Origin of the sequence: Pseudovibrio sp. Ad5 (assembly GCF_001623095.1) — a bacterium.
In the GTDB taxonomy this organism is placed as follows: Bacteria; Pseudomonadota; Alphaproteobacteria; order Rhizobiales; family Stappiaceae; genus Pseudovibrio.
This window is the reverse complement of the sequence record NZ_LMCH01000063.1, coordinates 1-57,671: the sequence shown is the minus strand read 5'-3', so window position 1 is coordinate 57,671 and position 57,671 is coordinate 1. Positions and strand designations below refer to the sequence as shown.

The window sequence follows — 57,671 nt, the reverse complement described above, 5'->3', positions numbered from 1 at the left end:
ACCGGATCGTCCTCCGTCAAGTTCGCGCTTTACAAAGCGCAGGCTGAGCCTGACCTTTTCATCTCCGGCATTGTTGAGCGTCTGGGCCCTTCTGCCCGCTTGAAGATGCAGACACCCGGCGAGGACATCGTGCGGGAGCTGGGCACAGTTGACCATGCCAGCGCCGTCGTCGCCATCTTCGCCAAGATGGAGCCCTACTTGCAAGGGCAGCCTGTCGTTGGCATAGGACACCGCATCGTTCATGGCGGCAATGCCTTTTTCAAACCAACAGAATTGACCTCTGAGGTGGTGCAGAAGCTGGAGCAGATGATTCCGCTGGCGCCGCTACACCAGCCATACAGTCTGGCCACCATCCGCGCGGCCAAACAGGTGTTTCCGGGCGTGCTGCAGATCGGGTGTTTTGACACGGCCTTCCATGCCGGTCACACCTTCCCCAATGACGCGTTCGCCATTCCGCGGCATTTTTATGAGGAAGGCGTGCGCCGCTATGGCTTCCACGGGCTTTCCTTTGATTACATCTGCAGCGAAATGCGCCGGGAATATCCGGATGTGGCACGCGGGCGTCTCGTGATCGCCCATCTGGGCAATGGCGCTTCCATGTGCGCCGTAGAAGATGGCCGTTCCATCAACGCCAGCACCAGCTTTTCTGCCGTCGACGGCCTGCCCATGGGCACACGGTGCGGACGGTTGGACCCGGGCGTCATGCTCTATCTGATGCAGGAAAAAGAACTGTCGGCAGCAGAGATCGAGAGCATCATCTACCGCCGCAGCGGGCTCTTGGGATTGTCGGAGGAATCTTCTGACATGCGCGTGCTGGAGCATTCAGAAGAGCTGTTTTCCAAGCAAGCCATCAACTACTATTGCTACCAGATCCGCCGCGAAGTGGGCGCCATGGCGGCCAGTCTGGAAGGCATCGACGCCCTGATCTTCAGCGCTGGCATTGGCGAGAATTCAGCCCGGGTGCGCTCCAGCGTGTGCGAACCACTGGAGTTTCTCGGCATCACCATCGATCAGGAAAAGAACATGGCCAACGCCCCGGAAATCGGGACCGGACCGGTACGCGTCTTCATCATGCCCACCAACGAAGAACAGGTGATCGCACGGGCCGTCGCAAAAGCTGCCATGAAAACTCAATGAGACTCAATTAGTACTGCTGCCTTTGTTTATCCAATTGCGAAAAGAACCATAGATATTCCTCTCCCAAAAGGACGAAACACAGAAAATACTCAAAAAATAAACTGAGGTTGGCCCGAGCTTCAGTCGAACTTCTTGCTTTTAACTATACCGACGACCGGTAAGCCTAACGCTGTAAACGACATCATCATCGCCACCATTATCAAAAAGCTAATATACCTTCTCTCAACAATATCAGTATTTTTTGTAGTGATTGGCAACTTCAAGGAGGTGCAACTATCTTAGCGGAGAAACTTAGGTGTTGATTGTATACTCAGAATTAACTCGCTATGAGGGTACTTCTATATGTACGTCTAGAGCTATTTTTGTACATGTCCCAAAGTATCTTATGCGCACACAATATCAACTTGAGGCCAAAACTTGATCAGGAGTATCAGTTCATTAGGCTACCAACCTACATTGATGAGTACTCGAAATGACAGAATTAACAGACTACAAACCGAGTAGAGTTGATCGCCTCTTCCTTGTCGGGAGGAAAATTGAATACTCCTACAGAATATCCAGCAATATGGTTGCCTTTATTTGTAAAACTTCTTTATTCACCAAAGAAGATGAGCACGTAATTGTTAAATTCTCCTACTCTGGGAATGTTCAGTATCACAGAATTAGCATACCCGACATGGCAAAGTTTGAAGATGTATTTAGCATCGCAAGACGTAACTAAGATTGATCAAAATCCAAATTTATTGGACAAATCATCCGACCCCGACGCTGCTACTTTGGCACCTGATCTAACTCATTGGGATAGACCATGTAGTGAGCTGGGCTTCAGAACAACTTCGCGGTAAACTTGCTGCATAATCAATGCCGCACGTTCTCAGTGAGTCCCGTTATGTCCGTCCTCTCGCCAGCCATCACCGTCCGCCAGCTCTCTCTCGATGATTATGAGGATGTCGTCACGCTCCTGAATGAGCTGACAGATGGCATTCCCCTTGTTTATGGCAAAGACGGGCCAGCGCAATTCGCAAAGCTTTTGCGACATGACGGCACCTCTCTGTTTGGTGTGGAGATTTACGACCAGATCGTCTCCTGCGCCACGCTCCATATTCTACCCAACATGACGTATGGTGGTCGCTCGTATTGCCTTGTCGAGAACGTGGTGACGCTGAAAGCTTATCGGGGCAGAGGCTTTGGCCGCATGGTCATGGATGCTCTGCGAGATGCAGCCTGGCAAGCCAACGCCTACAAAATCATGCTGCTGACCGGACAAGACCGCGGCGCAAGAGGCTTTTACGAAAGCCTCGGTTACAAAGCCGACCAAAAACACGGCATGGTCCTGCGGCAAGTGCCACCGTACAAGGCACCAGCAGCTTAACCCTGCCCGTTACACCAACTGCCGGTGGGCCTTGATGTGGTCGATGAACAGGCGCAGGGCCTGCAGGTTTTTGTATTCACGCGGGTAAAACAGATAGATCGGCTCTGTTGGTTTCAGGTAATCCTCCAGCAGGCATTGCACCTTTGTCAGGTCGCACTGCATCAGCGCATATTCGCGGAAGGTCAGCACCAATCCCATGCCTTGTTCCATCAGCTGCAACTGAGAGGGAAGGGTGTTGAGGATCAACCCTCCTTTGATATCAATCTCCACGGTGTTGCCATCCACCTCAAACACCCACGGCGCCAACCGCCCTGATGTCTGAAAACGGTAGTGAAGGCAGTTGTGCGCGAGGAGGTCTTCAGGTTTTTCCGGCGTGCCATGCACAGCCAGATAGGCCTTGCTGCCAAGGACGGTCAGGGGTTGCGGGTCAGAGATACGGATCGCAATCATATCCTGCGCAATCTTTCCCCCCAGACGAAGCCCGCCGTGCAAACCATCTGCAACGATGTCGACAATGGCATCCGTCAGAGAAAGTTCCAGCTGTATCTCCGGATAAGCAGCCTGAAAGCTGGGCAGGAGATCTGCAAGGAAGGAATGAAACACAAACTCAGGCAAGGTCAGTTTTAAACTGCCTCGGGCGCTGCTGCCGTGTTCCTTTGCATCATTTACCGCTTGCCCCAGCAGGTCAAAAGCAGCGCCCGCGCCACTTTGCAACGCACGGCCCGCATCCGTCAGGGTTACCGATCGGGTGGTGCGCACAAACAGAGCCGTCCCGAGCTGCTCTTCCAGCGATTTTAACTGATGAGACACCGTGGACGGTTTTATGCCAAGCGCCTGAGCGGCTCCTTTTAAACTGCCGTTCTGCGCAATGGCATTAAACACTTCCAGCATGGCAAGAGGCAAACGCATTATTTGATACCATACATCTATTGGATTGATATGGAGGCAATTAATAGCATGTATGCACCCTGTTATAAAGCAGAGATCAGACATTCTAAGAGGCCTTCCTGCGATGAAAACCCTTGTTCTCACTGCCCATCCCGACCTTTCAAAATCCCGTATCAACCGCTCCTGGTTTGAAGCATTTGCCGCAACAGATGACATCACCGTGCTTGATCTGGCCCGTGTTGGCGGCCCAACTTTGAGCTTTAACGTTGAAGAACAACAGCAACTCCTGCTCTCTCACGATCGCATCGTCTTCCAGTTTCCGTTTTATTGGTATTCCGCCCCGCCAGCGCTGAAAGCATGGCAAGATCAGGTCCTGACCTACGGCTTTGCCTATGGCCCGGGTGGCACCAAACTGGCCGGGCGGGAACTGCTGCTGGCTATCTCTACCGGTGGACCGGAGGACAGCTATCACGCAGGTGGCTACAACAATTTCAGCATGGATGAGTTGCTCAAGCCCTTTCAACAGACTGCCTTGCTGACTGGAATGGTTTACCTGCGCCCCTTCGTCTTGCACGGCCTTGCAGTGGTTGATGACGCCGCGATCGAAGCTTCCAATACAGCATTGCTCGCACATGTTCTGGACCCTGAGCTCAACCCAGTCATCAAAAAAGCGCGGCTGGACAAGCTGCTGGAAAACAATGCCAAGCTCGCTGCCCGCGTCAGCGCCTGACCACTTTCAACATTCCATTCTTCAAAAAGGCGGGTCTTTGTGCTCGCCTTTTTCTGCTCATCCAAAACCTTAGCCAATGGGCAAACCGAGAATTTAAACAGCTCATTCATTAAAAATCGATTCGATCTTTATCAACTGCATCTTCTTCCCGCTGCCCAGGTCTCTTAGCCTGTCGTTTCAAAGCACAGCTTTGTTTTAGCAATTTGTTTCACGCCCTTGTTTTCATGGCGATCCTTTAGAAGAATAAACCTACTGTGGCATTATGGATGGGGCGACATGGTGGTGACTTTGTTTTCGGTGCCTTGATCTGATGGTCAGCACTGCATTCATTTTCAGAATTCTTTTTTTATGGCCGAGGCTCGGGGGGCGCTTCCTGAAATTTGGTCATCTGAAGGCTGGAGGGACACCATTCCTGTCAGACTTAGCGTAGGACACATTGCTCAACACCGCCTTGCCTCCAACCATAAGCAGGACCACGGTATCAATGCCCGTTTTGAATCTTTTTCAACGGGAGGGGACGCAAAACTGACAGAACGATGTGGCCTCGCAGGTCCCATTCTCAATCGGGACTGTAGCTCCTTCGTTCTCCAACCTTCAGGAATATTTTAAGCGCAGATTGGAATTACCACGCACAAGTTGCAGTATAGTACCGGGTAGAATGTCTGTTGAATCGAACAACTCAATGAATGAGCCGAGACCTGAGGTGATTTACCGGCCCAGTATCAACTGGGATGAATGGCGCGAGGGGGTCGCCGAAGCGACGGGAGAGGCTTGTCTGGCTTCCAACACCGCTTCACCAGATGCCTTTGGTGCGGGCGTGCGCGGATTTCGCTATAAAAGTGGCTTTGTGGCAACCATCAACGCGACCCCGCACAGGTTCATCCGCTCCAGCCAACGCATTGCCCGCGATGGCATGGACGCTGTGTTTGTGCAATTTTATGATCACACCCACAATTGCGTCACCCACATGGGCCAGGAGAGCGTGGAACTCCAACCCGGTCATCTGATCGTGCAGGATATGGCCGAACCGTTTGTGGTAGACCACAGCTCTTACAAGCTGATGACACTGGCTTTGCCGCGAACGGCACTGGCACCGTTCCTCCATGGCGATCGCACCTACCCAACCCTGTGCCTTCCCGCAACAGGCGGCTCGACCAATGCGGTGATCAGCATGATGCAGCTGCTTCGCGGTCAACTGGGTTACCTGTCAGATGAGGATGTCACCTCAATCGTGGAATGCATCGCCAAGCTGGTCGCTAACCAGATGAACAACGGCCCGAGAATCCCATATGCACTGGATGAAAACAATCAGACTGCAGCGCGGTTTTTACAAGCCGCCGAGTATATCAGCCGAACCTATACCAACCCACGCCTGAACAGCACAGAAGTGGCGCATCACCTCAACGTGTCTCGCACCACCCTCTACCGCCTGTTTGAGCCCATGGGCGGCTTCATGGCCTTCCTGCGTTACATCCGCATGAAACACGCCATGCGCAAGCTGCTGCGCTCCGGAAGTGATACAGTCAAAATCCAGCAGATCGCCGAGAGCTGTGGTTTTTCGCACGCTTCCAGCTTCACCCGCAGCTTCAAAGAACACTATGGCGTTTCTCCTCGCGACATCCTGATGGACGTCGCCGCCGGACAAGACCACAAAACCCGCATCTCCAGCGGCATCTTCTCCAACTGGCTCACCTCGCTAAAAGAGGCGAAGTTGAACTGAGGGGAGCTTGATCCTCTGAGATCAAGTTGACCCCAGGTATCACAGCGACACAGTACCTGCGTACCTTCACAAATTGCCCGATATCCATTTCATGAAGCGGTCCAAAGTGACCAGCCGAGAGGTCCGTATTGTTAGGATCTGGCGTGATTTGTGGGTAAAAACATAGCAACGCAGGAAAACGCAAAAGCTTTCAAAGGAACGCACAAAACAACGCAAACGCTCACAACTTTTGGATGCTACCAATTTTCAACGTGAATATCATAGATATTTCAGCATGTTAGATTAGCGCCGTTGATGGCAGAGACACGACATTTCCGACTGGAGCCGGATTGGTAGCATTGACAGGGCGAAGGCATCATCAAAGAGTTACTGTGATTTATTCTCTGATAAGTTTTGAGCGGCGCAATGATCGTACTTGGTAATTCTGAAAGCTGGCCCGGCATTGGCACCACCGCCAGTCACCTGCAAAACGGAGCACATGGGCTTAATGCCTTGGTGCCCGGACTGTCTTTGGTGGAAGCTGAAACCAAGGTGCGCAGTGTAGGCTATGGCGGCTGGCCGAACCTGTTGGGAAACATGGAGTTTGACGCCAGCGTGATGGACGGCACCACCCGTGACTACGGCGCTATTGCAGGCGTTCCAATGACGCTGGAGGTCACCCGTCTGGCAAAGGCGGTGCTGGATAACCTGCCACACACCATGCTGGTGGGTGAGGGGGCTCGCCGTTACGCAGATGAGCTTGGGTTTGCAAAGGATCCCGCCTTGCTGGAACACAGCAAACAGGTGTGGTGGCGCAAGCTGGAAGAGGTGATGAGCGACGAGCAGAAAGCCGCCTTTCCCAACACGGATCTGGCACCGTTGACCAAAGCAATCACTGACCCCGAAAAGGTGCGAGACACCACCGTATTCCTTTGTAAAGACAGCCAAAACAACATCTGCACCGCCACCTCTACATCAGGTTGGGCCTGGAAGTATCCGGGCCGTGTTGGCGACTCTCCCATTCCCGGCGCTGGCTTTTATGCTGACAGCCGCTATGGCGCGGCCGCATGCACTCATACAGGTGAAATGACCATGCGCTGCGGTACCGCCCGCACCATTGTACTGGCCATGAAGCTCGGCATTTCGCTGGATGATGCGTTGCGGCTGGCGATCTCTGAGTTGCAGGAGCTGGAGAGCGGTTACATCGGCGGTGTTGTGATCCATGCCATTGATGCAGCGGGCAAACACCGCGTGGTCAATGTGGGGTGTGACGAGGAGATCGTCTATTGGGTCTGGACACCGGAGCTCGGCCAGCCTGAAAAACGCAAGGCCATTCGGGCAGAGGATTTGATGGCGGGTCAGATGGAGGTTCAGTCATGAAGCTGGAAGTGTGTGTTGACACCATTGCCGGGTTGAATGCTGCTGTTGCTGGCGGAGCTGACCGGATTGAGCTGTGTTCCTGCCTCGCCATGGGCGGCCTGACGCCGTCCGTTGGCCTGATGGAACTGGCAGCCAAAGCCCCCATCCCGGTCTACGCCATGATTCGCCCGCGCGGGGGTAACTTCATCTTCTCCCCGCAAGAGGTGGACCAGATGAAGCGAGAAATTGAAGCTGCCCGTAATACCAATTTGGCCGGTGTTGTTCTGGGCGCAAACCAACACAACACCGCACTCGACACTAACCTATTGAATACACTAGTGGATCATGCTGGCGATCTTGGTGTAACGCTCCACCGCGTCATTGACCTTGCCCCAGATCTGATCGAGGCCACCCACGCTGCCGTTGAACTCGGCTTCGAACGCATCCTCAGTTCCGGCGGTGCTTACAAAGCAATTGATGGGATTGAGAACCTAGCCGCCATGCACAAAGCCGCAGCTGGCAGACTCTCTGTGATGCCGGGGTCAGGTGTTAACACTCAGACGGCGCCCGATATCTTACAAGCTGCTGGTTTCACTGAGATTCATGCAGGCTGCGGTAAAACTTATCCGCAAGACCAGCGTCTGCTGGATTTTGGCTTTGAAAGCGCCGGAGAAAAACGGACCGATGAAGAATTGGTGAGATCACTCAAAGAAGTAATTCAGGTAAATGCATAAAACAATTAACACCGCAATCAATTTTCCGAAAATTACTTATCTTTATTTCTCAAACCCAAGCAAACTAAGTAAATCAAGGCACTCCTGCAAGTGCAACACCAGACCGCAACGTCCCAGTTACAGGAGAGATGAGGATGCTGATGAATTTGTTGACCTCAGAGACTGATGAATTTGCCACATAGATCACATCTTTATCTCTGATTTCAAAGGCTTGCGTCAAAAACATACCACTTGGCTCTCTCAAATTGAGACGGTAGACAACAGGCACTGTCCCGAACTCCTCATGTTGCTCATGTGGAGGAAGCAACGGCATCATCTTTTGCCGGTCTTCAAACCGGAACAGGAAAACCCCCGTAGCGTCCGCAGTCCCATCATGCAAACCACCTGACATTCCAATGGCTTCCGAGAGACTCACCCGCGAGGAAGGGAAGTCATATTTGCGCCGGGCAACAACCGCACCAAACACGGTGAAGGATTTAGGCTGGTGCGTAATGGAGATAATGTCCTTCGGCCGAAGCCAGATATTGTTAGCTGGTTGCTCCGAAATATCGTCCAGACTAAACCGGAACTTCTTGTCATCTCTCATGACAGTAACAAACGACTCATAGTCTGGATTCCGCGTTCCACCGGCTTCTGAGATTGCCTCAACCAGACTCAGACCATCTTCATGCACACGGAACTGGCCCGGACGCATCACATCACCAATAACAATGACCTTGTGCGATCCATTTGCCTGAAGGTTTACAACCACTTGCGGATCGACAGCCTTACCCTCCAACCCACTGAGAATCTGTTCGCGAACCTCAGAGATACTCTTGTTCTCGACTTTGAGTTCCCCAACATAAGGCACGTAAATATTGCCTTGGTCGTCAACCACAAGGCCAAGCTCAGTTCGTTTTTGACCCTGCGTTGAGAAAAGCCCGTTTGGAATGGACTCCCAAATCCCAACAGAGAGCTGATCACCAACACCAACGCGGATCGTGCTTCTCTTGCCCTTGCCGACGCGGAATTCTTTGGGAGGTAAGTTACTGGCATAATTGGATAAATGCTGAACTGTCGGAACATCAACATCCAGCATGACATAGCTCAGCGACTGCGCATTACGTTGAGAAGTTGCATTCTCCACCTGATAAGCGCTTGGGCCATGTCCTGGAATTTCCGAGCACCCAACCACTGCAAGCAGCAGCGCAGGCACAACGAGCAACTCCAACCAGCGAGATATGTGCAAACATGTTTTCACATGCGGACACTGACCTATTCGCAGGCCTTCGAGTAGCCGCTGGATTTGGCCATTGCCTGTTTAACGCACTTCAATTTCGGGGATTTTTCGCGCGCTTGTCAGCTGCTCTGATCAGAGATAATCTCACTAAGGTACTGCAAACAAACGTCTTTGTAGTCATGCGTATTGAGGGCAATGCTCGTGTTGGACCACGAGCATTGCCGGGGAAATCCTACCCGTTATGGGCAGGCAATCACTTCAATCTCGACGAGAGCGTCTTTTGGCAGACGCGCAACTTCCACACAGGACCGTGCTGGGAACGGTGCATCGTTGTCTTCAAAGAACTTGCCGTAAACTTCGTTCACGCGCGCAAAGTCATTGAGATCTTTCACGAAAACCGTTGTCTTCTTGATGTTCTTTGCTGCAAGACCTGCTTCTTCAACAATCGCCAGACCGTTCTTCAAGGATTGAAGGGTCTGCTCAGCAACATCTGCAGGCATCTCACCGGTTTCCGGATTGATTGGCAACTGGCCGGACGTGATAATCATCTGACCAAGGTTCACGCCCTGAACATACGGGCCAATTGCTGCAGGAGCTTTGGAGGTATCGATAGCTGTCATTGTTTTTCCAGTTTTATAGGCTTGTTAAGTGGAACTGTTCAGATGGTGAGACGAATTCCTGTTGCGCCGCAATAGTTTGCAGCTCCCACTCGTCTTTTTCCTGCGTGGTTTTAAGCACGCCATACACCGCGTTATTACAGTGCTGGAATGCTTCTACTTCAGAAAGACCATTTAGATAACCAGCGGCAAATACAGATGTGATTAGATCTCCGACGCCAACCGGTTGGCGTTCAAACGGAAGGTGCGGACGCTGTGCCAGATGACTGCCTTGCTCACTTGCAAACATCATGGTGAAGGCATCATCAGAAACGCTGTGCAAATGCTTGGCCAGAACCATTTTAGGTCCAATTTCCATAGCCTTAGCGCATGCTTGTTTTGCTTGTTCCAGTGTTTCGATCGGCTCACCAATGAACTGTGAAAGTTCAAACTGGTTGGGCACGATCACATCCGCAATCGGCATCACCTTGCTCACCAGCAACTCGGCAACACCTTCACTGACAATGCAGCCTTTGTCAGGCGCACCCATCACCGGATCACAGAAGTAGAGACACTCAGGATTGTGCCGCCGGACTTCCTTCACGATGTCAACAATGACGTCACAGTGAGAAGGGCCACCAAGGTAACCTGTTACAATACCTTTGATTTGAGAGAGGACATTCAGTTTTGCCAGACCCTCAAAGATTTCAGAGATCTGCTTGGCATCATGGGCCTGTCCGGTCCAACCTTGCGGATGTTGGGTATGGTTTGAAAACTGGACGGTGTTGATAGCCCAGACCTCATGCCCCATACGTTGCATTGGAAATACAGCACAGCCGTTGCCAGCATGGCCATATGTCACGTGAGATTGAATGGAGAGTATGCCTTTCATTTCAAATACCTCGTTTCGGAACTGAGGCTCACAACCGCGAGCCCCAGCGGAGCGTCATGCCATTCTCGGCGCTTATGGATAGACTGGAAGTGCGTTGAACATCCCCAGAATGTGACTGACGGCAACCAAAATGCCGAAGCCAAAGACCACCCAGACAAGAGCCTCACCACCCCAAACACGGAACTGAGGGTTGCCGAATTTCTTGCGGCTGACACGCACCATCAGAGCAGGGACGATCGCCGTCCAGACTGTTGCTGCAAGGCCAGCGTAGCCAATCGCGATGATGAAACCATCTGGAAAGAAGATGCCACCGATCAACGGAGGAACGAAGGTCACAGCTGCGGTTTTCGCACGACCTGCAGGGCTGTCATCAAACTTCAGGAAGTCCGCCAAAAAGTCGAACAAACCAAGCGCGACGCCCAGGAAGGAGCTGGCCACAGCCATGTTACCGAATGCGGATAACATGTTGGATGCAGAGGTGTTTTCTACTGCACGGCCAAGAGCTTCCACCAGTACGCCGATGTTACCACCCTGTTCGATGATTGGGCCAAAATCAGCTCGTGAGATGTTACCCAATGTGGCAAACAGCCAGACAATGTAAAGTACCAGTGCAAGGAAAGTGCCTGTACCAAGGCAGAGCAAAATCTTCTTTGGCTCCTTACCATAGTACTTCATCAGGCTTGGTACGTTGTGGTGATACCCAAAAGATGCCAGGCAGAACGGCATTGCTGCGAACAAATACGGGAAGTAACTCCCCATTCCCATATTATTGTCGCTGTCAAAGAAGACTGCAGCCTTCATGTTGAAGGTGTAACCAGTCACAGACATGAAGAACGTGATGATCATGCCGCCAAGAAGGATGGTTGTGATGCGATCAACTGCCTTGGTAGACCACCAGACGAAGAACGCCAGACCCAACGCAAAGATCAGACCAGCCAACATCTGCGGGGGTGCAACACCCAATGTTGCATCCAGTGTGTGAACCACAATGGACCCGCCACCGGAGATGTAAGCGTAGCAGAGAATGTAGCCGACAAACGCAACGGCGATGTTGTTTACGGTGTTCCATCCAGTCCCAAGGGTGTCTTTCACCATGGTATCGAAACTGGAACCGACCGGATAATTCAGGTTTGTTTCCAATATCATAAGGCCGGAATGAAGCATACAGAACCAGGTAAAGGCCAGAGCCAGAATAGCCCAGATGCTCCACATACCAGCACTAACGGTTGGAACGGAAAACATACCAGCGCCGACTGCAGTACCGGCGATGATCATAGCCCCGCCTAGGAAGGATGGACTGACTGTTGCAGTGGATTTTCCCAAACCACCGACTTGTGTGCCCTCAGACATTTACTTCTCTCCCGTGAAGTAGTTTTGTTATATCCGTGAGGAAAGAAGGGAGGCACAGAGCAGCGCCTCCCAAGTTGCCAAATTATTTGATTGGCTTCAAACGTGCAGTGAAGTGACGAAGCACAGGTGGCTCGTATTCAAAGTCGAAGCCTTTGATGTCCTTCGCGTTTTTCGCAACGTTGATCAAAGCATCCGCGATGTAATCCATGTGGTCATTGGTGTACACACGGCGTGGGATTGTAAGGCGCATGAGTTCCAGTGGGGACTCTTTTTGCAGGCCGGTGGCTGGATCGCGGCCAAGTAAGAATGAGCCAATTTCAACTGGACGTACACCGGATTCCAGATAGAGCGCGTTACACAAAGCCTGCGCAGGGAACTGGTCTCCCGGGATGTGCGGAACGATCTTCTTCGCGTCTACGAACACCGCGTGACCACCGGTTGGGTACTGAATTGGCACGCCGCCTTCAACGAGACGATCGCCTAAATACTTAACCTGGCCAATACGATAGTGCAGGAAGCTCTCGTCTGCACCTTCATGCATACCCCGTGCCAGCGCTTCCATGTCGCGACCGGCTAATCCCCCGTATGTTACGAAGCCTTCCATTGGGACGCAGAGGGTCTGGACGGCCTGGAACAGCTCTTTCTTCTCCCGGATGGCGCACATGCCGCCGATGTTGACCAGCGGGTCTTTCTTGGCGGACATGGTGAGCATATCGCCGTAGGAGTACATTTCGCGGATGATGTCGGTGATGGACTTATCCGCGTAGCCTTCCTCGCGCTGCTTGATGAAATACGCGTTTTCGCAGTAGCGGGCGGAGTCAATCACAACCGGGATGTCGTATTTCTGGCCGATCTCGTAAACAGCCCGCATGTTGGCCATGGAAACTGGCTGACCGCCGGAGCTGTTACAGGTCACTGTGGTGATGATCGCGGTGATGTTCTTCGCACCATTTTCCTTGATCGACGCTTCCAGCTTCTCAAGATCGAAGTCACCCTTCCAGTCGTAGTAAGTGGTTGTGTCATAAGCCCGTTCATCCACCACGTTGACGACTTCACCGCCGTTCAGCTCTACGTGCGCAGCTGTTGTGTCGAAGTGGTAGTTGGAGATGAACACGTGCTTGTCTGCATCACGCACTTCCTTGGCACGACGGATCAGCGCCGGGAACAGGATCTGCTCTGCACCACGCCCCTGGTGGGTTGGCACCATATATTCATAACGGAAGAAGTGATGGACAGCTTCTTTGAGGTTGTAGAAGTTGCGGGATCCGGCATAGGCTTCATCGCCCATCATCATGCCCGCCCACTGGTAGTCAGACATGGCGCCCGTGCCGGAGTCTGTCAGCAGATCGATGTAAACGTCATCACTTGCGAGCAGGAATGGGTTGTAACCTGCTTCAGCCAATGCCTTTTCGCGGTCTGCGAAGGTGGTCATTTTGATTGGCTCAACCATTTTGATGCGGAACGGCTCAGGGATACGTTTCATTGTTCTAGTCCTTACGTCATGTTTTTACTGCGCATTCTTTATCCAAATACTGGCTCCCACCTTTGGGAACACGCAGCGGCGCACGAGTTGGGTCGCTCTCCAACCATTTGGCGCGAAAGTTTTCAAGCACCTGAAATTACAGGCGGTTATCTTGGAATTTGTATTTTGCGGCAGCAGTCACCAGATTTGAAAGTAAGACGCAGCTCACCCGTTCACTGTCAGAGACGATGTGAGTAGTTTTGCCCGATAAAGCGCAAGGGTAGATGTAGTTTTCCCGTTGCTCCAAGTAGATTGGGCGTCAAACATTCAAATTTTTAAAGGGACTGATGGGCCTGTAGGCTTATACGCACACATTTGGGAAGTCATAGGCAAGACGAACATCTTGCGTAAACCATGCCAAACTCTTTTTATTGCGATACTGAAGAACCAGTACTGACCGGCTCATGGCCTATTCCTCATCTTTACTGCATATCATGTGATAGCAAAGGCATATGAAACCACATTTACCCATGTGTCAAGCAGATATTCTACGTCTTTCCTACGGGGTTGCCCCTAGAGCAAGTATAAAGATCAGTATAGACTTCATGAGGCATTAACAGGCGCTGTAATATTCGACATCACACAGTAAATAATTTTGTAAATTCTTATGTTCCCCTTCAAAGCAAGATATTTTGCGGGACTTTAAGGCAAAACCACCTGAAGGCGCCCAAGAGTGAAGCGCATAAATCAATAGCAGATACACGGGCACCGCCACGAACTCTTGATATCTCAGAGATTTCTTTCCTGTTAAATTTCACAGGAGCCAATTATTCCAAGTTATTTGCAATGGAACCTCTCTTTGCGACACTTTTTGGCGGACACCACGTTATCCCCGTAAGAAAATTGCGCGCTCTCGCACTTATCCTCCCAACCGCGTTTTTCTGCCCTGCACAGAGGCAGTTGATAACTTCTCCGCGCACCGGGCATAAACCTCTCCCAGCGCCCAAAACCAGAACGTCACCTTTCATGAAACCCGCTCAGCAATCAGCCTCACATAGCAACGCGTTCGTTTGCGTTCTTTCGTGTTTTCCTGCGTTTTTTAAGGATTTCATTGTGCAGTGCGGGATCAAGTTTAGGAACGAGTTACAGCTACCCTCTCAAGTCTTGATCTTGTTTTTCATAAAGTTGCTTTGGATACACACCCGATTGATGATCGAAGTGCACATGGAGAGTCTTATCTTCACTAGCATAGGAGCTACAACTTGCACCCTCCGGAACTAGGAAATGCAGCTCTCGCCAATTTTCCCCGAACATAGCTATCTTTGACCTAGCTGTAAGTGTCCAAGTTAAGTGATCACCGAATACGTTACTAAGAGGGTAAATTTCTCTCAAATACTCTACGAGATTGCTTATCGACGCAGCTTCATTGATAGAAAAGTGCGCTCTATGTGGGGCGTCACAATCATCTCCAGCACAAACACTGTCTCTAGTTACAATCAACTCAAGCATCAGCATCACCATTATGCACTTAATATATATGTTCAGTATACATATTTAACATCAAGAAATTGCATATTTACCAGCATTCAAATTTTCTAACTGCATTCAGACTACATTTGATTGTGTAAATTATTTTCAAACAACCCTTGAAAGCTTTACACAACACACTACATTACTATTTGTTCATCCTTTGTACTCTGATCAGCGGGCTCTTTGTGAGCGCCGTGACGATCGGATCGGGCGGGGCGTCGAACGGTACTGAACCGTTCATAGTCCTACAGGGTGCCGAGGGCCGATCCAAGATGATTGGCGGCCAAGGTCCTGATGAGCAAACGGTAAGCCTTGCCTCAAATACGGCCATAGCCTTTCGTCTCAACTTCGAGATGAATCTTCAGGTGGTCAGTAGGGTTTCTTTTAGGCTGAGCCGGGATCCAGAGCGCAATTTTCGCTTGCAATCCGCCCGAAAAAGGTATGCTACCAATTATCGGAGGAATGCTCAATGAAGATTGACGCAACCAAAAACGTGCCTGCATTTTACGCAGGGACACGAGCGCTTCGGAGTTATTCCGCTGTGCGCTCATCCTTTGTACTCTGATCAGCGGGCTCTTTGTGAGCGCCGTGACGATCGGATCGGGCGGGGCGTCGAACGGTACTGAACCGTTCATAGTCCTACAGGGTGCCGAGGGCCGATCCAAGATGATTGGCGGCCAAGGTCCTGATGAGCAAACGTCAATTCATGAGGTGAGGCGTGGCATACTGAAGTCGCCTACCAAAGAGAGAATTTCATGGGGCTATTTTTTGAAGAGGCCACCAAGCAACGTACTCTTTTTAAAGCTTGGCAGAAAATAAAATCCAATGGACTGCGTTCATCACTAGATGAGACTCGCGAAGCCATTGAACTTTTTGATCGAGACTCGATCGGTAACTTACGAGCAATCCAAAAGCGACTACGTTCTAAATCATTCTCTTTTGAGCCGCAACATGGCGTGACTTTAGGGAAATCGAGTGGAGGCAAACGAGGTATCGTCATGGCCTCAGCTAGCAATCGCATCGTGGAACGCGCCTTACTTGACACTCTTCAAGCAAAATCTAAGTTTGTAAAATCCGTAAACAATCAGCCGACAAGCGTAGGCGGTGTGCCAGACAGAAGTGTTCCACATGGCCTAAAACTAATCGATCAAGCTTTCAGCGAAGGCTTAATCTATTTTGTACGGTCAGACATTTCAGGCTTCTTTGATGGGATCCCACGAGATTTAGTATTGGAGCAGATTGCAAGGCAAGTACATGATGCTGAGTTTATTGATTTGCTAGACCAGGCATCAACAGTAGTATTGGGGAACGAAGCCAACTTAGGTGAAGACCGAAAAATATTTCCCACCGGATACGACGGAGTTGCTCAGGGTTCACCTCTCTCTCCTTTGTTCGGCAACATTCTACTTAACCAATTTGATCAGCAGTTTAATGAGCGAGGCGTGATATGCATTCGCTTTATTGATGATTTTGTCATCATGTCGAACTCGGAGGGAAAATCTCGAAAGGCATTTTTGTCTGCACAAAAACGCCTCAAAGAACTAGGTCTTGATTGTCATGATCCTTTTTCAGGTAAAGCTTCTCAGGAAAAAGCACAACATGGTAATGCCCAGCAAGGTGGTTTTTCATTCCTTGGCTACGACTGCATACCTGGTTTGTTTCAACCAAATAAAAAGGCGCGCAATTCTTTAATCGCCAAAATATCAGATCGGATCAAAGTAGGAAAAGATGCGATCAACACCGTACGTCAAAGGCAAAATAGCTTCGCAGCAAGAAGCAGATACTCCCAGACACTAACGGTAATCGATAGCGTGCTGCGAGGCTGGGGTGAAGCATTTGCTTATGGAAACAATCCTCAGATACTTAATATACTCGATAAGCAAGTTGACGAACAGCTAACAGCTTTTCGTGCTTGGTACTTTCGGCAGTATCGTTCTTTAAACTCACAGGACCGCCGTAGAACAACAGGAGTGGGTTTACTTTGCGATGTAGTACCCAAGTCGTTGAAAGAGGCCCCCTTTGTTCTTTCTCCGCCTAAGAGGATGCGGCAAAGCAAGTCGGCAATCATAATTTCTACAGACGGCTCGACCGTCGGAAAATCAACGAAAGAGAAAAAGCGACCTGTGGGTGCGTGGGCCTACAAACATCATATCAGCGAGATCGAAAAAACCGGCTTCGAGTTTCATACTACAAACAACAGGATGGAGTTGAAGGCCGTTATTGAGGCACTTAAAAGTAATTCTCCAAACACACCTGTAATTATTCGCACTGATAGCCGTTATGTGGTGAACGCGGTCCACAACGAACACATAGTGAAGAACAACCATGATCTCTGGGAAGAGTTTCAAGAAGTTTCAAAGGGCCGCACGTTTAAAATCCTATGGGTAAAAGGGCACGCGGGGGACCCTTTTAACGAAGCTGCTGATAGTCTCGCTCGTAAGACAGCAGAGAGTAAGCTGAACGAAGCAAAACAGCCTCCACGCTAAGGAGCCCGCAAGTTTCCTTCTTAGCTGATCCTTTACAGGAACAGCCTAACACAGCTTTGGCGTCGAGTGTCCGGATGTTGCGGTCATGTGTCCTTCCGGCGGGTTCTGGCTTTGTGTTTTATGGCCTTTGAGGGATGAAATGTTTGTTTTGAGCGGTTCTCTCCAACAGCTGCAACACAAAGATTGAACATGACACCAAAATTCCTTTTCCGGACGTCGCTTGCCCTGCCGGTTCTTTGTCTGCTCCACGTTCTTTTCGCTGATGGGATGCTTCATGATGTCAGCATTACGTCCGTGAGCCGTCCTAATTTCTTTGCGTCTAATGCGATAATTTCGGTCGGCTGTTGTCTTCAGTGCCAAACATAAGGCGATTACCGCGAGAACGAACGAAACACTTCGTAGAGTTGGAAGAGTTGTTTTTGGGAGTTGATGTTCATTTTGTAAAGGGCACTTCTGAGTTGTTTGCGGACAGTGTCGAGCCGGACGGAGCGGCTTTTTGAGTAGGCTTGCAGGGACTGGTTGGAGAGGACGGCGCAGATCACATTTGTCTCAGCTTTTGAGAGCCGGAAGGCATCTGCCATGTTCTCCAGCACAGCACGATCTGCCTGCTCCGTGGTACCCGTCATCATGATCTTCACCGCCAGATACTGCGCGGCCTCAACAGCTCCGCCTGCCGCCTGTGGTTTTGGGTTAAACATCTGGATCAAATAGGTTATGCCGGATCGCTCATCCGTCAGCTTCAACAGGGGCACGCCACCGTGAAGGGCGCTGACATGCGCCTCTGCCAGTTTTCTGTTGTGCTTACGCTCAGCACAGGCAAGGCCTGCTTTCTTCAGCTTCAAAAACCCGTGCTCCAGAATCTCAAGAGCCTCTGGATTGATGGAACTGATGGTATGCTGTGAAAAGATGATGAGGCCAAATGGCAGCTCTGCGGCAACGCGGTCTTGCAACGACAGCTTCATCTCAAGGCTCTTGACCCTTTGCCGGTAATGCAGAGCCCGGCTGGCATGCGGTATCATGCGCTCAAACATCTTCCGCTGCAAAGGTGTGAAGCCATCTCCGGCCCTGAGGGAAGACACACCAAACCAGCCGAAGTTATCGCCCTTGGTCAGGTTCGTCCCCATAAGGTCATAAACTTCATATTTGGGGAGCAACTGGTGGACCGGGTTGGTTTTCAACCCATGCTCCGTCGTTATCTCCGCGTCGGTTATCACCTGTCCATAGGGAGATTTGTGAACCCGCTCTATTCGGTAATCATGGGGGAAGTAGTCTGTGGTGTATTCAAGCTCGAATGCGGTATCAATCCGCGCCACATAGTTGAGACGCTCCTCAGGTTTTGCAGCATCATACGTGTAAAGATGAACACCAGATGTTCCCAGCATGTCACTGGCCGTGGTGAGGGCGTCCTCAAACAGATCGGGGTGCTCTACAGACTCATATAACTGAGTGAGAAAGAGTTCAAAATTCTTTTCCATGCCTCTAAATGTGTAAACAGCAATGATTCCTTAAATATTCGATGCAGTTACCGTAGCGTAGTGACAATAAATATCAAACAGGATTTAGGTGGTAGATAGCTTTTGCGGAGTAACACAGGTGAGGCAGGCCTATTAATCGACGGATCAGAACACGCCGGGTATCTGTCGGAGGGGTGCTCTTTTTCTTCTGCAAGCCCCCATTTGGGGAATGGTTGGAGGCCCGCGTTTCTCTTAATCTTGCAGGTAAGCTGATCGCATTTCAAAACAAACACTGTGTTTTTCGTGGCCCCATGGCGAGATTATTTATCTCAGCAGACGGGTCATTGAGCAGATGGTTTGAGCAAGCCGAAATGAGATCCTGCTATGTTTTAACTGTTATGGGGGGAAGAGAATATTAGAATGGATATTGCATAACTTATTGTATTTATACTTAAAATCTATATCAAGCAGAGATGAACCTTAGACTGGACTATATTCTAAGTCACTTGCTTCAAAACAGCTCGCCAAGCCTCCAGCGCGGGCTGTTTTTTTGTTGTTATGCCGAGGTTTGCCTAGAGCACACATCACGGCCAGAGCATGGGCCGATGTGCTAAAGCCGTGTGCAAGCAGGAATTGCCAGCTCAATTCAGACAATCAGATACCCCAATATTTTATCGTTTCCATTGACTTTTCATTCGCTCTGAAACCACTGCGATAGTTGGCTTACCTGCGGGATACTCCAAAATAGCGGCGTTCTCCCGGTGCGAAACGGAGCCTATGGATGCCCAAAAACAACCCTGAAACGGACAACACTTCCGGTGATCAGAAAGCAGAGGAGTGGATCCATTCTGTCTCTGAAATTCTTCGTATCAACATGGATGGTGTGCAGAGCACCACGGTTGAAGGCCCTGGCCCGCAAGGCGTTCCCAATGGAGAGCCGGCAGAGCACGTCGACGGCCCGGCCGGGAACCATATGCCGCCAGAGCCCCAAATCCCGGACCTGTCGCCGGAAATCAAAAAAGTCCGCGCTAAATTTGAGGCCTACAAGAAGCGCCGGAATATCTTCAAGGATGTCCGTGATCTTGAAATCTTCGACAATTACGTAAAGAAAACAGCGGATCTTTTGGACAAAGCGACTGATCTGAACAAGCTGCAGAATGTCGATGCTGCAGAGGATGTGTTGGACAATGCAAACCTTACTCTGCAGGAGATCGAGGAGACTTATGCCCGCGGTGTTGATTCCGCTTGTGTGCTGTTGCATCGCAAGCAAGAGCTGGCAGATATCAGAGCCCGTTTGAAGTTCCTTGCAAGTTTTGACCTGGAGGGCTTTTCACAGGGCCGTCAGGAGGAGGCTCCTCGACTGGCCGGGCTCATCAAAACCAATGCAGATAAAGCAGAGGCACAGCTGAAAGCTGGCGAAATCAAAGACAGCCGGGATACCTTTCTAGCATTGCAAACCTATCTGGAAATGCTGGAGCTGACGCTCAAGGAAGTACCGTCAAAGGAAACCCAAAAACCGCGCAAGGAAACTTCCGTACGGGCTTATACCGGCGGCAACTCAGTGGCTGCGGCTCAGGAAGTACTCACAGAACTGAATAGATTGTATGAAGAGCAGCGCAAGATCCCATTCACGGATAGAGAAGAGTACGCACGGAGCAGGGAGAAGATATCGGCCCAGAGAGAGTTGCTCAAAAACCCCGATCACCGGATCAACAATGCTGACCGAGATGGCATCTTTACCCAGTTTGAGCCTCTGGGTGAGGATGGCAGGCCCGTGCTTGATAGCGGGGAATACGAGAAAGCCGGAAATAAGATTCATTTGAGTGTTCAGATGGATCAACTGGCACAAGCTGGAAACATCCTGACGCCACTTTTGCTTTCACCGGATAACCCCTTCCTTTCGTTCAAAGTCACCAATATGGACGGAGCGGTGGCAGCGATTAAAGATGATCAAGAGAAGTATTCCGCTGACACGCCTGAGGCCAAAGCAAAAATAGCAGAGCAAAAGGCATATTTTGATCGTATCACCCAAGGTGCGCAGATCACGCTTTATCCTTATGCTAAGGACACCAACTATCCTGATGGCGCTGAGGACTTTGGCTTTTTCCTGAAACTGCTGGAACAGGAACTGGCAGCCGCTGGGATTCAACCGGGCAAGAACCCGGATTCAGATGCCGGCCTCGAAGGCTTAAGCTTTGCGACCTTCCGCAATGAAGAAGGCTCGCGCGGTGTTGGTGTGGACGACGAAGACCAGCTCGAAGAGAACCGAAAGATGCTGAGGAGCAAGCCGTTTTATCAAGCTCTCACCAACAAGGATTACAAACCAGAGGCCCCTGAAAAGAGCCCAGCCTCTCAGCAGGAAGAGACTGAGAGCAAGAAGAGTGCCCGATAAGGTGAACCGCCACGGTTAATCGTAATCGGCTCATCGGGGGTGATCGAGCAATACGATCCAGCCAGTGCTGCATGAACTCTGTGCAGTCTCTCTTCCCAGTCATCAAAGGGGAGAAGCCCCGCGACGAGCACTTTGCGCTTCGGATCATTGGTTGGCTCTGGCAACAGCCCGAAATGACGCTGATCACTGCCCAGTACTCTGACATGCGCTTGATCGCCAAGTGCGTAAGCAACCTTAGCGCCGTCAATCCAGTTCAGCGTATAAATCAGTCTGGGCTCATCCTCCTGCAAGAAACCACGGCGGCGGAGAGCCTCCCTCACATCAAACCAGTCCATAGCGCGGATGGTATCATCCCAACGGGCAGCAGATGCCAGCGGACGCGTCAGAACTCCCGTTTTAAAATGCAGTCCGCCCAGCACCACGACAGTGAGGATCACCCCTGCGGATGCCGCAAACGCGCGTTTTGCGGTCGCTGCACCAGCTGGTTTGAGGATGGCGAACCAACTCCCCAAAAGAGGGAAGAGGAACAGATATCCAGCCATAGGCCAATGGGGAAGCGTATTTCTGGAAAGCAAAGCCACCGCGTTGAAAACCACGATCGGAACAATCGCAAGGCACAGGAGATATCGATCGGCTCTTGTTTTCTCAGCTGACCTGATGTGCCTCAACAGGAGCCATAGGAACGCAACCAGCGTAACCGGTTGAAGATAGGCCAGTTGTCCCAACAGCATGCGTCCGAAATTGATGAGATGCACCACAGGTTCAAAATCGCTGGAAGAGACTGAACGTGAGAGCTGAAATCCGAAGGACTGCCAGCCGTTCACTGCATTCCAGTAGATGACCGGGCTGAAGACCAGCAGCGCGATCGTGGCGGCAATGTATAGGCCTGAACTGCGGAGCAGGGGTCGTGTTGTTCTGTTGGAGAGCAGGAAAAGCAAGACACCAAGCCCGCTCAAAACCGCCATGTATTTTGAAAGCAGCGCCAACCCGAATGCCAGTCCGGCAATTCTCCAACGCATCTTGCTTATGTGCGTTGTATTCGGATCCGAGAGCGGAGCCAGAAGACTGGCCGCAACCAACAAGAAGAGCATCATGGGCCCATCCGGTACGATCCAGCTTCCAGCCGACAGAAGGAAAAACGGGGAGATGGAGAACCATGCAATCGCCCATGCCCCCGCCTTCGCACCGTAGAAGCGGGCGGTCAGCTGGTACAACAGCAGCGTGGAGACAACCGACATGGCGATGAAGGGCGTGCGGAGCACAAAGCCTGCCTCAGAGCCTGTCAGCCAAGCGGTCACATGGACAATCCAGAAGGTCAGCGGAGGATGGTCAAAATAGCTGAGAGACAGAAGTCGGGCCATGACAACCATGTAGCTTTCATCAACGCCCAGACCCAACATGGCAGCCCCGTAAAATCGGGCGAGCACTGCAGAAAAAACTATAATAAAAACAACAATGGCAACACGGGCTGGTGTGACGGTTCTGTCAATCATCAGCTGCCTCATGATCAGGTTACATCGCTTATTCTTAGGATGGGGAACAGAGGGTCGGGCACAGTCAGGTCAACCGGAATGCCAACAGGCAGTCTCACGGCAACTCAACAATACTCAGACAATCTCTCCACCTCCAATGCCCTTCTTCCTTGCGAGCCTGAAGTTAATCTGAAGAGTATGTCGTATTTTTATCAGTGTAGAGATGAGGCGTGGATCAACGGCAGGCAACCGCGCACAAAAAAGCCCGCGAAACGATGGCTTCGCGGGCCTGTTGTTAAGTTGGCTTAAGCTCAGGCAGCTGCGAGTTTTTCGCTGCGCAGTTTATTAAGAGCCGTTTCGGTGACTTTAAAGCGTGGGCCATAAGCTGCTGCCAGCTCGTCAGCACGTTTTTTGAAGGCCTCAAGGCCAATGCCGTGGATGAATTGGAGAGCACCGCCAGTGTGTGCCGGAAAGCCGATGGCGAAGATGGAGCCGATATTGGCTTCCACCTCGGTACGCAACACGCCTTCATCCAGACAGCGCAGGGTCTCAATGGCCTGACGGTACATCATGCGATCTTCCGCATCCTGCATGGAAACGTTCAAATCACGCTCTTTGAACTGGGAAAGATCATCCCACAACTTCTTGGAACCATCGCCAGCGTACTCGTAGAAACCGCCGCCATAATGACGACCACCACGCCCCATGTTCACCATGGACTGGCCAACCTTTACGTTGGAGCTGTCATCTGCCGGGAAGCCGTCTTCAACGCCAAGGCGTTTGTCCAGCGCGATATGGGTCTCGTGGATCTTCTTGGTAAGAACCATGGAGACTTCATCATGCACGGCCAGCGGACCGACCGGCATGCCGATTTTCCATGCAGCACGCTCAATAGCAACCGGGCTCATGCCATCACGCATCAGAGCCAGACCTTCATCCAGATAGGTGCCGAACACACGGCTGGTGAAGAAGCCACGCTTGTCGTTGACCACGATTGGCAGGTAGCCGATCTGCTGCACATAATCATAGGCTTTACGCAGGGTATCAATGCTGGTTTTGTCGCCAACAATGATCTCGACGATCTTCATTTTATCAACCGGCGAGAAGAAGTGCAGGCCGATAAAACGGGTCGGATCAGGACAGCTTTCCGCCAGAATGGAGATCGGCAGGGTCGAGGTGTTCGAGCCATAGATACCGGCATCAGAAAGCTGCTTGTAAGTTTCAGGGATAACTTTCTCTTTCAAAGAGATATCCTCAAAGACCGCCTCGATGATGATGTCAGTGCCTGCAAAGGTGTCATCGCTGTCGGTCGGAGTGATACAGCCAAGAAGGGCTTCCTTCTTCGCCTCATCCATGCGGCCCCGTTTGATGGCTTTGTCTGCCAGTTTTACGGAGTAGCCTTTGCCTTTTTCAGCATTCTCTAAGCTCATGTCCTTGAGTGTGGTTGGCAGACCACGGCTTGCATGTGCCCATGCAATGCCGGAGCCCATCATGCCAGCGCCGAGGATGGCAGAGTTGCCTGCCTTCCAGGCATCCCCTTGCGGGCGGACCTTGCCGGACTTGATCGCCTGCATGCCGAAGAAGAACGTGGTGATCGCGGCACGGGCTTCAGTGGAGCGCAGCAGAGCAGCAAAGCCGCGGCTTTCATTGCGCAGTGCGCTGTCAAAGCCCATGCGCATGGAGTTGACGGCAATGTCCATCACCTTTTCAGGTGCGGGCATCAGACCACGCGTTTTGTTGTAAAGCATGGTTGGTGCCATCGCGGCCACCATGCGCACATTGGCGCTTTCCGCATTACCACCTGGATAGCGGAAGCCTTTTTGATCCCACGGCTGAACAGCAGCCTCAGGGTTAGCTTTGATCCATGCCTTTGCAGCTGGGATCAGCTTTTCCGGCATATCAACCAGCTCGTCCACCAAACCGGCCTTCAGCGCCTTTTCCTGACGCAGCTGCTTGCCTTCTGCCAGCAGTGGCAGGGCTGCTTCCAGTCCTAGTTTTGCGGTGAGACGGACAACGCCGCCAGCGCCTGGCAACAGGCCGAGTGTCGCTTCCGGCAGGCCAACAACGGCCTTTGGAGAGTTGAGCAAAATGCGGTGGTTACAGGCGAGGCAAATCTCGAAGCCCCCGCCAAGCGCGGCACCGTTGATGGCTGCAACCACTGGCACTGGCAGCTTTTCCAGCTGGCGCAGCGGGGCTTTCATCTCTTCCACGTAGGCGAAGATGTCTTCCGGGTCCATACTGCCTTGGAGCATCTCTTCCAGATCACCACCTGCAAAGAAGGTCTTTTTGGCAGAGGCGATGATAACACCGGAAAGGCCCTCTTCAGCAGACAGCTTGGCCATCAGCTCTTTCATGCCTTCAAACCAGGCACGGGTCATGGTGTTTGCAGATTTGCCAGCTGAGTCAAACGTGATTGTAACAATGCCGCTGGCGTCTTTTTCGTAAGTGTATTCAGACATGGTCTTCCCCGTTATACGCGCTCAACGATGGACGCGATGCCCATGCCGCCACCAACACACATGGTGATCAAGGCACGCTTCTGGTTCCGTCGTTCCAGCTCATCAATCATGGTGGACACCAGCATGCCGCCAGTTGCGCCAAGTGGGTGACCCATAGCGATCGCCCCGCCAACCACGTTCAGCTTCTCGTCCGGTACATTGAGGTCCTTCTGCAGACGCATCATGACAGAGGCAAAAGCCTCATTGATCTCAACCAGATCGATATCGTCGATGGTCAGGCCAGCCTTGGCGAGTGCCTTCTTGGAAGCTGGTCCCGGTCCGGTAAGCATGATGGTTGGATCAGATGCCGTCACAGCAACCGAGAGCACGCGAGCGCGAGGTGTCAGGCCCATGTCCTTACCGGCCTGTTCGCTGCCAAGCAGGATCAGCGACGCTCCATCCACGATGCCGGAGGAGTTGCCCGGAGTGTGGACGTGGTTGATTTTTTCAACTTCCGGATAGCGCGCCAGTGCAACAGCATCAAAGCCCATGGCCCCGTGCTTTTCAAAGCTTGCACGCAGGGAGCCGAGGGTCTGCATATCTGTTTTCGGCTTGATGAAGTCGTCTTTTTCTAAAACAATGATGCCGTTCTCGTCTTTGACCGGCACAACGGATTTGTCGAACCAACCGTTATCGCGTGCGTGTGCTGCCCGCTGCTGGCTGGCAACGGCTGTTGCGTCCACATCGTCACGGCTCCAGCCTTCGATGGTGGCAATCAGGTCCGCACCAATGCCTTGCGGCACGAAGCCTGTGGCGAGCACGGTTTCAGGGTCTTCGCTGAACGGTCCACCATCAGTGCCCATAGGCACGCGGCTCATACTTTCATATCCGCCCGCGCAGATCATATCCTCCCAGCCAGATGCAATACGCGCTGCGGCGGTGTTAAAGGTATCCAAGCCAGAGGCGCAGAAACGGTTGACCTGAGCGCCAGCTACGGTCTGATCCCAGCCCGCTTTCTGCAGAGCGATCTTTGGCAGAACAGCGCCCTGTTCACGTACCGGGGTTACGCAACCCATCACGACATCATCCACCCGGGAGGTGTCGAGGTCGTGTCGGCCCTGCATCTCGGAGAGCAGGGTGGTCACCAGATTGATTGGTTTGACTTCGTTGAGGGATCCATCCGGCTTTCCTTTGGAACGCGGAGTGCGGATCGCATCATAAACGTATGCTGTCGTCGCCATGTGTTTCTACCGTGTCTTGTGATCTTCAAACAGATTAAGGACCGGGGCAACCAGGTCGCCCCGATTGAACTCATGCAATTTCGCGGTTTTGATCTTCCCAGAACGGTTCGCGAAGTTTGTTCTTCAAAACTTTGTTCATGGCAGAGAGTGGCAGTTCCTCTACCAGCGACATGGAGCGCGGGCATTTGTAGCCAGCAATGCGCTCTTTTGTGTGGGCGCGGATCTCTTCAAAAGTCGGGGTCTTGCCTTCCTTTGCTACAATCACCGCATGAACAGCCTCACCGTAGGTCTCGTCAGGAATGCCGATCACCGCCACCATCGACACATCCGGATGCGTGGAGATCGCACTTTCCACCTCGGCGGTGTACACGTTCTCTGCACCTGTAATGATCATGTCCTTGAGCCGGTCTTTCAGCGAGAGGATACCCATGTCATCCACCATGCCGACGTCACCTGTGCGGTAACCGCCATTGCGCAGCACGGCTGCTGTCTGGCCCGGAGCGTTGTAATAGCGCTTCATGACAGCTGGAGAATACAGCACCACCTCACCAATTGTGTTGGTTGGCAGTTCATTGCCGTCCTCATCTTCAATGCGCAGTTGGATGAGCGGCGAGGCGGCCTGCCCGGCGGCACCAAAGCGCATGAGTTCGCCTTCGTGAAATTGCCTTGCAAGGAACGTCGCCGCCCCAGCCTCTGTCATACCGTAAACCTGCATGAGATCGGTCTTTGGGAATTTCTCCTGAATCAGCTTCAGCAAGGCCTCAGAAACAGGCGAGGCGCCGTAATAAAGCTGTGACACACGCAAGAAGTCTTCAGAGTTAAACTCCGGAGCGTGCATCAGCATCTGGAACATGGCCGGTGCCATGAGGAAGGACGAGACGTCGAAGTTCTTAACCGCAGCCATCACAATATCCGGACGGAACATCGGCACGATCAGAGACGGCTTGTTCTGGATGAGGCGAGCCAGCAGCAGGCCATAACCAGAAAGATGAAACAGCGGCATGACCAGAAGCGCAGGCCGGTCATGGTAAGGAACGCCGTTGGCAGCAACAATGTTGGCACTGGCGAGCATGGAACTATGGGTGTGAACGACACCTTTCGGGAATCCGGTGGTGCCCCCTGTGTAGCTCATGAAGCACTCGGTCTCGACATCACGACCCAGCTCCAGCGCAATCGGCTCACTCAGACAGTCCGCATAGGCTTTGGTGCCTTCAGGTTGCTCCTTCTCTCCCACATGGATGAAATGCTTCAGGCTATCCGCACGCTCTTTGATGGCCGCCACCATAGGCGAGAACGTGTCGTCATAAACGATGGCCTCCATGCTGGAGTGGCCGATCGCATAAAGCATCTCTTCAGCAGACCAGCGGATGTTGAGCGGAACGGAGATCATGCCCGCAATCATGGTACCGATCATCGCTTCCACATACTCTGCGGAGTTGAGACTGAGAATGGCAACGCGAGCGCCCGGCTCAAGGCCAAGGTCTTGCAGACCCTTTGCAAACTGGCGAGTGCGCTTCGCAAACTGCGGATTGCTGAAGGCACGACCGCCAAGGTCTTTAAACAACGGAATGCCGGTGTCCACCTTCTGCAGATGGTTCACGAGCATATCAAAATTCATGGCACCTGCCGGCACCCCAGTATGTGTTCCAACCATATTCCCCTCCCAAGTCATAGGTTGAACAGCGCAGATTTGCGCTGTGCGTTTTAAAATGTGACGCCTGTTCTCCTTGTGGTGCGCTGGTTTTGGCGCTTATTGTTTTTCAGGCAATGATGGTATCAGTGAATACGCTGCCGGTTTCAGCAGAGTGATATCGAGGCTTGGATGCAGTTTTTGCTGCAACGCGACCCCAAGCAAATAACTTCCGATGGAAACGGCCTGAATGGCTGAATCCAGATCCTGCGGGAACACGCCCTCCGCTTTGCCACGCTCCAGATAAGAGACAAGCAGCCGCTTTACGAACTCGTGTGCGCGTTTCACCGCATCTCCTAAAAGAGCATAATCTGTAACGCTGCCCGCCATCAGTGCGAAATAGGCCTGATAGCTGGGCTTGTTCTGCAAATCCTCGAAGTGAATGTCGATATACTGCCGGATCGCCTCCCTCGCGTTTGTCTCCGGTGGAATCTGTCGGGTAACGTGTGCCTCGGTCTCGCTCACCATGCGGTCGATCAGCTTGACGAACATCTCGTCTTTTTTGCCGAGCCGTTGAATGGTGAGACCGCGGCTGTACCCCGCTTTCAGGCCGATGCTCTCGCAGGTCGCCATCTGAACACCTTCCGCGTTGATGATGCTCACCAGCGCGTCAAAAAGCTTGCGTTCAGATTCCTCCCGCCGTTCTGCCTGTGTCTTCTTTTTTTCCAAATCAGCCAACATTCACTCAATTTAATTGTTGAACGTTTAGCAAATAAACTGAGGTGAGTCCATGACGCAAACGTCAGATCATCAATGAATGAGCCTAAGGAATAAGAGGAGGCGATTGCAACTGACAGGAATTGAGGGTCACTCTTGCATCTCTGCATTGCATATGATGAGCGCGGACGATGCCCTGCACCCTGCAGCAGGAAAGAGCGAGCATCCATTCATCAAAGCGACTGTTACTCTTGCAGCCCCATTCATCTCATTAGGGAACGAGACCAGCAGGGCCGCATACTATTCACAGCACAAACACAAACTGCCTGAGGGGACACCTCATTTTTGATGTGAATAACATCAGAACTAGTACGTATAGCAGAACTACGGATCGAACTTATCCGACCACCCTGCCATGATGCCACTCTGCACATGGGCACAATATGAACGCCAAATGCCGGATATGCGTTGTTTTTCCTGGGATTTGAGATAATTCAAACACACAATTCCATGGAAAATATATTCCATTCCTTAGAATGGCAGTCTAATTCATCCAAATATTTGCATCATAAATACATCAGATGTTGAAGCGCGTCTTCAAAACAGGCGGTAAAGCCCCGTATTCTGGTTGAATCCCATCAGGAAAATCCTTTTGCCACCTAATGAGTCTGACGCACCGCTTCAGCTCGGTTTCCATATCGTGTGTAATTACGAAATCCATCTGATCATTCTCAAGCAGCTTGCGTGAGTTTTCGTTCAACTCATGGCCGACAAAGGTGATCGGCGAACCCAGCTCACCAATTGCTTTTGCGATACCTGTATTTCCGCCTGCAACATTGTAAATACCAAGTGGCCTTGCGCCTTCATCCAATCGCTTTTTGAACAACTGATAGACGGTCTCCGCATCATCGTTAGAGTTGATGATCTCAGAAATGGCGATATTGGGATAATCCTTGCGCAGCAATCGCCGGAAACCAGTCTCCCGCCCTTCCTGACAGTGGTAATGCGCACTGGTTGCAAGGAAGACTTCGCCTGTTTTGCCGCCAGAGAGTTTCCCCAGCAACTGGGCAGCACACAGGCCTGCTGCGATCTGATCCATCCCAACGTAACCAAGGTGTTTAGGGCTTTGCTGGTCTGTTGTCAGGCAGATCACCGGCGTTCCGGCTTCGCTGATTTCTTCAATAGCGCGGGTGATAGCGGGATGTTCACGCACGGCAATAATGATGCCGTCATATTTGCTTGCCCAGGAGATCATCCGCTCTGAAAACACACTCGGTTCAAAGTCTTTGGTGTGCGAAGAAAAGCGCTTGAACCGCACATTGGGATCATCCCCGTAGCGCTGATCCACCAGTCCCATAAGCTCTTCAATGAAACTCGTTCCAGAATCCGCCAGCAACCCAACGGTTATTGGAGAAACTTTTTCCAAGGCAACCTCTTCGGGCTCTTTCAGCTCCACCAGTGCCTTGTGAACCAGCCCCACTTTGACCTTGGAAACACCACCCCGTTTATTGAGGACACGGTCAACTGTAGCGGTCGAAACACCTGCCTTGTTTGCAATGTCCAACACACTCGGATTCTGCCAGCTGCCACGCCTCATATATATCATCCTTGATTGTTAAGCCATCAAAACGGTCAATCTTGACACCGAAATTCACATTTTGACTTCACGGGAGCAAACCTTCCAAAATATTGAAATGATGGAATATTCGTTCTCTCATCCTGATTTTACATGTAATTTCAGACTCTAAATTGACAGGTACCAGTACTTACATATGATCTTTAGCAGATCAAATTGATGTTTATACATCGGACATTGGGAGAAGTCGTTTGTCGGGAAACATCAACTTCGCGTTGAACCATATGCTTGCACCTCAAATGACGCTGGACGCGTTCTTTGGCATGGCTGCCTCCATGGGGATCAATGCCGTAGAAATCCGCAATGACATTGCTGGCAATCCGTTTGAGCAGAAAACACCAGCAGAAGACGTCAAAGCACGCGCTGAAAAGCATAGCATCGAAATCATCAGCATCAATGCCCTTCAGCGTTTTAACGAGTGGTCACATACTCGTCTTGCTGAGGCAAACGAACTCATCGGCTTTGCTGAGCGGTGTGGTTCCAAAGCTCTCGTGATGTGCCCGGTCAATGACCATGACTATGGCAAGAGCGATGATGAGCTGGCAGCGAACCTGCGTCAGTCTCTGAAAGAACTCAAGCCTCTGCTGGAAACCGCCGGTGTCACCGGTCTGGTTGAGCCTCTCGGCTTCCCGCAGTGCTCCTTGCGCCTCAAGGCAGACGCTGTTGCCGCAATCCGCGATGTGGACGGTGAGGGCGTGTTCAAGCTGGTGCATGATACGTTCCATCATCACCTGGCTGAAGAAACAGAGTTCTTTGCGGACCAGACAGGTCTCATGCACATTTCCGGCGTTGAAGATCCAGACCTTTCCATCGCGCAAATGTTGGATGATCACCGCCTGTTGGTGAGTAAAGCCGACCGTTTGGGCAACGCAGCGCAAATCAAAACCATGCTTGCCAACGGGTACACAGGTCACGTGTCTCTGGAGCCATTTTCTCCAGTTGTGCATGCCCTTGAAAACGTGGTTGACGCCACGCAGGCAAGCTTTGATTTCCTGAAAAAAGAATTACAGGCGGCAACCGCCGCCTGATCATACCAGGCGACTGATTTCGCTAAATAATTTGGCGTAGATGGGGATCCGCGCCAGCATAATCTTGGGAGAAGTGCCAAATTTCGGCACGGAGGAGGAACTAATGAAACGTACTCTATTGGCTTTAGCTGCATCGGCAATGATGACAACCAGCGTCATGGCTGAGAACATCGGCGTTTCAATGGCCTATTTTGATGATAACTTCTTGACCATCCTGCGCAACGCGATGGGTGACGAAGCAGCCAAAGCTGACGGCGTTGAAATTCAGTTTGAAGACGCACGCGGTGACATCGGTAAGCAGATCGACCAGGTACAGAACTTCGTTGCACAGGGCGTTGACGCAATCATCGTGAACCCGGCTGATACATCCGCAACACCGCGCATCACCAAACTGGCCAACAGTGCCGGCATTCCACTTGTTTACGTAAACCGTAAGCCAGAAGACAAAGAACTGCCTGAAAAGGTTGTGTTCGTGGGCTCTGACGAAGTTGTTGCTGGTCGTTTGCAGATGGAAGAACTGGCCAAGCAGATGGGTGGCAAGGGTAACGTTGCTATCATGCTCGGCGAACTGGCGTCCAACGGCACACGTGGCCGTACACAGGGCGTTAAAGAAGTTCTTGGCAGCTACCCGGACATCAAGGTTGTTGAAGAGCAGACTGCTGACTTCCAGCGTTCTGAAGCAATCGACCTGATGAACAACTGGATCGTGTCCGGCACCAAAATCGACGCTGTTGCTGCAAACAACGACGAAATGGCTCTGGGCGCTCTGATCGCCATGAAGCAGGCTGGCATTGCGTCCAGCGACATCGCAGTTGCTGGTGTTGATGCTACTCCAGATGCACTCGTTTCCATGGACCGTGGCGAAATGTTCGCAACTGTATTCCAGGACGCTAAAGGCCAGGGCGCTGGCTCTGTGAAAGCTGCTTTGAAGCTGGCTCGCGGCGAAAAAGTGGACACCATCGTTTGGATCCCATTCAAGCTGGTAAACAAAGCAAACCTTGGCGAGTTCCTCAACAAGTAAGCAGCTGAGCGGAAAGCTTTAGAGCCTTTCGCCTCGCTCTGGCGCGCGTTCCATTCCCTTGACTTTGTCCAATGACAGGGATGCGCCCAGCCTCCAAGTGATCAAGCTTCCGGGCCAGGCACCCGGAAGCCCCTCACACTGCCAGCAGAAAAATGGAGTTCACGGACTGTGAGTTTAAGCACACAAGAGGCGGTACGTGAGAATAAGGGTGCCGCAGCCCCGCAAAAATACCTGCTAGAAGTCGATAGTGTGCGCAAGGAGTTCCCCGGTGTTGTTGCACTGGATGATGTGAACCTGCGCATCCGACCCGGCACAGTTCATGCCCTCATGGGAGAAAACGGGGCGGGCAAATCCACCCTGATGAAGATTATTGCAGGCATCTATCAACCAGACCGCGGAGAAGTTCGTCTGGGTGGCAAACAGGTCCACATGACCACGCCGCTGGATGCGCTGGAACAGGGCGTTGCCATGATCCATCAGGAACTCAACCTGATGCCGTTCATGACAATTGCCGAGAACATCTGGATCCGCAGAGAACCGCTGACGAAGCTCGGGTTTGTTGATCATAAAGCGCTGCGTGACAATACTAAAAAGCTGTTCGACCGGCTGAACATCAATCTGGATCCGGAAACTGAAGTTCGTGACCTGTCCATCGCCAACCGTCAGATGGTCGAGATTGCAAAAGCGATTTCCTATGAATCTGATGTGCTGATCATGGACGAGCCAACCTCGGCTCTGACAGACCGCGAAGTTGAGCACCTATTCCAGATCATCGCGAGCCTGAAGGCAGAGGGAAAAGGCATCGTCTACATCACTCATAAGATGGACGAAGTCTTCGAGATCGCTGATGACGTGTCCGTCTTCCGCGATGGCAAATACATCGGCACCGACCTTGCCAGCAATCTGGACAGTGATCAGCTCATCCGCATGATGGTGGGCCGCGAAATCACCCAAATGTTCCCGAAAGAGGAAGTGCCAATCGGTGATGTGGTCCTTTCCGTGAAGGATCTGTGTCTGGACGGTGTGTTCGAGAACGTGAACTTCGATCTGCGTGCAGGTGAAATTCTCGGCGTTGCAGGTCTGGTGGGCTCAGGCCGCACCAACGTGGCAGAGACCATCTACGGCGTGACCCCGGCAACGGGGGGCAGCATCAGCGTGTTCGGCGAGACGGTTGAGATCAAAACGCCAGCAGAGGCCATGGGTCACGGGATGGCGTTGCTGACCGAGGACCGCAAGGACACCGGTCTGTTCATGATGCTCGACATTCAGGAGAACATGCAGATCGCGCTTCTCAGTCAGGATCATGTGAAAGCCGGGTTTGTGGCCGAAAGCGCTGTCTCCAAGCTGTGCACGGAAATGAGCGAAGCCCTTCGCGTTAAAACACCGGGCATGAACGAGCGCATCGAGAACCTGTCTGGAGGCAACCAGCAGAAGGTTCTGATTGGTCGCTGGCTGCTGACCAAACCTCGCATCCTCATTCTGGATGAGCCAACCCGCGGCATCGACGTGGGCGCCAAGGCTGAAATCCATAAGCTCATTACCAAACTGGCAGGTGAGGGCGTTGCTGTTCTCATGATCTCCTCCGAGATGCCAGAGGTGCTGGGCATGAGTGACCGCGTGATGGTGATGCATGAAGGACATGTCACCGGAATTCTGGATCGAGCTGAAGCAGATCAGGTCAGCGTTATGCGCCTTGCTTCCAACTAAGAGTTTTCATGCGCGGCAGCTTTAAGCGCCCGACGCAGAGATTGAAAGGACTTGCCAGATGGCAAATGCAACTGATGCAGCTGAGACAAATGCTCCAGCTCGAAAACTGCCGGTAGAAGCTAACATCTTCCTCGTACTGATCGGCATTGCAGTCTTTTTTGAAATTCTGGGCTGGATTGTGAAGGGTGACACCTTCCTGTTCAACCCACAGCGCCTGCTGATTATGGTTCTGCAGGTTTCCATCATCGGCCTTCTGGCCATTGGCGTGACGCAGGTGATCATCACCGGCGGTATTGACCTGTCCTCAGGCTCAGTGCTTGCGCTTTCGGCCATGGTTGCCGCCAGTTTTGCGCAAACCTCTGACTATACCCGTGCCGTCTTTCCAATGTTCACGGACATGCCGTTCCTCGTACCAGTATTGGCTGGTATCGCCGTCGGGGCCTTAGCCGGGTTCATAAACGGGTCGTTGATAGCCTACACGGCCATCCCTCCGTTTATCGCAACTCTGGGCATGATGGTAACAGCGCGCGGTTTAGCACGTTACTACACCAAAGGTCAGCCGATCAGCCTGCTTTCTGAAGAATACATGTGGCTCGGTTCCGGCACCATTCCGGTGATCATCTTTCTGATGGCCGCGTTTATCTTCCACATAGCCCTGCGCTTCACCCGCTACGGCAAATTCACCTATGCAACTGGTGCAAATGTTCAGGCGGCAAAAGTCTCCGGCATCAACGTTGGCCGTCACCTGATCAAAGTGTACACCCTTGCTGGTTTGCTGGCTGGTCTTGGCGGTGTGGTTGCCGCAGCACGAGCTGGCAGTGGACAGGCAGGTATGGGCCTTGCATATGAGCTTGACGCCATCGCTGCAGCTGTTATTGGCGGAACAAGTCTTGCAGGCGGCGTTGGTCGCATCACAGGCACCGTCATCGGAACCATTATTCTGGGTACAATGATGAGTGGTTTCACGTTCCTTGGTATTGATGCTTACATCCAGGACATTGTGAAAGGTGGTATCATTGTAGCTGCAGTGGTTGCGGATCAGTATCGCCAGCGCAAGCGGGCCAAGGTCTGATCAAACCGCGAAAGAATTTAGGCTAAAACCTCCCACGGATGATGCCTAATACCCGAGCAGGAGAGCCCTCGTCCGGCCTCCTGCTCATTTTTTATCTGCAGGGCTTAAAACCGCTTTCCAACCGTTATATATAGGCCTTCGACAACTCGGCCTCACGCACATCAACCTTTGATCCGGTGCGGGAAGAGCTCTCAATCGCCTCAATGAGCGCATGCACCATCAGCGCATCATGACCGGTTACTTTCGGGTCGCGGTGTTCAATGATGCTGAGGGCGAAATCGTCAATAAGATCCCGGTGCCAGTCACATGGAAACGCCATTGGGTTAGCCCCGCCACCCGTTCCATCCTTCGTCCCGCTGCGTTCACCAAACACATCGATAGACCCGTCGCGATACGTCACCGTCAGCTTGCTGCCCTCCAGATGGGCAGAGGCCTTTGAACCATCCAGTACCAGCGTTTCTTTTGCATCGGGAAAGGTAGCTGTGGTCGCCATGATGGACCCGACAGCCCCGCTGTGAAACTCAATACCAGCCGTGGCGAAGTCCTCTGCTTCCATCTTATGCGCCGTGGTTGTTGCACACATGGCTTGCACGGATTTTGCCGGGCCGGTCAGACTCAGCATCAGGTCCAGCACATGAATGGCCTGCGTGATCAGCACACCGCCGCCATCGCGTGCATAGGTGCCCCGGCCTGACTGATCATAATAGGCCTGATCCCGCCACCACGGGATGTTCGCCCGTACCAGATGGATATCGCCCAAAGCCCCATCTGAAAGCAACGTCCTCAGTTGCTTTGCACCTTCGCGGAAACGGTGCTGAAACACGACACCGTATTTGACGCCTGCATAATCGCAGAGTTCCACTAGCTCAGCCGCCGCGTCATAGGTCCGTTCCAGCGGTTTTTCTGTCAGGATGTGTTTGCCTGCACCGGAGAACAGCTCAACCAGTTCGTGGCGTTGATCGGGTGGGGTCAGCAGAAGGACCGCGTCAATCTCCGGATCGCTGGCAATCTGCTCAGGGCTGTCAAAGCATGGCCAGCCATATTGCTCAGAGACAGCCTCTGCCCTGGCCTTTGTTCGGGTATAGAAACCTGCGACTTCAATGTGATTTCTCAGCAGGTCAAGCGCTTCCAGATGTGGTTTTGCGGCCATTCCCAAACCAACGACGGCCAGACTGATCGAGGGCATTCAGAGGAATTCCTTCTGCGGTACATATATCAGGCAGTATTTATACCAGTTTAGGTTGCCCCAGAAGAACGTGGAAACCCTGAGCCCAGAAAAACGGTTCGTTGCCGCAGCAACGAACCAGTTCATGGGAACTTATACAGGAGACACCAGCCGCATTTCCGTCCGAGCATCAAACATATGCAGCTTTTCTTTAATGTAAGACACGTGAACCTGAGTGCCTTCAGCGATATCAGGCCGGTCGAGTGTGAAGATTTTAAGGCTGTCTTGTCCAACACGCACATGAACCAGCGTGGAAAGACCCATGGGTTCAATCAGATCCACAGTTGCAGGGAGGCTTGCCGGGCCTTCCTCTACAATCATTAGATGTTCTGGTCTTACGCCCAGAATGACGTCCATCCGATCCTTCAAACCCGAGCTTTCCGGCAGAATAATCTGGTGTCCCTGATCTGTCTGAAGGTGATACCCGTCACCAGATGCCGAGGCTGTGCCCTTAATAAAGTTCATGGCTGGAGAGCCGATGAATGATGCCACAAAAACATTGGCTGGCTTGTCGTAGATTTCCAGCGGCGTACCAACCTGCTGAATATATCCATCATGCATGGCGACGATTCTGTCAGCCATGGTCATGGCTTCGATCTGATCGTGCGTCACATAAATAGACGTGGCATTGAGCTTGCGATGCAACTTGCGGATTTCCGAGCGCATTTGCTCGCGAAGGCGCGCATCCAGATTGGAAAGCGGCTCATCGAACAAAAACGCTTGCGGGTCACGCACAATCGCCCGCCCCATGGCTACACGCTGACGTTGACCGCCGGAGAGTGCTTTGGGGCGCCGTTCCAGAAGACCGTTCAGACCAAGAATACTGGAGACACCGTTAACTGCACTGGCGATCTTTTCCTTCGGTGATTTGCGAAGGGTCATCGCATAGCTGATGTTTTCCTCCACACTCATATGCGGGTAGAGCGCGTAAGACTGGAACACCATGGCGATGTCCCGGTCACGGGGCGGCAGATCATTTATGATCCGCTCGTTGATGGAGATAGAACCTGAAGTCACTTCCTCCAACCCCGCGATCATGCGCAGCAAGGTCGACTTTCCGCAGCCAGATGGTCCCACCAGTACAATGAACTCGCCATCCTGAATATTCAGGTCGATCCCGTGCAGAACAGCGGTGTTTCCGTAGGATTTGGTTGCCTCAGAAATTTGAATAGAAGCCATAGGGTACCTCGTTATCCTTTGACCGCACCGGCGGTAAGACCCTGCACCAGATAACGCTGGATGAGGAAGAAGAAGATTGCCGCTGGAATGAGCGCTAGAAAGCCCGCCGCCATCATCTGCCCGAAATCGACAGAGAACTTGGAGACGAACGTGAGCAAACCAACCGGGAAGGTCACTGCATCCGGACTGCTGACCAACATGAGCGCAAAGAGCAGCTCGCTCCACGCTGCGGTGAACACAAAGCCAAGCGTGGCTGCAATGCCCGGCAGGGTGAGCGGGAAGATGATCTTCACCAGCGCCCCAAAGCGGGTATTGCCGTCAATCATGGCTGCTTCTTCAAGGTCTTTGGGAATGCCATCAAAAAACGACTGCATCAAAAACGTTGCAAACGGCACGTTGAACGCGGTGTAGACCACCACAAGGCCGAGCAGGCTGTCAGTCAGCCCCAGCGGGGTGAGAATGCGGAAGATCGGTGCAATCAGCATGACCAGCGGGAACATCTGTGTGATCAGCATCAGCAGGATGATGACTGCCTTACCACGATAATGAAACCGTGAGAATGAATAGCCTGCCGCCGCTGCAATCAGCGTGGAAATGAAAGCAGTTGAGCCTGACACGATGGCTGAGTTGATGAAGAACTGCGGAAAATCCGTATCTGTCATCACCTGTGTGAAGTTGGTCCACGTCATTTCTGAGGGCCACATGCGGATGCCCTCTGAGTAAAGCAGTTTAGTCGGTGTCACCGCGACCTTGAACAGCCAAAAAAGCGGAAACAGCGCAAAGAACAGATAGCAGGCGAGTAGGCCGTAATGGACACTCCAGTCCACCACCCGTTGGCCCTTTGATTTTGCATAGTATGCCATAACAGAGCCTCAGGTTTCGCGCAGCAGACTGCGCCTGATGAAGATGATGGAGACGGCATAGGCCATCAACAGAACCAGCAGCACAGCCGCGATTGCGGAGGCATAGCCAAAGTCCAGACGGCGGAAAGCCTGCGTGAAGATGTAACTGGAGACGATCTGCGTTGAATCTGCCGGTCCGCCATTGGTCATGACGATGATGAGATCCGCAAAGTTCGCGATCCAGATGGTGCGAAGCATCAGCGTAATCGCGATGGTCGGCGCCAGAAACGGCAGTGTGATACTGACAAACTGTTGCTTGCGGCTCGCGCCATCGATGGATGCTGCCTCGTAAATCTCACCTGGAATGGATTGAAGCGCAGCCAGCAAAGTGATCGCAAAAAATGGGATGCCGAACCAGATGTTGGCAACGATCGGTCCCCACATGGCGAGGTCAGGATCTGAGAGAATATTGGTTGGTTCGCTCAGGATGCCGAGCGCAAACAGCCATTGGGGCAGGGGGCTGATGACCGGATTGAACATCCACGCCCAGTTGAGGCCAGACAGGAATGCAGGCACCGCCCAAGGCAGAAAAACAAGCGACTGGATGATACGCCGTCCCGGAAAAGTGCGGTTGAGCAGCAGAGCGAGCGTTAACCCCAGAAAGAACTGAAAGAACAGTGAGCTGACTGTCCACCAGAAGGTATTGTAAAGCGCATTATGGAAGTTCTGGTCGTGCCAGACCGCTTCAAAATGCGCAAAGCCCACATAACCGCCACTGAACGGATTGAGGATGCGGATGTCTCTGACTGTGTAGGTAAGGCCAACCACCAGCGGCACCATCATCACAGTCACCAGTAACACAATGGCAGGGGCAGCATAAAAGTAGGGCTCAAATCGGGATAGGAATCTGCGGGAAGTCACACCCTGCCGACTGGCAGGGTGTGTTCCAAGGTCTGTGGCAGCTGTCATCACTGTTTAGCCAGCCACTTTTTCTGTGCTGTTGTGAGGTACTCCCCCCACTCCTTGCCAAGCTCTTCCGCAGACTTACGCCCCAGCAGAGCCTCCTGACTGGTGCGGATGGAGATGGAATCTTTGAAGAACGCAAATTCTTCAAGATGTGTTGGCATGGTCAGCGGGTGGACGTCCGGATCGGACAGCTCTTCGAACCAGCCAGCAAACTGCGGCGTGTTGTAGTGTGGATCACTTTCTGCATCTTTGTAGATCGGCAGAGTTCCCACACGCTTGGACCACTCAAGGTTCGCATCACGGCTTTGAAGCTTCGCAATCAGCTTCCAGGAGGCGTCTTTGTCTTCGCTGTCAGCAAACATGGACCAGCCCGCATACCCGATGGTTGGGTAGGCCTTGCCATTTGGACCTTTTGGCATGGTGGTCACACCGAAATCATTCGTGTCCATGCGCTGCGAAATGCCAATGAGTGCATCCGGATCCTGATCAAGCATGGCACATGTGCCGGAGTAGAAGCCTGCCACGATCTCGTTGAAGCCCCAGTTCAGGCTGTCTTTTGGTGCAAGACCATCCTGATAGAGGTCCACCATGAACTGTGCACCCTTGATCCACGCATCCGTGGACATGATGCTGTTGCCTTCCTCATCGAAGAACTGATCTGTGCCAGCTGCTGTTGCCCCAAACACGGCCCAGCCATTCAAACCGCCAGAGCCACCGCGCAGACAGAAGCCGTACTTGCCTGGAAGAGCTGATACTTTTTCAGCTGCATCACGGAAGTCATCCAATGTCACAGGTGTTTTTTCAACACCCGCTTCCTTGAAGAGCTTCTTGTTGTAGAACATGGCGCGCAGATAGAAGCCGTAGGGCAGCATGTAAGCTGTACCGGAACCACTGCGTGCCATCTCAATGGTGCGGGCATTCAGCTTGTCAGTGCCATCCCAGCTCTTCAGGTAGGGCTCAAGGCTTTCCAAAGCGCCGTTATTGGCATAAAGCGCAGCCCATGTGTCTGGCATTTCAACCACATCCGGTGTCTGACCAGCAGAAACCATGGTCGCGAATTTCTCGAAAGCCTGCCCCCAGGGCAACGAGATGATTTCGACATTGGTGCCCGGGTTTTCCGCTTCAAACTGCGAAACAATACTCTGCAAAACCTTGGTACGTTCCGGGCTTGTGATCACTTCCACCAGTCGAAGATTGGTTTCAGCAGCTGCCGGACCTGCAATAGCTGTTGCCACAAGACTTGCGGCCAATAATTTCTTCAAACTCATAATTGCCTCTCCTCTAGCAATGTTATTCTGATGCTGCCCCTAACGCTTCTTCGAGGTCCCCCCAGAGATCCTCAGGGTCTTCAAGGCCAACATTCAGGCGAACGACGTGCGGTGACACGCCAAAGAATGCGGTTGAGTTTGGTCCTCCCGATTGAATGAGAGAGGCCTGCGCAGGGCAAATCAGGCTTTCATGCCCGCCCCAACTCACACCCATTTTGAAAATTTTCAGGTGATTACACAGTGCTTCGACGCTGACATTGTCTGCCAGTTCAATTGAAAAGAGACCGGAAGTTCCACGCAGACCCGGATGGGCCTTATTCTGGAACGCCGGATGAAAAACAGTTTTCACGCGAGGATGTTCCGCCAGTCGCTTGGCAATCTCCATCCCAGCCTGCTCATGGGCTTTCATACGGATTGGCAGTGTCCGCAGGCCGCGCAACAACAACCACGCCTCAAACGGTGCGATCTTGCTGCCCAGATACTGGGTCACTTCCCCGCGGATTTGCGCCACACGCGCAGCAGACGTTGCGATCACCCCCGCAACCACATCACTGTGGCCGCTGATGTACTTGGATGCTGAATGGACCACAATATCGCAGCCCAGTTTGATCGGATTCTGGAAGATGGGTGAAGCCCAGCTGTTATCGATGATCGTTGTGACACCGGCTTCCCTGGCCCGCGCGCACAACGCTTTCACATCATGGGCCTCCATGATCCAGCTGGTCGGACTTTCCAGATAAAACAGAGTATGCCCGGGCAAGGCAGCTTCAACCGTCGCCAGATTGCCGCCATCGATGTAATCAACGCTCACACCAAACTTGCGCAGGAAGATTTCAAAGAAACGGAAAGTGTCCGGATAAACATGTTTGACGGACAGGATCCGGTCACCGGGCTTCACCACAGACAGGATTGCGGATGAAATAGCGGCCATACCACTGGAAAGCGCCAGTGCATCTTCAGCACCCTCCAGCTTGGCAATCTTCTCCTCAAAAGCACGGACGGTTGGGTTGATCCCGCGCGTATAAACCGGGCGGTTGATCTTACCCGCGAAGGTTTCACACATCTCCTGATAGGAAGAGAACGTGAAAAGCGAGTTTTGAAAAATCGGTGGCACGACTGCATCCGCAAAGGATGTTTCATCATGCGCCACGATTGTTGCTGTGTCCTCCCCCCACAGGTCGATCATACTGCGTCCGTTTCCTGTGCCATTTGCACAATATCTTCTTCAACAACGCTCAAAATTTCCAAGGTATGTTTGCGGGCCATCTCCGTGTCTCCAGCGGCAATGGCGTCAAATAATTGTCGGTGAAAAGGAAAAGACCGTCCGGCAAAATCTTTGCGATCGAACGGCATATCAAAAAAGCTCTCAAAAGATTCCCGCATCTGCTGCAACAACTGCTCAAACAGCGGATTGCCTGCAGCGCGGTAAATAGACAGGTGAAACTCAAGGTCTTCCGGGCCAGCCGTCCCATTGAGGTGATGGACCGACTCCATGTGCTCTAACTTGGTGCGCATCTCGTCAATCTCTTCCGGCGTCGCCCGCTTGGCTGCCAGAATAGAGGCTTCAACTTCAAGCGCTCGGCGCACTTCCAGCGTTTGCAACAGGCCATCACGCTTGGTTGCAATGGACAGCGGCAAGTAAACGGTTTTCTCAGAGAGCGGGCGCTTTAGATATGTCCCTGACCCACGGCGGATCTCCACGATCCCCAACGCTTGCAAATGGCGGATCACCTCACGAATGGACGAGCGGCCTACCTTCAGGCCGTTCATCAGCTCTCGTTCCGTGGGCAATCTGTCACCGGGCTGCAAGCCTTCCTCCACGATGAAATCTGTCAGCGACTGCAGAATTGCGTCGCTTCTGTCCTCGGTCTTGATTGGCCGAATTTTATTATTGGATGGGCTTGGCACATTAGGCTCCGCACAGATGTCTATTTGATTTCGTCTGCCATCAGACGTCAGACCAATTTTAGAAACAGGAATCTGCGCTTGTAAATACCTACTGTGTACAACCACTGATTTATCGCAGTGCACCCAGAGGGAATACTGTGAGATATCAGAGAGCTGCGGCGGATATATTAAAGTGGTAGGAAGCGGCTGATTTGAAGAGAATTATAGAAGAGAATTATAGAAGAGATTGGCCTGCACGGACGCAGACTCGTCCATTGCAATTGGTAATGAAATCAATTTGAAGGCTTCAGCTCACAAACACGAGCCGCACAATATTTTAAGAAGCGCTTTCTAGTTCAAGCCTAATGCATGCTTCCGCCTGAGCTCTTTTTCAGAATATCAGTCAGCACATGAGACGGTACAGGCAGCATGACTTGACCGAGGGATTTGAGGGTCTCGGCGAAGTTCGCAGCGGCCTGTTCTACTTCTTCGCATCTTTGCGGACAGGTAATGTGCTGCAGGCAAAGCTCAACGGTGTCGACATCATGTTGCAAGCCCGCAATCAGGCCCATGGTCAGGCATTCTTCGACACAAAGATGCTGAGAATCATAAGGGTAGGAGCGGAGCGGGCAGGCTGCACAGCGCTTGAGTGTACGCACGTATTGAGACAGACTGGCGAGCGCTACTCCTGCATTTTGATGACCGAGAACTTCGCTATAAAGGTCCCATGCCATTTCCCAGGGCGTGATGGAACCTGTCTCGAAACCGGATGACCAGCGGCGATACCCTTCCAGAACCAGTCGTTCCGGTTGGCGTTCCAGGTAAACATCATTTGCCCCAACATCCATGGCCAGCGCCTCTTTCGTGCATCTGGCGATTGCATCACATCGCCAGTAATTTAAACATGAGTATCGCAGTATAGTTTAATTAAGCATGGATGTTCAAGCAACAGTTTCACCTCACCAAGCATTTTGCGGTTGAGATCGCATTGATGCACAGGGTGGTTGTGTCCACTTGGAAACCGGGAGGCGTCACGTCTCCCGGTTCTTTTGTGAGGTAAGATCAGAGCCCTGTTAGAACCATGTGCGGTTCGCCATCAGAGGTCTTTTCACTCGTCATGCCATCCGCATTTACCGTGCAGGTCACTCGTTGCCGATAAGCGGAAAAGCTTTTGAAACTCACCACATCAACCGGCTCATCAAAGTGCAATGTCAGCCGCACCCGGTGGGCCGCGACGGAGCTTTGAACACCAAGAACCTCGGCAGCAAACCGTCGTCCAAGATACTTGCCGGCAACCCTGTCACCGGGCCGCAGAAACGACACAGGTGGACGGTTGCCAACGGCAGCATAAAGGGTGTTCCAGTCCTTATAGCCTTGTTGGCGAGCAATAAGCTCCAGTGTCTGGGAGTGCGAAATTGCTTCGCCGCGTTTTTCCAGCGCAGCACGCAATTGCTTCGCTTGCGTTTTTAACGCGGAAAGGGAAGGAAGAGATCCGTTCATTTCATAGCCTCAAACTATGCGGGATCAACTTGATGGAGCTCGCATTGCCACCAACCCGCTTGTCTGGGCTGAAGTCGCATCTTTTGTTTCAGGCTTCACCATGAGCATAGCTCTGCGAGCGGCAGGGGCCTGATCCCTCGCCGCGCAACCTACAGAGGATGGGTGTTGCTGTCAAACCAAGGTTCTGTACGCCTAGTAAAACTTACCACGGGCTGTCACCTGCCAAAGCGTTTCCACGACACCGTCACGTACACCCACATACCAGTCATGCAGGTTACAGGTCGGGTCGCAATGCCCAGGAACGAGCTTGATCTTATCGTTGATCTTCAACGAGTTTTGCGGATCCTTCAGGACGCCATGCTCATCTGAATAATCAAGACTTTGCAGGTCAGGTCTCTCAAACACAGTCGGCAGCCCGGAATCGATGCTGTGTGCCTTCAGCCCTGCATCGCAAACGGCTTGCCCATCGATGTCAGTGGACATGATCGAAGCCAGCAGGAACAGGGCATGCTCAAAAGCAGGTAAGTGCTTGCCATCTTTGTCTTTCACTTTGCGGTAGTCCGCATCCATGAAGAGATAGGACCCGCATTGCAACTCGTTGAACACACCGGAGGCTGCTTCAAACGGGTATGAGCCAGTCCCTGCGCCGCCAACGATATCACAGTGGATCTCTTTGCTTTCCAGCAGGTCTACAGCATCCTTGGTGATCGTGATTGCCGTATCCAGCAGCGCTTTTCGATCAGCGTAATCAAAGGCATGTTGCGCAGCGCCCTGATAAGACTGAATGCCCGCAAACCGTAAGTTGGAGGCTGCAATGATTGCAGTTGCCAGCTCCAACACAGCAGCACTATCTGCCACGCCGCACCGGGCACCTCCGCAATCCAGTTCCACCAGAACTTCCAGCTGTGTTGCGTGTTTGACTGCAGCTTGTGAAAGATATTCAATATTTGCCAGATTGTCGGTGCAGACTAGGATACGTGCACCAAGCTTGGGAAGCTGTGCCAAACGATCAATCTTGTAAGGATCGCACACTTCGTTGGACACCATAATGTCTGTGAGACCCGCTTTCGCCAGAGCCTCTGCTTCGCTCACCTTTTGGCAGCACACGCCGCAAGCATTGCCTCGCTCTATCTGTAGTTTTGCAACTTCAGCAGACTTATGCATTTTGCAGTGCGCCCGATGGCGAACACCATACTTGGCAATCTCATCACGCATTTTCAGCAGGTTATGATCAAAAGCATCAAGATCAACAATCAAAGCAGGCGTTTGCACGTCGTCCAGCTTCATTCCCGGTAGGGCAGGGATGTCATAGCCAAGCGTGTACTGGGAAAGATCAGAGGTCACAGCGAAGTCCTTGCAGCAGGCATGAGTTCAGTAAGAACGAAACTGAACAGTTAGAACGGCAGAAGCAATGCACCACACACCGCTTCCGCCTGCAAGTCTAGCTCGCCTTGATGTAGCGAATCTTGCCACCTGTCGAAATCGTTTCAGCCGCCCGCAATATGGATTGGGTGTCGATGCCGTAATGAGCATAAAGATCGGCAATGGTGCCAGTCTGACCAAAGTGCTCTACGCCAAGAGTGCGGATTGTGTTGCCTTTCACCGCACCAAGCCATGCAAGGGTAGCAGGGTGCCCATCCAGCACTGTAATGAGCGAGCAATTGTTCGGCACATCATCAAACAAGCGCTCAATGTGGCTGCGTGCATGCATTGCCCCACGGTCCCGAGCGCGCTGCGCAGCTGTCCAACCAGCATTGAGGCGGTCGGCAGACGTGATTGCCAGCAGACCAACATCACGGCGGTCTTCCGCCATCATCCCAACAGCGTTGATTGCCTCCGGTGCGACGGCACCCGTGTAAGCGATCACAACTTCCGCATTCGGTCCCGGCTTGCGCAGCCAATAGGCTCCATCGACAATGTCCTGTTCGTCTTCAGGTGAGATCGTCCGTTGGGGCTGCTCCAGCGGGCGGGTGGACAGGCGCAGGTAGATGGAACCTCCTGTCTGATCCCGCAACCATGTGCGCTCATCAGGATCGCCTTCACCATCGCGCTGCATGTAATCAAATCCAAAGCGCATGATGGTTGCCAGCTCATCGACGAAGGCAGGTTCAAACGCGGCAAGCCCGTCCTGAGCCATGCCAATCAACGGCGTGCTGATGGACTGGTGTGCCCCACCTTCCGGTGCCAACGTCACACCGGATGGTGTTGCCACCAACATGAAGCGGGCATCCTGATAACAAGCATAGTTAAGCTGGTCAGCCGCACGAAGTATGAACGGATCATAAACTGTGCCAATGGGCAGCAAGCGCTGACCGTTGATGCTGTGAGACAACCCAAGTGCTGAAAGGAGGAGGAACAGGTTGGATTCTGCAATACCCAGCTCGATATGCTGGCCTTGCGGAGAAAATGCCCATTTGAAAGTGGAGGGGATCCGTTCAGCCTTAAACGTATCCGCCAGTTCTTCCTTGGCAAACAACCCCCGTTGGTTGACCCATGGGCCAAGATTGGTGGAGACCGTCACGTCTGGCGCGGTCGTTACAATATGCTTGGCAAGCTCTTCATCCTGCTTGGAAATTTCATGCAGAATCTGACCGAACCCCATCTGCGTGGAAAGCATCTTCTCTGCTGCATTGGGTGCCGGCAATTTTGCCGGTACAGTCACCGTTTTCGCAGAATAGCGACGGCTGCCTTTTGAGAAGAAGGGAGCTTCAGTCACGAAAGTCTGAAGGTTGTGCGGGTCAGATGTGCTTTCCCACTTGTCCCACTCATGCCCTTCGCGAATGCCTTCCAGCTTGCGGTATTCTTCCATCTGCCTGGAGGTCATCAGGCCTGCATGATTATCTTTGTGCCCTGCCAGCGGCAAGCCAAAGCCTTTCACGGTGTAGCACAGGAACAAGACAGGGCGATCATGGGTCTTGGCACTCTCAAACGCCTCAATCAGAGACGGCAAATCATGACCTCCCAGATTGCACATGAGCTTGGACAGCTCAGCATCACTGCGCCGATTGATCAGCTCGTTGACCTCGCCCTGATCTCCCAAATCATCCAGCAGTCGCTTACGCCATGCTGCCCCGCCTTGATAGGCCAGGGCGCAGTAAAGCTGATTGGGGCACAGATCGATCCAATCGCGCAGTTTGCTGCCACCTGGTTCTTTGAAGGCTTCTTCCTGTAGGCTCCCGTATTTGAGCGTAACGACTTCCCAGCCGAAATTGCGGAAGATGCTCTCAAACTTCTCCCAAAGGCCTTCGCGGATCACTGCATCCAATGACTGACGGTTATAATCCACGATCCACCAGCAATTGCGCAGGCCATGTTTCCAGCCTTCTAGCAGTGCCTCGTAGATGTTGCCTTCATCCATTTCCGCATCGCCAACCAGCGAGATCATACGACCTTCCGGCGCTTTGTTAAGCCCGCCATGCGCCTTCACATAGTCTTGCACCAGTGATGAAAACAGCGTCTGCGCGACCCCAAGGCCAACAGAGCCAGTTGAAAAATCAACGTCATCAATATCCTTGGTGCGAGAGGGGTAAGATTGAGCGCCATGAAACCCACGAAAATTCTGCAGTTTCTCTAGAGTCTGGTTCCCGGCCAGATACTGAATGGCATGGAAGATTGGCCCGGCATGCGGCTTCACCGCCACCCGGTCTTGTGGGCTCAAACTATGGAAATAGAGCGCAGTCATGATGGTGCTGATAGATGCACAAGACGCCTGATGGCCGCCAACTTTCACATCACCAACGTCAGAACCGCGGAGATGGTTGGCATTGTGAATGGTCCAGGAGGCAAGCCATCGCACTCGGCTTTCCAGCGTACCCAAAGTATCCAGTGAAGCTGCGCTCATTAAACTCCCCGTCGGTTTCATTGGAATATTTTTATTCCGCGAGGCTATCAGATTGCCTTGAGAATTAATCTCTTGAGCCAACTGATATACCTTCATGAATAAGGGAAATTTTTGAGCTTTGATCGAATTTAAGGAAAATACTTCCACCTAACCTATTCGTAATGCACTTTTCAGCTCATATGCTACGTAGATTCACGGCTGACCTTTTGCGGGGAGTGCGGTCTTTGAGCGCCTCAACAACAAAGGCACAACGAAGGTCAGCAGCAGCAGGCGGAAGACGTGGTGGGCGGCGACGAAGGTGGGGTCGAGACCGCTTTGCACAGCGATGGCAGCCATAGCTTCAACACCGCCGGGAGCGAACGCGACGAACAACAGGCTTGGGTCCAGTCCAACCAGTGGCATCACCAGCACAACCCCAAGGATTGCCATACCAACTGTGATGAGCGTAACCACAACGCCCGCGCCAATGGCTTTGGCGAAAAGATCAAGACTGACACCTTTGAAGCGGGTTCCAATCAAAGCTCCCATCACCAGAAATGAGCTGAGCGTTGCCCAATCCGGTATCTTGCCGGGTGTGAGTGCGCTTACGTGCCCTAAAGACGACACCAGCATTCCGCCGAGTAGATAGGCGGCGGGGAGTTTCATCTTTAAGAAGATGGTTCCAACGACAGCCGCCCCGATCAACAGATAGACAGCTGAGAGCAGGCTGATGTTTTGTGCGGGCAGGAAGGAAGCGCCTGTTTCCCCAAAAAACAGCGAGACAAAGAGCGGAACACAGATGGTGAGGAACAAGACCCGCGTACTTTGTGCAAGCCCGATGCGGGTGACGTCCGCCTTGCTATCTGCTGCCATACTGAGGATGTAGCTCAAGTGCCCCGGTGAAGATGCAAGTGAGGCGTTATAGGCATCAAACCCGAAAAACCGTACCAGGATCGCACGGCTAATCAGCATACTGAGAATAAGACTGATCCCCAGTGCCAAGAAGCTCGCAGGCCATGTAATCGCGGCATCGATAACGGCAGGCGTCACACCAGAGCCAATGCTCGTACCCAGCACAACAAAGCAGAGCGTGCGCAACCAGAGTGGAACGATGACGGGAGCGCCCAGCAAGCCACCGAGCGAGACGGCAAGAGCTGAGCCAGTGAGGGGTGCTGCCGGGAACCCGAGGAGGGAAAAAAGACCAGCCCCCGCGCCTGCAATGGCAAGCGTAATGGACAGATTGGACCAGTCTTTCTTCTCAAGTGCCAAAACTCAGTTTCCCAGCTGCGGTTTGATCAGTCGCTTTCAGCGGCTTCCAATTCCTGCTTGCGCACACGACGGGCACGGATGGTTGGCAAAACGACCAGAATAACAGCCAGAGCCAGCAGGCCCATGGTCATCGGGCGTTCCATGATAAAGCTAATCCCATCATATAGCTGCATAGACCGGGAGAAATTATCTTCCAGCATGCTGCCCAGAATGAAGCCAATCAGTAGTGGCGCGAGCGGATAGTTGGCAAAGCGCAGGAGCGTTGCACATACCCCAAAGCCCACAAGCATCAGCAGTTCCGTTGCATTGTTCTGTCCAATATAGGCACCCATGAGGGTGAAGAACAAAATGAACGGAATGAGATAGTTGCGCGGTACAGCCAACACCTTGGCGATGTATGGGATGAGCGGCAGGTTCAGGATCAACAGGATCACATTGCCCACATACATGGAGATGATCACAGACCAGAAAATCTCTGGCTGATCGATCATCAGGCGTGGCCCCGGTGAAACGTTCAAAGCGATCAGGGCACCGAGCAGGATCGCCGTTGTCCCGGAGCCCGGAATGCCAAGGGTCAACAGAGGAACGAAGGAACCAGTACATGCTGCATTATTCGCAGACTCTGGTGCTGCGAGGCCTTTGACAGAGCCCTTGCCGAACTCAGCCTGTTCTTCTTTCGGCGCGATGTTGCGTTCTACCGCGTAGCCGAGGAAGGAGGCGATTGTTGCGCCAGCTCCCGGAAGAACCCCAATCAGGAAGCCTTGAATAGACTGGCGACCAATCACTGGTGCAATCTTCTTGGCCTCTGCTTTTGTGATGCGCAGATCCTTGATGTCTCCACTACTTCCACCAGAATTAGAGCGGGATGGATCCAACACAAGGAACAAAGCTTCGGGCAAAGCAAACATGGCCATAGCAAGCGTGATGAACCCGAAGCCGGATTGCAGATCCAGAATACCCATGGTGAAGCGTGGTTGGTTGAACAATGCCCCTTCACCAACGGTTGCCATCATCAGGCCTACCAGCGTCATGAGCAGGGCTTTGCCCACCTGTCCGCTGCCGGCGAAAGCAGCGATTGCGGAAAGGCCGACCACCATCAATGCGAAGTATTCAGCTGAGTGGAAGAGCAGCGCGACGGATGCGAGCGCAGGTGCAAAAATCATCAGCAGGATTGCGCCGATGCTGCCACCTGCGAAAGAAGCAATCGCCGCAACTGTCAGCGCTTTGCCTGCCTTGCCCTGGCGAGCCAAAGGGTATCCATCGAAGCTTGTTGCAACAGTGGATGCCACACCCGGTGCATTGATGAGGATGGAGGACGTGGAGCCACCAAAAATCGCGCCATAATAAACACCTGCAAGCAGGATCAAGGCCGCGGAAGGATCACCGATGGAGATCGCAACAGGGATCATGATGGCAATGATGGACATAGGCCCAAGCCCCGGCAACATGCCGATAAACGTGCCAATCAGGCAGCCGCCGATTACCATCAAAAGATTAGAAAACGAGAAGGCCGTCGAGAGGCCAACCCAAATACCGTCTAACATCGTGGCCTCCTAGTTGAAAAATGTTGGAAGAGGGCTGAGGTAAATGCCCAGTGTTTGCTGAACCAGATACCAGACACCGCCAGCAGCAATGGCTGCAACAGGCACAAGGATCATAAAACGCCGCTCTCCAAGCAGAGCAGCCGAGATCACCAGAAAGAGCAGTGTGGAGAGCAGGAAGCCAGCAGGACGAAGCAACAGAGCGTAGCCCGCCATCAGAACCAGCAGGAACACGGCCTGACCAATGTTGTAGTCCCATAATCTGCTGAAATCGATCTCGTCTGCATCTGAATCTGCAGTCTTTTTCTCAAACCCGAGCAAAATGGCGAGACTTGTGATTGCAGCCAGCACCGCAATGACTTTTGGAAACGTGCTCGGCCAGATTGGGTTAAACCGCATAAACGGTGGCAAACCAGCGTCCATCAGAAAAAACGCGGTGTATCCGTAGCTTAAACTCACTGCCAGAATGACAAGTGCAATCCATCGGTCCAGTGCCATCATCCCCTCCCGTTGGCGTGACAAGTGGATGCGCTGCCAAGAGCGCATCCATTTATTCTTATTGATTTAGAGGAAGCCCAGCTTCTTCATGAGATCACCGATGGTCTTTTCCTGACCTTCAAGGAACGCGTGGAAGTCTTCACCAGAGTTATGGATGTTGACCCAGCCATTGCGTGCCCGCACTTCTTCCCACTCAGGGGTGTCGTACATCTTCGCAAGAGCCTCCTGATAGGCAGACACCTGTGCCTCTGGCAGGCCCGGTGCGCCGAAGAAACCACGCCAGTTGACGAACGTGGTGTCGATGCCCTGTTCCTTCATGGTTGGCGCATCTTTGTAGGCTGCAACGCGCTCATCAGCAGTGACGCCAATGATTTTCACTTCACCCGCATTTGCAAGATCAATCGCCTCGGAGAAGCCGGTAGAAAGTGCAGAGATTTCGCCGGAAAGCAGCGCCGCCATGGCCTTACCACCCGCATCATACGGAATGTACTTCACCATGGTCGCATCTTCGCCAGCTGCTTCCATCACCATGGCCGCAACAAGATGGTCCATGCCGCCTGGGACAGAACCGCCGCCAATTGCAGTGCCGCGCTTGTCAGCTTTGTAGGCTGCCAGCAGATCACTCATGGAGTTGATTGGGCTGTCCTTGCCCACCACGATGGCTGCATAATCGCCAATGGTGCCTGCAACCAGCGTCAGATCACGGAAGTTGTGCGGGAATACGCCAGTCAGCGAGCGGATCACGATTGGCGTGGAGTTTACCATCAACGTGCCGTGCTGGCTTGCTGCGTTCTCGATGAGATACCCAATGGCCTTACCGCCGCCGCCACCGGACATATTTTCAAAAGAGGCCGTGCCAGCAAGGCCGGACTTGGTTAGTGCTTCGCCTGTGCCGCGTGCAGTGCCGTCCCAGCCTCCACCAGCACCACCTGGAATGAGGAAGTGAATGCTATCAACCACTGGCTCTGCAAAGGAAGCCGTTGGCATGGAAAATGTCATCGCAGCCAAAGCCGCTGCCGCAACCACGCGGCGCGCCCGAATAAAACTCATTGTGTCCTCCCATTTGACAAGGGCAGCATTTGTCACCCATGACTTACGTGAAAACACGGAAACCTGACACAAACCTGTCACCTCCTTGATTTTTTGGGGAAGCAAAAGATGAGATTTCTTCTCGTTGAAGATAACGCCAAGCTGGCGACATCCATTGTCGAAAGATTGACACTGGATGGTCATGTTGTTGATCACGCTGCTGAAATTTCTACTGCCGAGGACTACATCTCGACAGCAGATTACGACATGATTTTGCTCGACATCATGCTTCCAGATGGTGATGGGCGAGATTTTCTAAATGAACATCGAGGCCGTCAGGATGACACTCCGGTGATCGTTTTGACAGCACGTTCAGAGGTCTCAGACAGAGTAGGGGTGCTCGATCTCGGGGCTGATGATTACATCACAAAACCCTTTGATTTCTCGGAGTTAGAGGCAAGATGCCGTGCTGTCATAAGGCGGAGATCCGGCGGCGTGACAAATGCGAAGCGATTCGGCGATCTGGTGTTTGATACACTGGCTGGCACACTCAAAATTGGCAGCAAAACAGTGAGCCTGCGTAACAAAGAGCTACGCCTTTTGGAGATATTTTTCGGCGCTCCAGACGTTATTTTCTCAAAAACAAAGCTTGTAGACAGATTATTTTCTTATGACGAAGACGTCTCAGAAAATGCCATCGAGGTATATGTTGCCCGTTTGCGCAGGCATATTTCATCTTCCTCGGTCCAGATCATCACCGTGCGTGGACTAGGGTATCGGTTAAGCTTGACATGAACTCTGGTGCCAACATATCCGGTTCAATCCGCCGCCGCCTGACCCTACAGCTCCTCGGCATCGCCGCCGTGCTTGCAGCCCTGCTGTTTGTGATGGTGATGACCTATGCCAAGCAAGTCGCAGAAGAGTCTCAGGATAACATCCTATCAGCCTCCGCCACGTCTATTTTGGACAGTGCAGCAATTCAGAGCGGGGAGGTGACGGTCGATATTCCTTACTCCGCACTCTCCATGCTTGGCAATGTGAGTGATGACCGCGTTTTTTACCGTGTTGTCGTCAATGGAAAGTACCTCACCGGATATGAAAGCCTGCCCATTGCCAAGGCCTCGAAAGGACAGGACAGTCACAGGTTCATCACCTCTCATTATCTGGGTGAAAGCATTCGTATGGTCTCCGCCACACGCCGCCTTTCCAACGCATCCGGCCCTGTTGAAGTCACCGTGTCTGTCGCTCAAACACTGAAGCGCCAACGAGAAACCTTGGAGCGCATCTCCGCGAATGCTGCTTATCTCGGTTTCGGGTTCTTTATTGCAGCTGCCGTGCTGGGTGTTTTGACAGCTCAATCAGCCGTGCGCCCTGTGCAGACACTGGCAAACTCTGTCTCAAAAAGAGGTCCGCAGGATCTGAGGGCAGTACAAGCTCCTGTGCCGGGTGAGATGGCACCGCTTGTGGTGGCGCTCAACCGGTTCATGGCACGGCTTAAGAAGTCACTCACACGCTCCGAAGAGTTCATCGCAGAAGCTGCTCACCGCATCCGCACGCCGCTTGCAGTGCTGCGAACGCAAGCGGAAATTGCCTTGCGCCGCGTGGAGCGACCAGAAAACAGAGCGGCTTTGAAAGAGATGATCCGGGCCATTGATGAGAGCTCACGCGCAGCAGGCCAGTTGTTGGATCACGCCATGGTTTCCTTCCGAACTGATCATCTGGAGGTCAAGGACATCAACCTGCTGGACCTGGCCGAGGAAACTCTTGAACGGCTGCGTCCACTGGCAGAAATGCAAGATAAAACCCTGAGCTCGCATGGTGAGGAACCGCCGCTGATCTCCGGAGATGCGATCCTTATCCAAAATGCGCTGAGCAACATTTTGGACAATGCGATCAAGTACGCCCCGCAAGGCGAGGACGTACAGGTTATCGTTACCTCCGAAGACAACTGGGTTGTGTTATCGGTTTATGACCAAGGCCCGGGCTTTGCTCCGGAAGACATAGACCAGTTGACGGAACGGTTCTCACGCGGCAAAAACGCTGAAGACACGGTCGGTTCCGGGCTTGGGCTTACAATCGCCGAAGAGGTGACACAAGCTCATGGCGGACACCTGAAACTTTCGAACAGAAAAAATGTCAGAGGCGCATGCGTATCCTTCTATTTCCCTCAGTCCTGATCGTGTTGCTGGCCTCATTGCTTTCCGCAGGTGCCTATGAGATTGAACAGCACAAAGTGTTTCCCGCTCCGCAAGAGGGCGCGAACCTGCGTATTATCTCCAACTCAGACATCGACATTTTCTCGCCCATGGTGGTAGCGTTTCAACGCAAATACCCGAGTGTTTCTATAGACTATACTGTTGTCAGTAGCACCGAGTTGATGACAGCCCTCTATGATGAGAAACAAGTTTTTGACGTTGCCATCTCATCTGCCATGGACCTGCAGGTGAAGTTGGCGAACGACGGATTTACCCTGCCGCACAACTCCTCAGCCGCCGGCCTGATGCCGGACTGGGCCCGCTGGCGCAATCATGTATTCGCCTTCACGCAGGAACCAGCTTCGGTGGTCTATTCCAAATCCGCCTTTGCAGGATTGGAAGTGCCAACATCACGGCAAAATCTGATTTCAACTCTGCGCAACCATCCAGAACGCTTCCTCGACAAAGTCGGCACCTATGACATCCGTCAGAGCGGCCTTGGCTTTCTGTTTGCCACGCAAGATGCCCGCACATCAGACACTTTCTGGCGTCTAAACGAGGTAATGGGCTCTCTGAACGCCCGTCTCTACTGCTGCTCCGCTGATATGATTTCTGACATCACAAAGGGCAATCTGGCAATTGCCTACAACGTGCTCGGCTCCTACGCCTCTGCACGGGCCGCCAGTGATCCTGATATCGGCATTCTCGAACTGGAAGACTTCACAACACTTATGCTGCGCTCTGCCATCATTCCAGCGGGGGCCGAACAACCCGAAATCGCGGGCGCCTTCATAGATCATCTGATCACTGCATCCTGGAGCGAGGAGGGGGCTGACTACTACCCCTATCCAAAACTCAACCGCAACGAGATTGCCCCAAACCTATCCCTACGGGCCATCCGCCTTGGACCAGGTCTGTTGGTTTATCAAGACAACCTGAAACGGCAACACTTCCTCCAGGAATGGCAAAACGCGATCATTCAGCAGTGAGATAAGCCAAATCAGAAGGTAGAGGATTTTGTCACTCAATCCTCTTTCGCCTTGTCAGAGTTTGTGGCAAGAGGCTGCCTCCAAACCCAGCTGAGTGAAAGCCACCAATGCCTGTAGAGATCCGCCCACTGAAGAATTCAGATGCCCCAGACTGCGCACGCGTGTTTTATGAGGCCGTCACGATCGGAGCAAAGGAGCATTACTCCGAGGAGCAGCTCGCCGCATGGGCTGGGCCTGCACCCGCACCAGAGCGTTGGTCTGCCAAACTCCACGATATGACTGGCTTTGTTGCTGTCAAAGATAAGTCAGTAATCGGTTTCATGACCATCGATGCAAAAGGTTATGTGGAATTCGCATTCACCAGCCCCTACCACACCCGCCAAGGTGTCGGCACCGCCATCTATGACCAGTTGCAAAACTGGGCGGAACAGCGCAACATCTCCACCCTTTCAGCAGACATTAGCGTGGCTGCAAAAGCTTTCTTCCTTCACCAAGGCTGGCAAGTTGAGCGCGAGCAAGCACCCGTTGTTCGAGGAGTAGCGCTCACAAACTTTCTCATGACAAAGACCTTGGCCGCGTAAAGCCTAACAATACCCACCAGAGTTCCTGCGATATTCACGTGGTGTCATGTCTGCAGCAGGCTCAAATCGAATAACTGACCGGCTTTGAGTTGCACTCCCAAGCACTCGCTTTTATCAGTATAAGATAAGAATGATATTTGAATTTTTTCCGATACTCATGATTGCGCGCACTCAAGCCATTGAATTTATGCTGTATTTCGCAGAGTGAGGTTGTTTTGTCTGATGTTACCTTAAAGGCTAAATGGGGACAGATCAGCCTCCTGTTTTCAGCCAACTTTTTGTCTTTATTGGGAAATGGCCTGTCTGCAATCGCAATACCGTGGTTTGTCTATGACCTGACGGGCAACGCTGTCATCACTGCAACAATCGCCATTGCCGGACAGCTTCCAAACATCGTTGTCGGTCTCTTCAGCGGGCCGTTGATCGACAAGTTCTCTGCCAGAACCACCAGTATTTTCTGCGATACAGTAAACGCCTTCGCCGTACTTTTGATACCGCTGCTATACTCCGTTGATCTGCTGGATCTTGCCCTCCTTGGATTTCTCGTCTTCCTCTCGCAGGTCATCGATGTTCCCGGACAAACCGCAAAAAACGTTATGATCCCGGCGTTGATTGATCGAGAAGGCTTGCCTCGCGAACGGGTGAACGGAATGAACTCGCTTCTTGAGACTGTGGCTGACCTTCTAACCCCATCGATGGCTGGCATCCTGATCGCCGCCTTTGGCGCGACCACAGTCCTGATCTTAGACTCACTGAGTTTCCTGATGGCGCTTATGATTGTATCCATAGGCATCAAAGCCACTCGTCAGCAAGACGCAGCTAATACAAATAAACAGCCAGTGAAAGAAGTCTGGAAATGGATACTCTCAACTCCGGGCATCTTAAAGCTCGGCCTTTATGACTTGATCATCAATACAGTGGCGGTCTCCTTGCTTTCATTGACCTTGCCAGTTCTGGCAAATTCAAATGACAAGCAAGCAGTCTGGCTTGGAATCTGGCTCACATGCTTTGCCTGCGGAACCACACTCACAACACTGGCCTACACGTTTCTGGGCCACAGAGTGTCCTCACTCAGGCTCCTGCAACTCACACCCATCGGACAAGCACTTGGCCTAGCCTTGCTGCTCTGGATGTTAAGTACGGATTGGACAAGCGGCAATGTCGAGACCGCGGCAATCGTCATTTCACTGGGAATGTTTGTGTATGGTGTGAACTTGGGCGTTGGTAGCGTCGTGGATGCGACCGTACTTCAAAAACTCGTTCCCGAGGACAAACGCGGCACAGTCTTCTCCGCCTTCTCCTCCCTACGCTACACAGGCGTCCCCCTAGGCCTCTTCCTCACCGGAATCCTCCTGGAACAAAACAACCCCACCCTCCTCTTCACCACCTTCATCGCCCTCCTAACAATAAACTCACTGCTTTGGGTAAGAGGGGCAAGTGAGATTTAAGGCGCAGAACTAAGGTTCCATAATGTCGATTCTGCGAAATTGGGTTGTCAGCGCAATGCTAAACTGTCTATCCTCTGCAAACTAAAAATGTCACAGTGCTCTTACGTTGGGTTATGCTGGGGAGCGTGGCATGGGATGGGTGGTTATGAGTGAACGGGAGTTAAATCGGGTT

At 52.4% G+C, this 57,671-nt stretch carries 46 protein-coding genes (1 of these 46 running past the window's edge); 17 read left to right on the top strand and 29 right to left on the bottom strand.

The genetic code is table 11. The features are described 5' to 3' along the window. Positions 1 to 1,137, top strand: partial view of an acetate/propionate family kinase gene (locus tag PsAD5_RS19985; RefSeq protein WP_063293381.1) — the 3' portion only. Its footprint begins 24 nt before the window's first position; only the last 1,137 of its 1,161 coding nucleotides appear in the window; its start codon lies off the left edge, out of view; the stop codon is at positions 1,135 to 1,137. Between the two features lie 889 nt (positions 1,138 to 2,026). Beyond that, complete coding sequence (locus PsAD5_RS19975; protein ID WP_063293379.1) at positions 2,027 to 2,509, top strand: GNAT family N-acetyltransferase; 483 nt, start codon at positions 2,027 to 2,029, stop codon at positions 2,507 to 2,509. Positions 2,510 to 2,518: 9 nt separating this feature from the next. Here PsAD5_RS19975 and PsAD5_RS19970 read toward each other — a convergent pair whose 3' ends face one another. Beyond that, a complete protein-coding gene (locus tag PsAD5_RS19970) occupies positions 2,519 to 3,418 on the bottom strand; it encodes a LysR family transcriptional regulator (protein WP_063293378.1) in 900 nt (299 codons plus the stop codon). A 103-nt stretch (positions 3,419 to 3,521) separates the two neighbouring features. Between PsAD5_RS19970 and PsAD5_RS19965 the strand changes: the two genes are divergently transcribed. The 4 genes from PsAD5_RS19965 (at position 3,522) to PsAD5_RS19950 (ending at position 7,919) form a co-directional block, all read left to right on the top strand. Then, complete coding sequence (locus tag PsAD5_RS19965; RefSeq protein ID WP_063293377.1) at positions 3,522 to 4,127, top strand: NAD(P)H-dependent oxidoreductase; 606 nt, start codon at positions 3,522 to 3,524, stop codon at positions 4,125 to 4,127. A gap of 682 nt (positions 4,128 to 4,809) precedes the next feature. Further along, positions 4,810 to 5,847, top strand: coding sequence for a helix-turn-helix domain-containing protein (locus PsAD5_RS19960; RefSeq protein WP_084406022.1), 1,038 nt, complete (start codon positions 4,810 to 4,812; stop codon positions 5,845 to 5,847). A 405-nt stretch (positions 5,848 to 6,252) separates the two neighbouring features. Then, positions 6,253 to 7,206: a N(4)-(beta-N-acetylglucosaminyl)-L-asparaginase gene (locus PsAD5_RS19955; protein WP_063293375.1), complete on the top strand. Its 954-nt coding sequence runs from the start codon at positions 6,253 to 6,255 to the stop codon at positions 7,204 to 7,206. Beyond that, positions 7,203 to 7,919 carry a copper homeostasis protein CutC gene (locus PsAD5_RS19950; RefSeq protein WP_063293374.1) on the top strand — a complete coding sequence of 239 codons (717 nt, stop codon included), beginning with the start codon at positions 7,203 to 7,205 and terminating at the stop codon, positions 7,917 to 7,919. The genes PsAD5_RS19955 and PsAD5_RS19950 overlap by 4 nt, the downstream gene beginning before the upstream one ends. 73 nt (positions 7,920 to 7,992) lie before the next feature. On the opposite strand, the gene PsAD5_RS19945 is transcribed toward PsAD5_RS19950, so the two are convergent. The 6 genes from PsAD5_RS19945 to PsAD5_RS27900 all read right to left on the bottom strand — a co-directional run bounded on the left by PsAD5_RS19945 (position 7,993) and on the right by PsAD5_RS27900 (position 15,603). Further along, positions 7,993 to 9,114 (bottom strand): polysaccharide biosynthesis/export family protein, encoded by a 1,122-nt coding sequence (locus PsAD5_RS19945; RefSeq protein ID WP_208986945.1) that lies wholly within the window; start codon positions 9,112 to 9,114, stop codon positions 7,993 to 7,995. Positions 9,115 to 9,377: 263 nt separating this feature from the next. Next, positions 9,378 to 9,758, bottom strand: coding sequence for a RidA family protein (locus PsAD5_RS19940; protein ID WP_063293372.1), 381 nt, complete (start codon positions 9,756 to 9,758; stop codon positions 9,378 to 9,380). 13 nt (positions 9,759 to 9,771) lie between these two features. Beyond that, the gene (gene pdxY, locus PsAD5_RS19935; RefSeq protein WP_063293371.1) at positions 9,772 to 10,626 is read right to left on the bottom strand and encodes a pyridoxal kinase PdxY; all 855 of its coding nucleotides are present in this window, start codon (positions 10,624 to 10,626) and stop codon (positions 9,772 to 9,774) included. A gap of 72 nt (positions 10,627 to 10,698) precedes the next feature. Continuing rightward, on the bottom strand, positions 10,699 to 11,976 hold the full coding sequence (gene mtr, locus PsAD5_RS19930; RefSeq protein ID WP_063293370.1) for a tryptophan permease: 1,278 nt from the start codon (positions 11,974 to 11,976) through the stop codon (positions 10,699 to 10,701). 82 nt (positions 11,977 to 12,058) lie between these two features. Further along, on the bottom strand, positions 12,059 to 13,459 hold the full coding sequence (locus PsAD5_RS19925) for a tryptophanase (protein WP_057461422.1): 1,401 nt from the start codon (positions 13,457 to 13,459) through the stop codon (positions 12,059 to 12,061). Positions 13,460 to 15,285: 1,826 nt separating this feature from the next. After that, positions 15,286 to 15,603, bottom strand: a complete 318-nt coding sequence (locus PsAD5_RS27900; RefSeq protein WP_153041408.1) for a hypothetical protein — start codon at positions 15,601 to 15,603, stop codon at positions 15,286 to 15,288. Positions 15,604 to 15,723: 120 nt separating this feature from the next. Between PsAD5_RS27900 and PsAD5_RS19910 the strand changes: the two genes are divergently transcribed. Continuing rightward, on the top strand, positions 15,724 to 17,454 hold the full coding sequence (locus tag PsAD5_RS19910) for an RNase H family protein (protein ID WP_063293367.1): 1,731 nt from the start codon (positions 15,724 to 15,726) through the stop codon (positions 17,452 to 17,454). A 371-nt stretch (positions 17,455 to 17,825) separates the two neighbouring features. Here the strand turns inward: PsAD5_RS19910 and PsAD5_RS19905 are convergent, their stop codons facing one another. Beyond that, positions 17,826 to 18,929, bottom strand: coding sequence for a helix-turn-helix transcriptional regulator (locus PsAD5_RS19905; RefSeq protein WP_063293366.1), 1,104 nt, complete (start codon positions 18,927 to 18,929; stop codon positions 17,826 to 17,828). Positions 18,930 to 19,689: 760 nt separating this feature from the next. On the opposite strand from PsAD5_RS19905, the gene PsAD5_RS19900 reads away from it, so the two are divergent. After that, positions 19,690 to 21,300 (top strand): virulence protein, encoded by a 1,611-nt coding sequence (locus PsAD5_RS19900; protein WP_063293365.1) that lies wholly within the window; start codon positions 19,690 to 19,692, stop codon positions 21,298 to 21,300. Here PsAD5_RS19900 and PsAD5_RS19895 read toward each other — a convergent pair. The 6 genes from PsAD5_RS19895 to PsAD5_RS19870 all read right to left on the bottom strand — a co-directional run bounded on the left by PsAD5_RS19895 (position 21,261) and on the right by PsAD5_RS19870 (position 30,395). Continuing rightward, positions 21,261 to 22,793: an ArnT family glycosyltransferase gene (locus PsAD5_RS19895; protein ID WP_063293364.1), complete on the bottom strand. Its 1,533-nt coding sequence runs from the start codon at positions 22,791 to 22,793 to the stop codon at positions 21,261 to 21,263. The two genes, PsAD5_RS19900 and PsAD5_RS19895, sit on opposite strands and share 40 nt — an antisense overlap. Before the next feature lie 290 nt (positions 22,794 to 23,083). Then, positions 23,084 to 25,231, bottom strand: coding sequence for a 3-hydroxyacyl-CoA dehydrogenase NAD-binding domain-containing protein (locus tag PsAD5_RS19890; protein ID WP_063293363.1), 2,148 nt, complete (start codon positions 25,229 to 25,231; stop codon positions 23,084 to 23,086). A gap of 11 nt (positions 25,232 to 25,242) precedes the next feature. Next, a complete protein-coding gene (locus PsAD5_RS19885; RefSeq protein ID WP_063293362.1) occupies positions 25,243 to 26,451 on the bottom strand; it encodes an acetyl-CoA C-acetyltransferase in 1,209 nt (402 codons plus the stop codon). 70 nt (positions 26,452 to 26,521) lie between these two features. Then, a complete protein-coding gene (locus tag PsAD5_RS19880) occupies positions 26,522 to 28,105 on the bottom strand; it encodes an AMP-binding protein (protein WP_063293361.1) in 1,584 nt (527 codons plus the stop codon). 96 nt (positions 28,106 to 28,201) lie between these two features. Then, entirely contained in the window at positions 28,202 to 28,819 is a 618-nt protein-coding gene (locus tag PsAD5_RS19875; RefSeq protein ID WP_208987780.1) for a TetR/AcrR family transcriptional regulator, read from the bottom strand. Positions 28,820 to 29,375: 556 nt separating this feature from the next. Next, on the bottom strand, positions 29,376 to 30,395 hold the full coding sequence (locus PsAD5_RS19870; protein ID WP_208988714.1) for a LacI family DNA-binding transcriptional regulator: 1,020 nt from the start codon (positions 30,393 to 30,395) through the stop codon (positions 29,376 to 29,378). A gap of 263 nt (positions 30,396 to 30,658) precedes the next feature. Here PsAD5_RS19870 and PsAD5_RS19865 point away from each other — a divergent pair, with 263 nt between their 5' ends. From PsAD5_RS19865 to PsAD5_RS19850, 4 genes are all read left to right on the top strand, one after another. Further along, on the top strand, positions 30,659 to 31,462 hold the full coding sequence (locus PsAD5_RS19865) for a TIM barrel protein (RefSeq protein WP_063293360.1): 804 nt from the start codon (positions 30,659 to 30,661) through the stop codon (positions 31,460 to 31,462). Between the two features lie 103 nt (positions 31,463 to 31,565). Beyond that, on the top strand, positions 31,566 to 32,483 hold the full coding sequence (locus PsAD5_RS19860) for a sugar ABC transporter substrate-binding protein (RefSeq protein WP_063287514.1): 918 nt from the start codon (positions 31,566 to 31,568) through the stop codon (positions 32,481 to 32,483). 168 nt (positions 32,484 to 32,651) lie between these two features. Next, the gene (locus tag PsAD5_RS19855) at positions 32,652 to 34,190 is read left to right on the top strand and encodes a sugar ABC transporter ATP-binding protein (RefSeq protein WP_063293359.1); all 1,539 of its coding nucleotides are present in this window, start codon (positions 32,652 to 32,654) and stop codon (positions 34,188 to 34,190) included. 58 nt (positions 34,191 to 34,248) lie between these two features. Continuing rightward, positions 34,249 to 35,262, top strand: coding sequence for an ABC transporter permease (locus PsAD5_RS19850; RefSeq protein WP_057461434.1), 1,014 nt, complete (start codon positions 34,249 to 34,251; stop codon positions 35,260 to 35,262). 124 nt (positions 35,263 to 35,386) lie between these two features. Here PsAD5_RS19850 and PsAD5_RS19845 read toward each other — a convergent pair whose 3' ends face one another. From PsAD5_RS19845 to PsAD5_RS19775, 15 genes are all read right to left on the bottom strand, one after another. Beyond that, positions 35,387 to 36,448 carry a Gfo/Idh/MocA family protein gene (locus PsAD5_RS19845; RefSeq protein ID WP_063293358.1) on the bottom strand — a complete coding sequence of 354 codons (1,062 nt, stop codon included), beginning with the start codon at positions 36,446 to 36,448 and terminating at the stop codon, positions 35,387 to 35,389. A gap of 132 nt (positions 36,449 to 36,580) precedes the next feature. Beyond that, entirely contained in the window at positions 36,581 to 37,666 is a 1,086-nt protein-coding gene (locus tag PsAD5_RS19840) for an ABC transporter ATP-binding protein (protein ID WP_063293357.1), read from the bottom strand. Between the two features lie 11 nt (positions 37,667 to 37,677). Next, positions 37,678 to 38,529, bottom strand: a complete 852-nt coding sequence (locus PsAD5_RS19835) for a carbohydrate ABC transporter permease (protein ID WP_206599748.1) — start codon at positions 38,527 to 38,529, stop codon at positions 37,678 to 37,680. A gap of 9 nt (positions 38,530 to 38,538) precedes the next feature. Beyond that, a complete protein-coding gene (locus PsAD5_RS19830) occupies positions 38,539 to 39,477 on the bottom strand; it encodes a carbohydrate ABC transporter permease (RefSeq protein WP_063293356.1) in 939 nt (312 codons plus the stop codon). Then, positions 39,477 to 40,736, bottom strand: a complete 1,260-nt coding sequence (locus tag PsAD5_RS19825; protein WP_063293592.1) for an ABC transporter substrate-binding protein — start codon at positions 40,734 to 40,736, stop codon at positions 39,477 to 39,479. Before PsAD5_RS19825 ends, PsAD5_RS19830 begins: the two co-directional genes overlap by 1 nt. Positions 40,737 to 40,764: 28 nt before the next feature. After that, positions 40,765 to 41,928: a PLP-dependent transferase gene (locus tag PsAD5_RS19820; protein ID WP_063293355.1), complete on the bottom strand. Its 1,164-nt coding sequence runs from the start codon at positions 41,926 to 41,928 to the stop codon at positions 40,765 to 40,767. Then, positions 41,925 to 42,650 carry a FadR/GntR family transcriptional regulator gene (locus tag PsAD5_RS19815; protein ID WP_057461439.1) on the bottom strand — a complete coding sequence of 242 codons (726 nt, stop codon included), beginning with the start codon at positions 42,648 to 42,650 and terminating at the stop codon, positions 41,925 to 41,927. Before PsAD5_RS19815 ends, PsAD5_RS19820 begins: the two co-directional genes overlap by 4 nt. 341 nt (positions 42,651 to 42,991) lie before the next feature. Continuing rightward, positions 42,992 to 43,477, bottom strand: a complete 486-nt coding sequence (locus PsAD5_RS19810; RefSeq protein ID WP_063293354.1) for a hypothetical protein — start codon at positions 43,475 to 43,477, stop codon at positions 42,992 to 42,994. A 214-nt stretch (positions 43,478 to 43,691) separates the two neighbouring features. Beyond that, the gene (locus tag PsAD5_RS19805) at positions 43,692 to 44,129 is read right to left on the bottom strand and encodes a glyoxalase superfamily protein (protein WP_063293353.1); all 438 of its coding nucleotides are present in this window, start codon (positions 44,127 to 44,129) and stop codon (positions 43,692 to 43,694) included. A gap of 192 nt (positions 44,130 to 44,321) precedes the next feature. Continuing rightward, on the bottom strand, positions 44,322 to 45,473 hold the full coding sequence (locus PsAD5_RS19800) for a DSD1 family PLP-dependent enzyme (protein ID WP_063293352.1): 1,152 nt from the start codon (positions 45,471 to 45,473) through the stop codon (positions 44,322 to 44,324). A 97-nt stretch (positions 45,474 to 45,570) separates the two neighbouring features. Beyond that, on the bottom strand, positions 45,571 to 47,970 hold the full coding sequence (locus tag PsAD5_RS19795; RefSeq protein ID WP_063293351.1) for a transketolase: 2,400 nt from the start codon (positions 47,968 to 47,970) through the stop codon (positions 45,571 to 45,573). 192 nt (positions 47,971 to 48,162) lie between these two features. Beyond that, entirely contained in the window at positions 48,163 to 49,218 is a 1,056-nt protein-coding gene (locus tag PsAD5_RS19790; protein WP_063293350.1) for an AbrB family transcriptional regulator, read from the bottom strand. A gap of 26 nt (positions 49,219 to 49,244) precedes the next feature. Further along, positions 49,245 to 50,762, bottom strand: a complete 1,518-nt coding sequence (locus PsAD5_RS19785; RefSeq protein WP_063287503.1) for a tripartite tricarboxylate transporter permease — start codon at positions 50,760 to 50,762, stop codon at positions 49,245 to 49,247. A gap of 9 nt (positions 50,763 to 50,771) precedes the next feature. Further along, on the bottom strand, positions 50,772 to 51,257 hold the full coding sequence (locus PsAD5_RS19780; protein WP_063293349.1) for a tripartite tricarboxylate transporter TctB family protein: 486 nt from the start codon (positions 51,255 to 51,257) through the stop codon (positions 50,772 to 50,774). A 66-nt stretch (positions 51,258 to 51,323) separates the two neighbouring features. Next, positions 51,324 to 52,307: a tripartite tricarboxylate transporter substrate binding protein gene (locus PsAD5_RS19775; protein ID WP_063293348.1), complete on the bottom strand. Its 984-nt coding sequence runs from the start codon at positions 52,305 to 52,307 to the stop codon at positions 51,324 to 51,326. Positions 52,308 to 52,415: 108 nt separating this feature from the next. On the opposite strand from PsAD5_RS19775, the gene PsAD5_RS19770 reads away from it, so the two are divergent. The 5 genes from PsAD5_RS19770 to PsAD5_RS19750 all read left to right on the top strand — a co-directional run bounded on the left by PsAD5_RS19770 (position 52,416) and on the right by PsAD5_RS19750 (position 57,499). Continuing rightward, positions 52,416 to 53,081 carry a response regulator transcription factor gene (locus PsAD5_RS19770; RefSeq protein ID WP_063293347.1) on the top strand — a complete coding sequence of 222 codons (666 nt, stop codon included), beginning with the start codon at positions 52,416 to 52,418 and terminating at the stop codon, positions 53,079 to 53,081. Further along, positions 53,078 to 54,463 carry a sensor histidine kinase gene (locus PsAD5_RS19765; RefSeq protein ID WP_063293346.1) on the top strand — a complete coding sequence of 462 codons (1,386 nt, stop codon included), beginning with the start codon at positions 53,078 to 53,080 and terminating at the stop codon, positions 54,461 to 54,463. Before PsAD5_RS19770 ends, PsAD5_RS19765 begins: the two co-directional genes overlap by 4 nt. Further along, positions 54,433 to 55,470 carry an ABC transporter substrate-binding protein gene (locus tag PsAD5_RS19760; protein ID WP_063293345.1) on the top strand — a complete coding sequence of 346 codons (1,038 nt, stop codon included), beginning with the start codon at positions 54,433 to 54,435 and terminating at the stop codon, positions 55,468 to 55,470. The genes PsAD5_RS19765 and PsAD5_RS19760 overlap by 31 nt, the downstream gene beginning before the upstream one ends. Positions 55,471 to 55,577: 107 nt before the next feature. After that, positions 55,578 to 56,051, top strand: a complete 474-nt coding sequence (locus PsAD5_RS19755) for a GNAT family N-acetyltransferase (RefSeq protein ID WP_063293344.1) — start codon at positions 55,578 to 55,580, stop codon at positions 56,049 to 56,051. A 215-nt stretch (positions 56,052 to 56,266) separates the two neighbouring features. Next, a complete protein-coding gene (locus PsAD5_RS19750; protein WP_063293343.1) occupies positions 56,267 to 57,499 on the top strand; it encodes an MFS transporter in 1,233 nt (410 codons plus the stop codon). The last annotated feature ends 172 nt before the right edge of the window (positions 57,500 to 57,671 follow it).

What these genes read in the sequence shown, in the direction of transcription:
- PsAD5_RS19830 (WP_063293356.1), bottom strand. Translation starts at nt 39,477, where the DNA reads ATGACAGCTGCCACAGACCTTGGAACACACCCTGCCAGTCGGCAGGGT.
- PsAD5_RS19835 (WP_206599748.1), bottom strand. Translation starts at nt 38,529, where the DNA reads ATGGCATACTATGCAAAATCAAAGGGCCAACGGGTGGTGGACTGGAGT.
- PsAD5_RS19925 (WP_057461422.1), bottom strand. Translation starts at nt 13,459, where the DNA reads ATGAAACGTATCCCTGAGCCGTTCCGCATCAAAATGGTTGAGCCAATC.
- PsAD5_RS19775 (WP_063293348.1), bottom strand. Translation starts at nt 52,307, where the DNA reads ATGAGTTTTATTCGGGCGCGCCGCGTGGTTGCGGCAGCGGCTTTGGCT.
- PsAD5_RS19910 (WP_063293367.1), top strand. Translation starts at nt 15,724, where the DNA reads ATGGGGCTATTTTTTGAAGAGGCCACCAAGCAACGTACTCTTTTTAAA.
- PsAD5_RS19810 (WP_063293354.1), bottom strand. Translation starts at nt 43,477, where the DNA reads ATGGATGTTGGGGCAAATGATGTTTACCTGGAACGCCAACCGGAACGA.
- PsAD5_RS19845 (WP_063293358.1), bottom strand. Translation starts at nt 36,448, where the DNA reads ATGCCCTCGATCAGTCTGGCCGTCGTTGGTTTGGGAATGGCCGCAAAA.
- PsAD5_RS19975 (WP_063293379.1), top strand. Translation starts at nt 2,027, where the DNA reads ATGTCCGTCCTCTCGCCAGCCATCACCGTCCGCCAGCTCTCTCTCGAT.
- PsAD5_RS19880 (WP_063293361.1), bottom strand. Translation starts at nt 28,105, where the DNA reads ATGGTTGGAACACATACTGGGGTGCCGGCAGGTGCCATGAATTTTGAT.
- PsAD5_RS19940 (WP_063293372.1), bottom strand. Translation starts at nt 9,758, where the DNA reads ATGACAGCTATCGATACCTCCAAAGCTCCTGCAGCAATTGGCCCGTAT.
- PsAD5_RS19965 (WP_063293377.1), top strand. Translation starts at nt 3,522, where the DNA reads ATGAAAACCCTTGTTCTCACTGCCCATCCCGACCTTTCAAAATCCCGT.
- PsAD5_RS19900 (WP_063293365.1), top strand. Translation starts at nt 19,690, where the DNA reads ATGCCCAAAAACAACCCTGAAACGGACAACACTTCCGGTGATCAGAAA.
- PsAD5_RS19805 (WP_063293353.1), bottom strand. Translation starts at nt 44,129, where the DNA reads ATGAACGGATCTCTTCCTTCCCTTTCCGCGTTAAAAACGCAAGCGAAG.
- PsAD5_RS19885 (WP_063293362.1), bottom strand. Translation starts at nt 26,451, where the DNA reads ATGGCGACGACAGCATACGTTTATGATGCGATCCGCACTCCGCGTTCC.
- PsAD5_RS19870 (WP_208988714.1), bottom strand. Translation starts at nt 30,395, where the DNA reads ATGAGGCGTGGCAGCTGGCAGAATCCGAGTGTGTTGGACATTGCAAAC.
- PsAD5_RS19955 (WP_063293375.1), top strand. Translation starts at nt 6,253, where the DNA reads ATGATCGTACTTGGTAATTCTGAAAGCTGGCCCGGCATTGGCACCACC.
- PsAD5_RS19950 (WP_063293374.1), top strand. Translation starts at nt 7,203, where the DNA reads ATGAAGCTGGAAGTGTGTGTTGACACCATTGCCGGGTTGAATGCTGCT.
- PsAD5_RS19765 (WP_063293346.1), top strand. Translation starts at nt 53,078, where the DNA reads ATGAACTCTGGTGCCAACATATCCGGTTCAATCCGCCGCCGCCTGACC.
- PsAD5_RS19820 (WP_063293355.1), bottom strand. Translation starts at nt 41,928, where the DNA reads ATGATCGACCTGTGGGGGGAGGACACAGCAACAATCGTGGCGCATGAT.
- PsAD5_RS19770 (WP_063293347.1), top strand. Translation starts at nt 52,416, where the DNA reads ATGAGATTTCTTCTCGTTGAAGATAACGCCAAGCTGGCGACATCCATT.
- PsAD5_RS19860 (WP_063287514.1), top strand. Translation starts at nt 31,566, where the DNA reads ATGAAACGTACTCTATTGGCTTTAGCTGCATCGGCAATGATGACAACC.
- PsAD5_RS19850 (WP_057461434.1), top strand. Translation starts at nt 34,249, where the DNA reads ATGGCAAATGCAACTGATGCAGCTGAGACAAATGCTCCAGCTCGAAAA.
- PsAD5_RS27900 (WP_153041408.1), bottom strand. Translation starts at nt 15,603, where the DNA reads ATGAACGGTTCAGTACCGTTCGACGCCCCGCCCGATCCGATCGTCACG.
- PsAD5_RS19840 (WP_063293357.1), bottom strand. Translation starts at nt 37,666, where the DNA reads ATGGCTTCTATTCAAATTTCTGAGGCAACCAAATCCTACGGAAACACC.
- PsAD5_RS19890 (WP_063293363.1), bottom strand. Translation starts at nt 25,231, where the DNA reads ATGTCTGAATACACTTACGAAAAAGACGCCAGCGGCATTGTTACAATC.
- PsAD5_RS19780 (WP_063293349.1), bottom strand. Translation starts at nt 51,257, where the DNA reads ATGGCACTGGACCGATGGATTGCACTTGTCATTCTGGCAGTGAGTTTA.
- PsAD5_RS19760 (WP_063293345.1), top strand. Translation starts at nt 54,433, where the DNA reads ATGCGTATCCTTCTATTTCCCTCAGTCCTGATCGTGTTGCTGGCCTCA.
- mtr (WP_063293370.1), bottom strand. Translation starts at nt 11,976, where the DNA reads ATGTCTGAGGGCACACAAGTCGGTGGTTTGGGAAAATCCACTGCAACA.
- PsAD5_RS19785 (WP_063287503.1), bottom strand. Translation starts at nt 50,762, where the DNA reads ATGTTAGACGGTATTTGGGTTGGCCTCTCGACGGCCTTCTCGTTTTCT.
- PsAD5_RS19795 (WP_063293351.1), bottom strand. Translation starts at nt 47,970, where the DNA reads ATGAGCGCAGCTTCACTGGATACTTTGGGTACGCTGGAAAGCCGAGTG.
- PsAD5_RS19970 (WP_063293378.1), bottom strand. Translation starts at nt 3,418, where the DNA reads ATGCGTTTGCCTCTTGCCATGCTGGAAGTGTTTAATGCCATTGCGCAG.
- PsAD5_RS19755 (WP_063293344.1), top strand. Translation starts at nt 55,578, where the DNA reads ATGCCTGTAGAGATCCGCCCACTGAAGAATTCAGATGCCCCAGACTGC.
- PsAD5_RS19895 (WP_063293364.1), bottom strand. Translation starts at nt 22,793, where the DNA reads ATGATTGACAGAACCGTCACACCAGCCCGTGTTGCCATTGTTGTTTTT.
- PsAD5_RS19960 (WP_084406022.1), top strand. Translation starts at nt 4,810, where the DNA reads ATGAATGAGCCGAGACCTGAGGTGATTTACCGGCCCAGTATCAACTGG.
- pdxY (WP_063293371.1), bottom strand. Translation starts at nt 10,626, where the DNA reads ATGAAAGGCATACTCTCCATTCAATCTCACGTGACATATGGCCATGCT.
- PsAD5_RS19865 (WP_063293360.1), top strand. Translation starts at nt 30,659, where the DNA reads ATGCTTGCACCTCAAATGACGCTGGACGCGTTCTTTGGCATGGCTGCC.
- PsAD5_RS19905 (WP_063293366.1), bottom strand. Translation starts at nt 18,929, where the DNA reads ATGGAAAAGAATTTTGAACTCTTTCTCACTCAGTTATATGAGTCTGTA.